This is a genomic window from Pseudomonas sp. Root71 (genome assembly GCF_001429045.1).
GTDB lineage: Bacteria > Pseudomonadota > Gammaproteobacteria > Pseudomonadales > Pseudomonadaceae > Aquipseudomonas > Aquipseudomonas monachiensis.
The window spans coordinates 346,029-403,699 of sequence record NZ_LMHY01000027.1 but is presented as its reverse complement, the minus strand read 5'-3'; the positions used below and the strand labels follow the sequence as shown (position 1 = coordinate 403,699).

Annotated in this window: 51 protein-coding genes and 2 pseudogenes (2 of these 53 cut by a window edge); 30 read left to right on the top strand and 23 right to left on the bottom strand. The window is 60.6% G+C overall.

Annotated elements, in window-relative coordinates; translation table 11 throughout:
• Positions 1-100: the 5' portion of a tRNA (uridine(34)/cytosine(34)/5-carboxymethylaminomethyluridine(34)-2'-O)-methyltransferase TrmL gene (gene trmL, locus ASD95_RS22250; RefSeq protein ID WP_056725791.1), read on the bottom strand. The gene continues 356 nt to the left of window position 1, outside the view; the window shows 100 of its 456 coding nt (coding positions 1-100); the start codon lies at positions 98-100; the stop codon falls past the left edge of the window.
• Here trmL and ASD95_RS22245 point away from each other — a divergent pair.
• Positions 99-539, top strand: a complete 441-nt coding sequence (locus tag ASD95_RS22245) for a hypothetical protein (RefSeq protein ID WP_056725789.1) — start codon at positions 99-101, stop codon at positions 537-539. The two genes, trmL and ASD95_RS22245, sit on opposite strands and share 2 nt — an antisense overlap.
• Positions 540-1,075: 536 nt before the next feature.
• Here the strand turns inward: ASD95_RS22245 and ntrC are convergent.
• The 6 genes from ntrC to glnA form a co-directional block, all read right to left on the bottom strand.
• Positions 1,076-2,512: a nitrogen regulation protein NR(I) gene (ntrC, locus tag ASD95_RS22240; protein ID WP_056725788.1), complete on the bottom strand. Its 1,437-nt coding sequence runs from the start codon at positions 2,510-2,512 to the stop codon at positions 1,076-1,078.
• Positions 2,509-3,594: a nitrogen regulation protein NR(II) gene (gene glnL / locus ASD95_RS22235; protein WP_056725787.1), complete on the bottom strand. Its 1,086-nt coding sequence runs from the start codon at positions 3,592-3,594 to the stop codon at positions 2,509-2,511. Before glnL ends, ntrC begins: the two co-directional genes overlap by 4 nt.
• Before the next feature lie 230 nt (positions 3,595-3,824).
• Complete coding sequence (locus ASD95_RS22230; protein ID WP_056725785.1) at positions 3,825-4,445, bottom strand: DUF4124 domain-containing protein; 621 nt, start codon at positions 4,443-4,445, stop codon at positions 3,825-3,827.
• Positions 4,442-4,957 (bottom strand): DUF4124 domain-containing protein, encoded by a 516-nt coding sequence (locus ASD95_RS22225; RefSeq protein ID WP_056725784.1) that lies wholly within the window; start codon positions 4,955-4,957, stop codon positions 4,442-4,444. The genes ASD95_RS22230 and ASD95_RS22225 overlap by 4 nt, the downstream gene beginning before the upstream one ends.
• A gap of 25 nt (positions 4,958-4,982) precedes the next feature.
• The gene (locus ASD95_RS22220) at positions 4,983-5,405 is read right to left on the bottom strand and encodes a cupin domain-containing protein (RefSeq protein ID WP_056725783.1); all 423 of its coding nucleotides are present in this window, start codon (positions 5,403-5,405) and stop codon (positions 4,983-4,985) included.
• Between the two features lie 178 nt (positions 5,406-5,583).
• Positions 5,584-6,990, bottom strand: coding sequence for a type I glutamate--ammonia ligase (gene glnA, locus ASD95_RS22215; RefSeq protein ID WP_008002929.1), 1,407 nt, complete (start codon positions 6,988-6,990; stop codon positions 5,584-5,586).
• Positions 6,991-7,318: 328 nt separating this feature from the next.
• Here glnA and thiI point away from each other — a divergent pair, with 328 nt between their 5' ends.
• Together thiI and typA are read left to right on the top strand one after the other, a co-directional pair.
• On the top strand, positions 7,319-8,773 hold the full coding sequence (thiI, locus tag ASD95_RS22210) for a tRNA uracil 4-sulfurtransferase ThiI (RefSeq protein ID WP_056725781.1): 1,455 nt from the start codon (positions 7,319-7,321) through the stop codon (positions 8,771-8,773).
• Between the two features lie 139 nt (positions 8,774-8,912).
• Positions 8,913-10,733 (top strand): translational GTPase TypA, encoded by a 1,821-nt coding sequence (gene typA / locus ASD95_RS22205; protein ID WP_007989225.1) that lies wholly within the window; start codon positions 8,913-8,915, stop codon positions 10,731-10,733.
• Between the two features lie 159 nt (positions 10,734-10,892).
• On the opposite strand, the gene ASD95_RS22200 is transcribed toward typA, so the two are convergent.
• Positions 10,893-11,333 carry a YkgJ family cysteine cluster protein gene (locus ASD95_RS22200; protein WP_056725779.1) on the bottom strand — a complete coding sequence of 147 codons (441 nt, stop codon included), beginning with the start codon at positions 11,331-11,333 and terminating at the stop codon, positions 10,893-10,895.
• 256 nt (positions 11,334-11,589) lie between these two features.
• On the opposite strand from ASD95_RS22200, the gene ASD95_RS22195 reads away from it, so the two are divergent.
• The 5 genes from ASD95_RS22195 to ASD95_RS22175 all read left to right on the top strand — a co-directional run bounded on the left by ASD95_RS22195 (position 11,590) and on the right by ASD95_RS22175 (position 20,610).
• Complete coding sequence (locus tag ASD95_RS22195) at positions 11,590-14,040, top strand: glycogen/starch/alpha-glucan phosphorylase (RefSeq protein WP_056725778.1); 2,451 nt, start codon at positions 11,590-11,592, stop codon at positions 14,038-14,040.
• A 171-nt stretch (positions 14,041-14,211) separates the two neighbouring features.
• Positions 14,212-17,418 (top strand): DUF2339 domain-containing protein, encoded by a 3,207-nt coding sequence (locus ASD95_RS22190; protein WP_056725776.1) that lies wholly within the window; start codon positions 14,212-14,214, stop codon positions 17,416-17,418.
• On the top strand, positions 17,415-18,788 hold the full coding sequence (locus ASD95_RS22185) for a DUF3999 domain-containing protein (RefSeq protein ID WP_056725775.1): 1,374 nt from the start codon (positions 17,415-17,417) through the stop codon (positions 18,786-18,788). The genes ASD95_RS22190 and ASD95_RS22185 overlap by 4 nt, the downstream gene beginning before the upstream one ends.
• A gap of 205 nt (positions 18,789-18,993) precedes the next feature.
• Entirely contained in the window at positions 18,994-20,004 is a 1,011-nt protein-coding gene (locus ASD95_RS22180) for a class 1 fructose-bisphosphatase (protein ID WP_007975526.1), read from the top strand.
• Positions 20,005-20,007: 3 nt separating this feature from the next.
• The gene (locus ASD95_RS22175) at positions 20,008-20,610 is read left to right on the top strand and encodes a DUF924 family protein (RefSeq protein ID WP_056725774.1); all 603 of its coding nucleotides are present in this window, start codon (positions 20,008-20,010) and stop codon (positions 20,608-20,610) included.
• A 135-nt stretch (positions 20,611-20,745) separates the two neighbouring features.
• Here the strand turns inward: ASD95_RS22175 and ASD95_RS30430 are convergent, their stop codons facing one another.
• Both ASD95_RS30430 and ASD95_RS30425 read right to left on the bottom strand, forming a co-directional pair.
• A complete protein-coding gene (locus ASD95_RS30430) occupies positions 20,746-21,510 on the bottom strand; it encodes a methyl-accepting chemotaxis protein (RefSeq protein WP_442965742.1) in 765 nt (254 codons plus the stop codon).
• A 93-nt stretch (positions 21,511-21,603) separates the two neighbouring features.
• Positions 21,604-22,626 (bottom strand): annotated as a pseudogene (locus ASD95_RS30425) (HAMP domain-containing protein); the annotation flags it as partial.
• 293 nt (positions 22,627-22,919) lie between these two features.
• Here ASD95_RS30425 and ASD95_RS22165 point away from each other — a divergent pair.
• Entirely contained in the window at positions 22,920-23,174 is a 255-nt protein-coding gene (locus ASD95_RS22165; protein WP_056725770.1) for a hypothetical protein, read from the top strand.
• A 30-nt stretch (positions 23,175-23,204) separates the two neighbouring features.
• Complete coding sequence (locus ASD95_RS22160) at positions 23,205-23,774, top strand: lipocalin family protein (RefSeq protein ID WP_056725768.1); 570 nt, start codon at positions 23,205-23,207, stop codon at positions 23,772-23,774.
• A 112-nt stretch (positions 23,775-23,886) separates the two neighbouring features.
• Here ASD95_RS22160 and ASD95_RS22155 read toward each other — a convergent pair whose 3' ends face one another.
• Positions 23,887-25,251 carry a formimidoylglutamate deiminase gene (locus ASD95_RS22155; protein WP_056725765.1) on the bottom strand — a complete coding sequence of 455 codons (1,365 nt, stop codon included), beginning with the start codon at positions 25,249-25,251 and terminating at the stop codon, positions 23,887-23,889.
• A gap of 146 nt (positions 25,252-25,397) precedes the next feature.
• Between ASD95_RS22155 and hutC the strand changes: the two genes are divergently transcribed.
• The 17 genes from hutC (at position 25,398) to mdoH (ending at position 46,984) form a co-directional block, all read left to right on the top strand.
• Positions 25,398-26,108, top strand: coding sequence for a histidine utilization repressor (hutC, locus tag ASD95_RS22150; RefSeq protein WP_162135916.1), 711 nt, complete (start codon positions 25,398-25,400; stop codon positions 26,106-26,108).
• Positions 26,105-26,674 (top strand): HutD/Ves family protein, encoded by a 570-nt coding sequence (locus tag ASD95_RS22145; RefSeq protein ID WP_056725763.1) that lies wholly within the window; start codon positions 26,105-26,107, stop codon positions 26,672-26,674. The genes hutC and ASD95_RS22145 overlap by 4 nt, the downstream gene beginning before the upstream one ends.
• Positions 26,675-27,116: 442 nt before the next feature.
• Positions 27,117-28,799 carry a urocanate hydratase gene (hutU, locus tag ASD95_RS22140; RefSeq protein WP_056725762.1) on the top strand — a complete coding sequence of 561 codons (1,683 nt, stop codon included), beginning with the start codon at positions 27,117-27,119 and terminating at the stop codon, positions 28,797-28,799.
• A 211-nt stretch (positions 28,800-29,010) separates the two neighbouring features.
• A complete protein-coding gene (locus ASD95_RS22135) occupies positions 29,011-29,979 on the top strand; it encodes an ABC transporter substrate-binding protein (protein WP_056725760.1) in 969 nt (322 codons plus the stop codon).
• Positions 29,980-30,049: 70 nt separating this feature from the next.
• Complete coding sequence (locus ASD95_RS22130) at positions 30,050-30,901, top strand: ABC transporter permease (RefSeq protein WP_046039591.1); 852 nt, start codon at positions 30,050-30,052, stop codon at positions 30,899-30,901.
• Entirely contained in the window at positions 30,898-31,728 is an 831-nt protein-coding gene (locus ASD95_RS22125; protein WP_007975542.1) for a quaternary amine ABC transporter ATP-binding protein, read from the top strand. The genes ASD95_RS22130 and ASD95_RS22125 overlap by 4 nt, the downstream gene beginning before the upstream one ends.
• A gap of 108 nt (positions 31,729-31,836) precedes the next feature.
• Complete coding sequence (gene hutH / locus ASD95_RS22120; protein ID WP_056725759.1) at positions 31,837-33,360, top strand: histidine ammonia-lyase; 1,524 nt, start codon at positions 31,837-31,839, stop codon at positions 33,358-33,360.
• A gap of 113 nt (positions 33,361-33,473) precedes the next feature.
• Positions 33,474-35,006: a histidine ammonia-lyase gene (gene hutH, locus ASD95_RS22115; RefSeq protein WP_056725757.1), complete on the top strand. Its 1,533-nt coding sequence runs from the start codon at positions 33,474-33,476 to the stop codon at positions 35,004-35,006.
• A gap of 124 nt (positions 35,007-35,130) precedes the next feature.
• Entirely contained in the window at positions 35,131-36,537 is a 1,407-nt protein-coding gene (locus ASD95_RS22110) for an amino acid permease (protein WP_056725755.1), read from the top strand.
• A gap of 17 nt (positions 36,538-36,554) precedes the next feature.
• Positions 36,555-37,760, top strand: coding sequence for an imidazolonepropionase (hutI, locus tag ASD95_RS22105; RefSeq protein ID WP_056725752.1), 1,206 nt, complete (start codon positions 36,555-36,557; stop codon positions 37,758-37,760).
• 10 nt (positions 37,761-37,770) lie between these two features.
• On the top strand, positions 37,771-38,574 hold the full coding sequence (gene hutG, locus ASD95_RS22100; protein WP_056725750.1) for an N-formylglutamate deformylase: 804 nt from the start codon (positions 37,771-37,773) through the stop codon (positions 38,572-38,574).
• Between the two features lie 280 nt (positions 38,575-38,854).
• Positions 38,855-39,811, top strand: a complete 957-nt coding sequence (locus tag ASD95_RS22095; RefSeq protein ID WP_056725749.1) for a choline ABC transporter substrate-binding protein — start codon at positions 38,855-38,857, stop codon at positions 39,809-39,811.
• A gap of 58 nt (positions 39,812-39,869) precedes the next feature.
• Positions 39,870-40,775, top strand: a complete 906-nt coding sequence (locus ASD95_RS22090; protein ID WP_056725747.1) for an alpha/beta hydrolase — start codon at positions 39,870-39,872, stop codon at positions 40,773-40,775.
• Between the two features lie 104 nt (positions 40,776-40,879).
• The gene (gene pip / locus ASD95_RS22085) at positions 40,880-41,851 is read left to right on the top strand and encodes a prolyl aminopeptidase (protein WP_056725745.1); all 972 of its coding nucleotides are present in this window, start codon (positions 40,880-40,882) and stop codon (positions 41,849-41,851) included.
• Positions 41,848-42,285, top strand: coding sequence for a D-aminoacyl-tRNA deacylase (dtd, locus tag ASD95_RS22080; protein ID WP_008047807.1), 438 nt, complete (start codon positions 41,848-41,850; stop codon positions 42,283-42,285). The genes pip and dtd overlap by 4 nt, the downstream gene beginning before the upstream one ends.
• Positions 42,286-42,606: 321 nt before the next feature.
• Positions 42,607-44,421 carry a glucan biosynthesis protein gene (locus ASD95_RS22075; protein ID WP_056725743.1) on the top strand — a complete coding sequence of 605 codons (1,815 nt, stop codon included), beginning with the start codon at positions 42,607-42,609 and terminating at the stop codon, positions 44,419-44,421.
• Positions 44,414-46,984 (top strand): glucans biosynthesis glucosyltransferase MdoH, encoded by a 2,571-nt coding sequence (gene mdoH / locus ASD95_RS22070; protein ID WP_056725741.1) that lies wholly within the window; start codon positions 44,414-44,416, stop codon positions 46,982-46,984. Before ASD95_RS22075 ends, mdoH begins: the two co-directional genes overlap by 8 nt.
• Positions 46,985-47,096: 112 nt before the next feature.
• Here mdoH and ASD95_RS30420 read toward each other — a convergent pair whose 3' ends face one another.
• From ASD95_RS30420 to ubiE, 11 genes and pseudogenes are all read right to left on the bottom strand, one after another.
• Positions 47,097-47,810, bottom strand: a complete 714-nt coding sequence (locus ASD95_RS30420) for a methyl-accepting chemotaxis protein (protein ID WP_411741805.1) — start codon at positions 47,808-47,810, stop codon at positions 47,097-47,099.
• A gap of 141 nt (positions 47,811-47,951) precedes the next feature.
• Positions 47,952-49,013 (bottom strand): annotated as a pseudogene (locus ASD95_RS30415) (methyl-accepting chemotaxis protein); the annotation flags it as partial.
• A gap of 118 nt (positions 49,014-49,131) precedes the next feature.
• Positions 49,132-49,839, bottom strand: coding sequence for a 16S rRNA (uracil(1498)-N(3))-methyltransferase (locus ASD95_RS22060; protein ID WP_056725738.1), 708 nt, complete (start codon positions 49,837-49,839; stop codon positions 49,132-49,134).
• The gene (gene tatC / locus ASD95_RS22055; RefSeq protein WP_007989278.1) at positions 49,836-50,630 is read right to left on the bottom strand and encodes a twin-arginine translocase subunit TatC; all 795 of its coding nucleotides are present in this window, start codon (positions 50,628-50,630) and stop codon (positions 49,836-49,838) included. Before tatC ends, ASD95_RS22060 begins: the two co-directional genes overlap by 4 nt.
• Positions 50,627-51,079: a Sec-independent protein translocase protein TatB gene (gene tatB, locus ASD95_RS28875; RefSeq protein WP_082562979.1), complete on the bottom strand. Its 453-nt coding sequence runs from the start codon at positions 51,077-51,079 to the stop codon at positions 50,627-50,629. The genes tatC and tatB overlap by 4 nt, the downstream gene beginning before the upstream one ends.
• Positions 51,080-51,089: 10 nt before the next feature.
• The gene (locus ASD95_RS22045; protein WP_007989280.1) at positions 51,090-51,362 is read right to left on the bottom strand and encodes a twin-arginine translocase TatA/TatE family subunit; all 273 of its coding nucleotides are present in this window, start codon (positions 51,360-51,362) and stop codon (positions 51,090-51,092) included.
• 25 nt (positions 51,363-51,387) lie between these two features.
• Positions 51,388-51,720, bottom strand: coding sequence for a phosphoribosyl-ATP diphosphatase (locus ASD95_RS22040; protein WP_056725734.1), 333 nt, complete (start codon positions 51,718-51,720; stop codon positions 51,388-51,390).
• Positions 51,713-52,114: a phosphoribosyl-AMP cyclohydrolase gene (gene hisI / locus ASD95_RS22035; RefSeq protein WP_007975565.1), complete on the bottom strand. Its 402-nt coding sequence runs from the start codon at positions 52,112-52,114 to the stop codon at positions 51,713-51,715. The genes ASD95_RS22040 and hisI overlap by 8 nt, the downstream gene beginning before the upstream one ends.
• A gap of 81 nt (positions 52,115-52,195) precedes the next feature.
• On the bottom strand, positions 52,196-53,800 hold the full coding sequence (gene ubiB, locus ASD95_RS22030; protein WP_056725732.1) for a ubiquinone biosynthesis regulatory protein kinase UbiB: 1,605 nt from the start codon (positions 53,798-53,800) through the stop codon (positions 52,196-52,198).
• The gene (locus ASD95_RS22025; RefSeq protein ID WP_056725730.1) at positions 53,797-54,420 is read right to left on the bottom strand and encodes a ubiquinone biosynthesis accessory factor UbiJ; all 624 of its coding nucleotides are present in this window, start codon (positions 54,418-54,420) and stop codon (positions 53,797-53,799) included. The genes ubiB and ASD95_RS22025 overlap by 4 nt, the downstream gene beginning before the upstream one ends.
• Complete coding sequence (ubiE, locus tag ASD95_RS22020) at positions 54,420-55,190, bottom strand: bifunctional demethylmenaquinone methyltransferase/2-methoxy-6-polyprenyl-1,4-benzoquinol methylase UbiE (RefSeq protein ID WP_007989286.1); 771 nt, start codon at positions 55,188-55,190, stop codon at positions 54,420-54,422. The genes ASD95_RS22025 and ubiE overlap by 1 nt, the downstream gene beginning before the upstream one ends.
• 155 nt (positions 55,191-55,345) lie before the next feature.
• Here ubiE and ASD95_RS22015 point away from each other — a divergent pair, with 155 nt between their 5' ends.
• The 3 genes from ASD95_RS22015 to ASD95_RS22005 all read left to right on the top strand — a co-directional run bounded on the left by ASD95_RS22015 (position 55,346) and on the right by ASD95_RS22005 (position 57,160).
• Positions 55,346-55,621 carry a polyhydroxyalkanoic acid system family protein gene (locus ASD95_RS22015; RefSeq protein WP_015093124.1) on the top strand — a complete coding sequence of 92 codons (276 nt, stop codon included), beginning with the start codon at positions 55,346-55,348 and terminating at the stop codon, positions 55,619-55,621.
• 245 nt (positions 55,622-55,866) lie between these two features.
• A complete protein-coding gene (locus ASD95_RS22010; protein ID WP_056725728.1) occupies positions 55,867-56,289 on the top strand; it encodes a phasin family protein in 423 nt (140 codons plus the stop codon).
• A gap of 10 nt (positions 56,290-56,299) precedes the next feature.
• On the top strand, positions 56,300-57,160 hold the full coding sequence (locus ASD95_RS22005; RefSeq protein ID WP_056725726.1) for a phasin family protein: 861 nt from the start codon (positions 56,300-56,302) through the stop codon (positions 57,158-57,160).
• Positions 57,161-57,292: 132 nt separating this feature from the next.
• On the opposite strand, the gene ASD95_RS22000 is transcribed toward ASD95_RS22005, so the two are convergent.
• Positions 57,293-57,671 carry the 3' portion of a TetR/AcrR family transcriptional regulator gene (locus ASD95_RS22000; protein WP_056725724.1) on the bottom strand. Its footprint extends 239 nt past the window's final position, so 379 of the gene's 618 nt are visible here — the last part of the coding sequence; its start codon lies beyond the right edge, outside the window; its stop codon occupies positions 57,293-57,295.

Genomic DNA, 57,671 nt, shown 5'->3' with positions numbered 1-57,671 from the left:
GTTCGATCAAATGCAGGTGGCAGCCACTGTTGGCGCACAGCCTGATAACGTTGCCGGTATTCGGCGGAATTTCTGGTTGGAAAAGGATGACGTGAAACATGCACGGCTCCGAAGGCAAAGATGACGCGCATTCTACGCCGCCAGAAGGCGTGCGTTCGAAACTATTCCTGCGGGTAATGGGCTCGCTGGCGATTGTCGGGGTGATGGTCGGGATGATGATCGGTCGCCTGACCACGCCGGACCCCAGTCAGTTGCAGCAGGTGGAAGTGACGAACGACGGGCTGGTGGTGTGGTTCAACAATGAGCCCAAGACCCACGGCGAGATGGTTGATGGCAGTGTTGCGCTACTGTTTGGCGCCGAGGGCAAGGCGCAGAAAGGTCAGCTCAAGCTCGGTGGCAAGGACGTGAACTGGCGGGTACGTTTGAGCGATGGGGGGTTGTTGCTGACACTGGTGGCGGCCCGGCCTCTGCAGGGCCAATGGGCCGGTAGCGAGGTCGATGACCGCTGGCGGCTGGAGATCCATCTCCGGGAGCAATAAAAGAGGGAATCCCCGGCCTGCCTGTACCAAGGTTCCCGAAACGGGAGGCTCGTCGCGAGTGCGGTGTGAGCCTGGTGTAAAGAAGGAACCCCTGACCTGCCTGTATCAAGGGCCCCAAAACTGCGGGGCTCGTCGCGGGTGCGGTGTGAGCCCGATGTAAAGAGGGGAATCCCCGGCCTGCCTGTACCAAGGTCCCCGAAACCGGGTGGGTGAACTGATTCACCTGAAAGGGTTGTTGCAGGGGGCGTGCCAGTTTTCACAAAGAGAAACAAAAAATCGCTTTGAAGCGCTGAAAGCCCCGGAATTCGGGGCTTTCGTGTTTTTTCGAAAGGGATTCGGTTGCGAAAGCAGGCGGGGATTCGAAGCTGTTTTTGTGCGCGATTGCGGTTCACGGTGCATTGCGGCGGTGCATGGGGCGTTGTTATCGGCCAAAAAAGATCGCAGCCTTCGGCAGCTCCTACTGGGTCTTGCGTACGACTGTAGGAGCTGCCGGAGGCTGCGATCTTTTCGCTTGCGACTAAACTCGAAAGCCAGATTTAACCCTCATCCCCCTCATCATCATCCCCGCCATCAACCTTCATCCCCAATTCCTTGATCTTGCGGGTCAGGGTGTTGCGTCCCCAGCCCAGCAAGACGGCGGCATCGCGGCGGCGACCGGCGGTGTGCTTGAGGGCGGTCTCGATCATGATCCGCTCGAAGGCTGGTACAGCGCTGTCGAGCAGGCTCGACTGACCACGGGCCAGTGCCTGGTCAGCCCACTGGCGCAGGGCCTGTTCCCAGTTGGTGACCGGTGCCGAGTCCTGCGGCAGGCTCAGCAGTTCCGGCGGCAGGTCGCCGATGTGCACTTCGCGACCCGAAGCCATCACCGTGATCCAGCGGCAGGTGTTCTCCAACTGACGCACGTTGCCGGGCCACGGCAGGTTCTTCAGGTATTCCTCGGTTTCACTTTTCAGCAGCTTAGGCTCGACCGCCAGTTCCTGGGCGGCGCGGCCGAGGAAGTGCTTGGCCAGGGTCGGGATGTCTTCGCGACGATCCGACAGGCGCGGGATATGGATGCGGATCACATTGAGGCGGTGGAACAAGTCCTCTCGGAATTTCCCGGCGTGCACCAGGGTTTCCAGATTCTGGTGAGTCGCAGCGATGATGCGCACATCGACCTTCACCGGCACATGACCACCGACGCGGTAGAACTCGCCATCGGCCAGTACCCGCAGCAAGCGGGTCTGGGTGTCGGCGGGCATGTCACCGATCTCGTCGAGGAACAGCGTACCGCCATCGGCTTGTTCGAAACGCCCGCGACGCAGGTTGGCGGCGCCCGTGAATGCGCCTTTCTCATGGCCGAACAGTTCGGATTCCATCAGGTCCTTGGGGATCGCCGCCATGTTCAGCGCAATGAATGGCGAAGCGGCGCGCGGGCTGTGACGGTGCAGCGCGTGGGCCACCAGCTCCTTGCCGGTACCCGATTCACCATTGATCAGCACGGTGATGTTGGAGTGGCTCAAGCGCCCGATGGCGCGAAACACTTCCTGCATCGCCGGCGCTTCGCCGATGATTTCCGGGGTGCGGGTCAGGGTCGGGGGCACTTCCAGGCCCTGTTGTTCCTGAGCGTGCTGGTTGGCGCGCTTGACCAGGGAAACCGCTTCGTCGACATCGAACGGCTTGGGCAGGTACTCGAAGGCGCCGCCCTGATAGGACGCGACAGCGCTGTCCAGATCGGAGTGCGCGGTCATGATGATCACTGGGAGCCGTGGGTGCTGTTCGCGAATCCGCGCCAGAAGGTCCAGGCCACTGGCGCCGGGCATGCGGATGTCGGAGATGATCACGTCCGGCTGCTGGCGCGCCAGGCGGCTCATCACGCCATCGGCGCTGTCGAAGCTTTGCGTGGTCATGCCTTCCTGTTGCAAGGCTTTTTCCAGGACCCAACGGATAGAACGGTCGTCATCGACGATCCACACGGTTTCACTACGGCTCATGTCGATGTGGCTCCTTGTTCCAGTGGCAGAAAGATCGAGAAGGTGGTGTGGCCGGGGTGGCTGTCACATTCGATCAGGCCCTGGTGCTGGCTGATGATGTTCTGGGTAATGGCCAGGCCCAGCCCGGTACCGTCCGGACGACCGCTGACCATGGGGAAGAAAATGGTTTCCTGAAGTTCTGCCGGGATGCCCGGACCGTTGTCGATGATCTCGATCTTGGTCACCAGGCGATGGCGTACGTGGCCGATGGTGAACTGGCGCATCGCGCGGGTGCGCAGGCTGATGCGACCCAGGCGCAGTTCGTTCTGGCTGCTGATGGCCTGCATGGCGTTGCGCACGATGTTCAGCACGGCCTGAATCATTTGCTCGCGGTCGATCAGGACGTCGGGAATGCTTGGATCGTAGTCGCGCACCAAGGTGATGCAGCCCTGGCTTTCGGCCTCCACCAGATGGCAGACACGCTCAAGCACTTCGTGGATGTTGCACATGGCCAGCGACGGCAGCTTGTTGGAGCCGAGCATGCGGTCCACCAGGTTACGCAGGCGGTCGGCTTCTTCGATGATGACGTTGGTGTAGTCGCGCAGGCTTTCTTCCGGCAGTTCCCGGGCCAGCAATTGTGCCGCGCCGCGTATCCCGCCCAGGGGGTTCTTGATTTCATGGGCAAGGCCGCGCACCAGCATCTTGCTGGTTTCCTGTTTCGACAGCTGTGCTTCTTCCTTGGTGATCCGCAGCAGGCGGTCACGGGGGTGGACTTCGAGCAGCAGCATGGTGTCGCCGTTGCTCAGGATCGGCGTTACCGCGTAGTCGACGGTCAGGGTCTGGCCGGTGAGGGCGGTGAGCATCGCTTCGCGCTTGGTGAACGGGTGCGCTTGCTCGACGGCCTGGCGCAACGAGTTCAGCGCCTCGGTCGATTCGGTAAACAACTCACTGATGAACTGTCCATGGCTGCGCTGACCGCTGATGGCCAGCAGCATCTCCGCCGCCGGGTTCATGTACTCGAGGCGCAGTTCGGCGTCGAGCAGGATGGTGGCAGTGGTGAGGTTGTCGAGTAGCAAACGGTGGAGCGCGTCGCTAATGGTCATCGGGACCTCTTTTAGGGCAGAGCATGCGCAAAAAAAAAACGCTGGTACGGGCAAAATGCAAAAACCAAACCAAGGCTCCGAAAAGAAGCGCTCAAGGCCTGAAACAGGCGTTTGACGCTCGTTTGCGTGGCGTTCTGCCAGCTTTCGCGGGTACTTTCGAACCAAAATGGGTTGGAATGTGAGTGCGGTGCAAGCTATTGCACCAATATAGTGCGCAAACCTGAATGAGGTTAGAAAAGTCTCAGGAAAGGATTTTTTTCTTCGCCAGGTTTGTCGCTGAACGGGCATTCCGGCCGCTGGCCGTAGTCTTCGAGGACACAGGGTTTGATCCTGCGCTTCTGGGCGAGAGACGTGCGCTGCATGTGGAAAGGCTGGCTGGCGGTGCGTTCGACGATGCGTCCCTGTTCATCGAGGATTTCCACGGACAGGGTATGGCTGCCGCGATCGATGTTGCTCAAGGCGAACACCGGGCTCAGGCCGGGGTCGGCGGTGGGCTGGCCGTCGAGCAGCAACCGGTAACGGTGGCCGGGTTGCAGGGCGGGTTCGTTGGTGGCGCTGATGATGACTTCGCCGGTGTTGCTACGGATGGTTGCGTCGGGTTCCGGGATCAGGATGCGCAGCACCTCATAGTGGAACAGCGCTTGTACTTCGGGGCTGCTCTGGGCAAGCGATGGCGCTGCACTGGTGGGAGTGGCCGCTATTCGATTGCTCGTTATCAGTGGTACGCGCCTGGCTTCGCCGGGTTTGGGCTGGTCGGTGAAAACCCGATTGCCCTGAGCATCGAGATACATGAAGACCTCTGCCGAGGCGGGCAGGGCGATCAGGCAGGCGATCAGTAACCAGGCCTTCAAGGCTTGTGCACCCGCTGTACGGTGAATGTCACCGCCGGGCTCTGCTGCACAACATTTTCGCCATCGATCACTTGCACGGCGAGACGGTGTTCGCCGCGATCGATGTTCACCAGTTGCAGGGTCGGTACATTGCCTGGCTCGCCGTAGGGTTGACCGTCCAGCAGCAGGCGCAACAGGTGAGGGCGTTGCAGGTGCGGTTTGATCAGTACGTTTATCGTGAAGGTGCCATTGTTGGCGCGTAACGCTTCTGTGGTGGGCAGGCCGGTGAGTTCCAGTTTTTCGTAGGCGCCGTGGATTGGCTCGGGGATATTGCCTGCCTGAGGTTGCGCAAGATCGCCGGGTGGTTGGCGTTCGATGCTGTTGAGTGGTGGCAGATCCACCGCCCGGGCTTCAACGCCATCGGGCGGTTGATTGCTGTAGGCGGTATTACCGGCAGCATCGGTGTATCTGTAGATTTGGGCCATCACAGGAAAAATGAAGGACAGCAGTAGAAGGAGTAAAAGTGGCCGCATTCGGACTTCCTGTGTGAAGCAAGGACTACTCCGCCAATGGAATGCCTTCGCTGCCAGCATAGAACACAACAAGTTCTACCGGTTCATCGCCGGTGACGCCGCGATGGGTGATGTTGACCATTTCGGCCAGCGCTTCGCCTGGTTTGATACGCCGGGTCTGGCCGCTGTTCCTGTCTTCGACTATCAGCTCGCCAGAGAGGATGTAAGCCGCGTTGGGAATCGGATGAGTGTGCCAGGGGAGTTTGCTATTGGCAGGGATCGTGAGTTTGAGCACGGTCAGTTCGGGCGCGGCGTCCGGGTAGCGAATGTAAGGTGTGTTATCCCACGACTTGCTGCTTTGCAGCAGGATTTCCCGTTTGATTTCTGTCGGCTGGGGGATTGTGTTGCAGCCCAGGAGGGCGAAGGTGGTGAGAGCGGCCAGTAGCGTCTTGAGTGGGAAGGTTTTCATCATTCCATCCGTTGATTGCAGGTAGTGAGCAGGCTACGAGTCATTCAAGTTGGTTGATGCCGGACGATGCCGTGTGTGCCCGAGGAGATGTCGGGTTTCATTGTCGGAAGTTGCCCACAAAAAAGGCCTCCCGAAGGAGGCCTCTTTTTGTCACGCCGCGTGTTGCGACGCTACCGGATCAGCAGCTGTAGTACAGCTCGTATTCCAGTGGGTGTACGAAGGTACGTACCTTGATTTCTTCTTCGCTTTTCAGGGCGATGTAAGCGTCGATGAAGTCGTCGCTGAAAACGCCGCCTTTGGTCAGGAACGCACGACCTTTGTCCAGCTCTTCCAGGGCTTCTTTCAGGCTGCCGCAAACTTGTGGGATCTCTTTGGCCTCTTCAGGCGGCAGGTCATACAGGTTTTTGTCAGCAGCGTCGCCAGGGTGGATCTTGTTCTGGATGCCGTCCAGGCCAGCCATCAGCAGTGCGGCGAAGCACAGGTACGGGTTGGCAGCCGGATCCGGGAAGCGTGCTTCGATACGGCGGGCTTTCGGGCTCGACACGTAAGGAATACGGATCGAAGCGGAGCGGTTGCGAGCCGAGTAGGCCAGCATCACTGGAGCTTCGAAGCCTGGAACCAGACGCTTGTAGGAGTTGGTTGCCGGGTTGGTGAAGCCGTTCAGGGCCTTACCGTGCTTGATGATGCCGCCGATGAAGTACAGGGCGGTGTCGGACAGGCCGGCATAGCCTTCGCCTGCGAAGGTGTTCTTGCCATCTTTCCAGATGGACATGTGTACGTGCATACCCGAGCCGTTGTCGCCGTACAGAGGCTTAGGCATGAAGGTCGCGGTACGGCCGTAGGCATCGGCAACGTTGTGCACGACGTACTTCAGGGTTTGGGTTTCGTCGGCTTTCTTCACCAGGGTGTTGAACTTGACGCCGATTTCGTTCTGTCCGGCAGTCGCCACTTCGTGGTGGTGAACTTCGACGGTCAGGCCCATTTCTTCCAGTGCGTTGCACATGGAGGTACGGATTTCGTGGTCATGGTCGAACGGCGGAACCGGGAAGTAGCCGCCTTTGACGCCTGGACGGTGGCCTTTGTTGCCGCCTTCGATGTCCTGGTCGGACATCCACGAACCTTGTTCGGAGTAGATCTTGAACATGGAGCCGGAAATGTCGGACTTGAACTTCACCTGGTCGAAGATGAAGAACTCTGGCTCTGGACCTGCGTATACGGTGTCACCGATAGCGGTGGCTTTCAGGTGCTCTTCGGCGCGCTTGGCGATCGCACGTGGGTCGCGGTCGTAGCCTTGCATGCTCGAAGGTTCGATGATGTCGCAGACCAGGATCAGGGTCGGTTCTTCGGTGAACGGATCCAGGACGGCGGTGGAGTCGTCCGGCATCAGGATCATGTCGGAGGCTTCGATGCCTTTCCAGCCAGCGATGGAGGAACCGTCGAACATTTTGCCGACTTCGAAGAAGTCGTCATCCAGCGCATCGCGAGCCGGCATGGTCACGTGGTGCTGAGTGCCTTTGGTGTCCGTGAAGCGCAGATCAATCCACTTGACGTCATGATCTTTGATGAGTTGAACCGACTTCGACATAGTGTCCTCCGGGTGGCTTCGGGCTAGTAGTGGATGCCCTTAAATGTGGGTGATGCCGGCGCGAATACTCTGCCAAGGCAACCTGCCTCACAAGGGAGCAAATTGCATGCCAGTGCCCCAGCATGGGTTTTTTGCCCCAAAAACACGCTTGCGGGGGCATATTGCGCTTTAAAGCAGAAAATCTCGCCCTGTAATGTGGCGCCGCTTCCTACAAATGACCTGTTTTGGTGCGCGCGAAACCTTCTGCACATTAACTGGTTAAACCTTGAGCAATTTCCGCTATAATCCGCGCCCCCCTTTTTCGGCAGGCCATGCGCGCGCTGTTTCCATGAAATTAATCGTAAAAGTCTTCCCCGAGATCACCATCAAGAGCCGCCCGGTACGGATGCGTTTCATCCGTCAATTGGCCAAGAACATCCGTGCCGTGCTCCGCGATCTGGACCCGGCCGTGGTGGTGAACGGCGTGTGGGACAACCTCGAGCTGGAAACCCGAGTCAGCGACCCAAAGGCCTTGAAGGAGATGGGCGAACGCCTGAGCTGCATGCCGGGCATCGCGCATTTCCTGCAAATCGATGAGTACCCGCTGGGCGATTTCGACGACATCGTTGAAAAGTGCAAGCAGCACTACGGTGATGCACTGGCCGGCAAGATCTTCTCGGTACGCTGCAAGCGCGCCGGCAAGCACCCGTTCAGCTCGATCGATATCGAAAAATATGTCGGCAGCCAGTTGCGCCGTCAGTGTGGGGCCGCCGGGATCGACCTGAAAAAGCCGGAAATCGAAGTCCGGATCGAAGTTCGCGACCAACGGTTGTTCGTGATCCACAGCCAGCACAACGGCATCGGCGGATATCCGCTGGGCGCGCTGGAGCAGACCCTGGTGCTGATGTCCGGTGGCTTCGACTCCACCGTGGCGGCCTACCAGATCATGCGCCGCGGCCTGATGGCGCATTTCTGCTTCTTCAATCTGGGCGGACGTGCCCACGAACTGGGCGTCATGGAAGTCGCGCATTTCATCTGGAAGAAGTACGGCAGCTCCCAACGCGTGCTATTTGTCAGTGTGCCGTTCGAAGAAGTGCTGGGCGAAATTCTCGGCAAAGTCGATAACAGTCATATGGGCGTAGTATTGAAGCGTATGATGTTGCGCGCTTCGTCCCAAATTGCCGATCGACTGCACATCGACGCACTGGTCACCGGTGAGGCGATCTCCCAGGTGTCGAGCCAGACGTTGCCGAACCTGTCAGTGATCGACTGCGTGACCGACAAACTGGTCCTGCGCCCACTGATCGTCGCGCACAAGCAGGACATTATCGACACGGCCAACGAAATCGGCACCGCCGATTTCGCCCGGCACATGCCGGAATACTGCGGCGTCATCTCGGTCAATCCGAAGACCGCGGCCAAGCGCCATCGCGTCGAGCATGAAGAGAAAGAATTCGATATGGCGGTACTCGAGCGTGCGCTCGAAAACGCCAAGCTGGTGCCGATCGATCGCGTGATCGATGAACTGGGCCAGGATTTGCAGATTGAAGAAGTCAGCGAAGCGCTGGCCGGTCAGATCGTCATCGACATCCGTCACCCGGATGCCGCTGAAGACGACCCGCTGGACCTCGCTGGCATCGAGGTACAAACGATGCCGTTTTATGCAGTTAACGCTCGTTTCAAGGAACTGGACCCTACTCGCCAGTACCTGCTGTATTGCGACAAAGGCGTGATGAGTCGCCTGCATGCCCACCATTTGCTCAGTGAGGGGCATGCCAATGTGCGCGTTTATCGACCGAGCTAAGTGCCCGGGGCTGTTTGCCTGTGGCCTGCGTCACCGGCCCCCCGATGCCACCGTCAAGCTGTAACGGCTTTCACGGACGCTACTGTTAATCGCTGCCAAGACTTGTCAGCACACCGAATCCTCTGATCGAGATACACAAGTGATCGAAAATCTACGCAACATCGCCATCATTGCCCACGTTGACCATGGTAAGACCACCCTGGTAGACAAACTCCTGCGTCAATCCGGCACCCTGGAGCGCAACGAGCTCAACGACGAGCGCGTGATGGACTCCAACGACCAGGAAAAAGAGCGCGGTATTACCATCCTGGCGAAAAACACCGCCATCAACTGGAACGGCTACCACATCAACATCGTGGACACCCCGGGCCACGCCGACTTCGGCGGCGAAGTTGAGCGCGTAATGTCGATGGTCGACTCCGTTCTGCTGCTGGTTGACGCTCAAGACGGCCCTATGCCGCAAACCCGTTTCGTGACCAAGAAGGCTTTCGAAGCCGGCCTGCGTCCGATCGTGTGCATCAACAAGGTTGACCGTCCAGGCGCGCGTCCGGACTGGGTTCTGGACCAGATCTTCGACCTGTTCGACAACCTGGGTGCCACCGAAGAACAGCTGGACTTCAAAGTCGTCTACGCCTCGGCCCTGAACGGTATTGCCGGTCTGGACCACACCGAAATGGCTGAAGACATGACCCCGCTGTACCAGTCGATCGTCGACAACGTACCGGCGCCGGCTGTTGACCGTGAAGGTCCGTTCCAGATGCAGATCTCCGCACTGGACTACAACAGCTTCCTGGGTGTTATCGGTGTTGGCCGTATCGCTCGTGGTCGCGTCAAGCCGAACACCCCGGTTGTCGCTATCGGCGCCGACGGCAAGAAGCGTAACGGTCGTATCCTGAAGCTGATGGGTCACCACGGTCTGCACCGTGTGGACGTTGAAGAAGCTGCTGCAGGCGACATCGTATGCATCAGCGGTATGGACTCGCTGTTCATCTCCGACACCCTGTGCCACCCGGACACCGTTGAAGCGATGAAGCCGTTGACCGTCGACGAGCCAACCGTTTCCATGACCTTCCAGGTAAACGATTCGCCATTCTGCGGTAAAGAAGGCAAGTTCGTGACTTCCCGTAACATCAAGGAACGTCTGGACAAAGAGCTGCTGTACAACGTTGCACTGCGCGTTGAAGAAGGCGACTCGGCTGACAAGTTCAAGGTTTCCGGCCGTGGCGAACTGCACCTCTCGGTACTGATCGAAACCATGCGTCGCGAAGGCTTCGAAATGGCTGTAGGCCGTCCGGAAGTGATCATCCGTCTGGTTGACGGCGTGAAGCACGAACCGTTCGAAAACGTCACCATCGACCTGCCGGAAGAATCCCAGGGCAAGGTGATGGAAGAGATGGGCCTGCGTAAGGGCGACCTGACCAACATGGTGCCGGATGGCAAGGGTCGTGTACGTCTGGAATACAACATCCCTGCTCGTGGTCTGATCGGTTTCCGTAACCAGTTCCTGACCCTGACCAACGGTGCTGGCATCCTGACCTCGATCTTCGACCGTTACGACGTGATGAAGTCCGGCGACATGTCCGGCCGTCAGAACGGCGTTCTGGTTTCGGTTGAAACCGGCAAGGCACTGACCTACTCCCTGGAAACCCTGCAGGCGCGTGGCAAGCTGTTCGTAGAACACGGTCAGGAAATCTACAACGGTCAGATCGTTGGTCTGAACAGCCGTGACAACGACCTGGGCGTCAACCCTACCAAGGGCAAGAAGCTCGACAACATGCGTGCTTCGGGTAAAGACGAAACCATCGCCCTGGTTCCACCTGTTCGCTTCACCCTGGAACAGGCTCTGGAATTCATCCAGGACGACGAGCTGTGTGAAGTGACTCCTAAGTCCATCCGTCTTCGCAAGAAGATCCTGGACGAAAGCGAGCGTACCCGCGCTGCCAAGAAAGCCAAGGCATAAGATTTAGCCCGGCTTAACGAAAACGCCCCCGGTCGAAAGGCCGGGGGCGTTTTTGTTTGTCTGAAGCCATAAAAAAGATCGCAGCCTTCGGCAGCTCCTACAAAAGCACAGTCGTGCGCATTTCTGTAGGAGCTGCCGAAGGCTGCGATCTTTTCAGGCTTAAAACTTTTCCAAAGTCCGGCGGCTGCTGCTCTCGCGCTCCACTTCCTTGGGCTTGTACGCACAATACCCCGGCCGCGGGCCGATTTTCGGGTGATTGCGGCAAGTATCCGGGCGCTTTTCATAAATAGTGCACAGACGGCTCTTACGATCCAGGTAGTAGCAATCGTTGTTGCTCATGCGCTGGAGGGTGAAGATTCCTGACTTCTGGTTGAAACGCTCGACCAAACCTTCCTTTTGCAGGCGTTTGGCGATGTTCTTCGGCGGGTCACCCAGCTCGAATTCATCGACTACGCCGATACGGACCAGATCCTTGATCTTGACCTCGACCGGCAGGGTGCAGCAGCTGGACATGCACGAGCCGCACATCGGGGCGGAGTACTTGGCCCAGGTATCGAGTCGGTCGATCTCCGCGGCGGCGATCAGGTTCGGCTTCATCATCGGTTGTTACCAGCGTGTGCATCAGGGCGCGCGATCATACCGGGACTGGTGGATTTTTGAACAACCTTTCGCCAGTTTTTTTCACGGACGGCGCAAACAACCGGAAAATAGGCACGAGCCCTGCATTGATTCAGGCACAAGACAACGCAATGTCGATCCAGCTCGCATTCAAAGGAAAAACTGCCGAACCAGAGCCTCTACCGCCTGTCAGACCGACTAGGCTCAGACAACTCCAAGCTCGCTCGAGGTCCTATCGATGACTCAAGAACCACTTGTTCGCGAAGCAGAGGTGGCCGCATTCCGCGACGCCGTCTTGACCAAACTCACTTATGCAGTGGGTAAAGACCCGGATCACGCCTTCGACCACGATTGGTTCGAAGCCATTGCACTGGCCGCGCGGGATCACATGGTCGAGCACTGGATGGACCACACGCGGCAGATCTACCGCAAAGGCCAGAAGCGCGTTTATTACCTCTCCCTGGAGTTTCTCATCGGCCGGCTGCTCTTCGACAGCCTGAGCAACCTCGGCCTGCTCGACGTGGCCCGCGAAGCCCTGACCGAACTCGGCGTCGACCTTGAGCGCATTCGCTTGCTGGAGCCCGATGCGGCCCTGGGCAACGGCGGCCTCGGGCGTCTGGCAGCGTGTTTTCTGGAAAGCATGTCGACCCTCGGCATCGCCGGTCATGGCTACGGTATTCGTTACGAACACGGCTTGTTCCGCCAGGCTATCGTTGATGGCTGGCAACAGGAGCAGACCGAACACTGGCTGGATTTCGGCAACCCCTGGGAGTTCGAGCGCCCGGAGGTGGTTTACCCGATCGGCTTCGGCGGCGGTGTCGAGACCGTGACCGATGACAGCGGCAAGTCCAGGCAAGTCTGGCACCCGGCGGAAACCGTACGGGCCATTGCGTATGACACGCCGGTGGTCGGTTGGCGCGGGGCAAGCGTCAACACGCTGCGTTTGTGGCGCGCCCGGGCCATGGAAGATCTGCATCTGGAGCGTTTCAACGCCGGCGACCACCTGGGCGCCGTGGCCGAAGTGGCCCGGGCCGAAAGCATCTCCCGGGTGCTGTACCCGGCGGACAGCACCGAGGCCGGCCAGGAATTGCGCCTGCGCCAGGAGTATTTCTTCGTTGCCGCCTCGTTGCAGGATTTGCTGCGCCGCCATCGCAACATGCACACCTCGGTGCTGACCCTGGGCGATCACGCTTCGATCCAGCTCAACGACACTCACCCCTCGATTGCCGTGGCTGAGCTGATGCGGCAACTGGTCGACGTCTATGACGTGGCATGGGACGCGGCGTGGCAGGTCACCGTCGATACGCTGTCCTACACCAACCACACATTGCTCCCCGAAGCGCTGGAAACCTGGCCGGTAGGTTTGATGGAACGCATGTTGCCGCGGCACATGCAGATCATTTACCTGATCAACGCCCAGCACATCGATTCCCTGCGGGCCAAAGGCATCCACGATTTCGATGTGCTGCGCGCGGTATCGCTGATCGAGGAAGACAACGGTCGCCGGGTACGCATGGGCAACCTGGCGTTTCTCGGCTCCCACAGCATCAACGGTGTGTCCGGGTTGCACACGCAACTGATGCGTCAAACGGTGTTCTCCGAACTGCACAAGCTCTACCCGGAGCGGATCAACAACAAAACCAACGGCATCACTTTCCGCCGCTGGCTGTATCAGGCCAATCCCGAGCTGACCTCGATGCTGGTCGATACCCTCGGCCCCGAAGTGCTGGATAACCCGGAAGAGCGTTTGCGCGCCCTCGAACCGTTCGCCGAGAAAAGTGCATTCCGCAAGGCGTTTGCCGAGCAACGCCTGCACAGCAAGAAAGCCCTGGCGTACCTGATTCATGAGCGGTTGGGTGTGGCGGTCAACCCGGCGGCGATGTTCGACGTGCAGGTCAAGCGGATTCACGAATACAAGCGCCAGTTGCTCAACCTGATGCACACCGTGGCGTTGTACCAGGCGATTCGCGCGGAACCTGAAATCGACTGGGTACCACGGGTGAAGATCTTCGCCGGCAAGGCGGCCGCCAGTTATCACCAGGCCAAACTGATCATCAAGCTGACCAACGACATCGCCCGGGTGGTGAACAACGACCCGACCGTGCGCGGCTTGCTAAAAGTGGTGTTCCTGCCCAACTACAACGTCAGCCTGGCGGAGAGCATCATTCCGGCGGCGGATTTGTCCGAGCAGATCTCCACCGCCGGGTTCGAAGCGTCAGGCACCAGCAACATGAAATTCGGCCTGAACGGCGCGCTGACCATCGGCACCCTGGACGGGGCCAACGTGGAAATGTGCGACCGCATTGGCGCCGAGCACATGTTCATCTTCGGCCTCAGCGCGCAGCAGGTGGAGGCGCGCAAGCAGAACCATGAGTTCAGCGCGGTGCCGGATATCGCCGCGTCCCATCGTCTGAATGATGTGCTGCAGGCGATTCGTGGCGGGGTGTTCTCGCCGGATGATCCGTCCCGTTATGCCGGGTTGATCGATTCGCTGGTGGACTACGACCGCTTCCTGGTCTGCGCCGACTTCGATTCCTACTGGCACGCCCAGATGCGCGTCGAAGCCCATTGGCACGATTCGAAGGAGTGGTGGCGTTCAGCCGTGTTGAGCACGGCGCGGATGGGCTGGTTCTCCTCGGACCGGACCATTCGCGAGTACGCCACGGAAATCTGGAAGGCACTGGAGTAAGTCTTCAGGCAGGTGGATATACTGGCGCGCCGGAAAAGATCGCAGCCTTCGGCAGCTCCTACAGGATCGCGTAATACCGCGACTATGTAGGAGCTGCCGAAGGCTGCGATCTTTATGGATACGGCTGAGCTAATCTTTCCGGATTGGCCAATGCGCTTAGGGATATCGACCATGCAATGGATGTTCATGCTGATAGGGCTGGTGCTCGGCTGGATACTTGACGAGTCATTCAGCGATGCGCTGCTGGGCGCGTTACTCGGATTGGGTATCGGCCAGGCCCTTCGCTTGGCTCGCATGGACTCGCAGGCCTTCGAGCAGCTGCGTTTGCTGGAGCAGGCCCAGGTCGCGCTGCACGCGGTCGAGCAACGGCTGGCGCTGCTCGAGGCATCGGGCGTCAAGGCGCCGCAAGCCCGCGAACCATTTGCCTCACCTGAAACCATCCTTGATGAAGTACCTGTCGCAGCCCCGGATTTGCTCTGGGAGCTACCGCCCGAACTCGAGCCGGTAGCCGTCGCAGCCAGCGAAACCAAGCGTTTGCAGCCTGTCGATGCCTGGAGGTCCGAGCCGTCCGCTCGCGAACCACAGCCACCCGTCACCCCGCGTGGCCCGAACTTCATCGATCGTGCCATCAGCCGTGCCCGCGCCTGGTTGTTCGGCGGCAATACCGTGTTGCGGGTCGGCGTGGTGCTGCTGTTCCTCGGCCTGGCCTTTCTGCTGCGCTATGCCACCGAAGGCGTGGTGGTGCCGGTTGAGTTGCGTTACGCAGGTGTTGCGGCGGCGGCCTTGGGGCTGCTCGGGCTGGGTTGGTGGTTGCGAGCGCGCAACAACAGTTATGCGTTGATCCTGCAAGGTGCCGGGATCGCCGTGCTGTACCTGACGGTGTTTGCCGCGATGCGCCTGCATCCGCTGCTCGATCCCTCGGCCGGGTTTGGCCTGCTGGTGGCGGTGACGGCATGTTCGGCGATTCTCGCCATTACCCAGGACTCCCTGGGGCTGGCCGCCGCTGCCGCACTGGGTGGATTCGCCGCGCCGCTGCTGGCCTCCACCGGTGCCGGTAGCCACGTCGCACTGTTCAGCTATTTTGCCCTGCTCAACGCCGGCATCTTCGCCATCGCCTGGTTCAAGGCCTGGCGGCTGTTGAATGTCATCGGGTTCAGCGGCACCTTCGGTATCGGTTTCGCCTGGGGCCTGCGCTCCTACTCGCCGGAGCAGTTGTGGAGTACCGAGCCGTTCCTGATTCTGTTTTTCCTGATGTACCTGGCCATTGGTCTGCTGTTCGCCCGGCGCAGGCTGCTGGAAATGAGCGATGCACCGGCAGAGGGCAGTCGCGAATCGCTGCTGCAGTGGTCGGCGCGCAAGGGCAACTACGTCGACGGCACGCTGCTGTTCGGTCCGCCGCTGGTGGGTTTCGGTTTGCAGTTTGCATTGGTGCAGCATCTGGAGTTCGCGGCGGCGTTCAGTGCCTTGGCGCTGGGCATGATTTACATGGGGCTGGCCCGTTGGCTGATGGCCGGGCGCACGCTGTTGCTGGGGGAAACCTGCCTGGCCCTGGGTGTGATCTTCGCCAGCCTGGCGATTCCGCTGGGTCTCGATGCACGCTGGACGACGGCGGCGTGGGCGGTGGAAGGCGCGGGGATCTTCTGGCTCGGTCTGCGCCAGCAAAGGCCCGTGGCCCGGGCCTTTGCCTTACTCCTGCAACTGGGGTCGGCGCTGGCGTTTCTCAGCGAACTGCACGACAGCGAGAGCAGCCTGCTCGGCGGTGTACCGCTGGGCGCGTTGTTGCTGGGCGTCGCGCTGCTGTTCAGCTTCTACCAGTTGCGTAAAGCCCTGCCGGAACAGATCAGGCCTTGGGAACTGAAAGGTCTGCCAATCCTGGCGTGCCTCGGGCTGTCGTTTCTCTATTTGCTGGCGCCGTTGTTTTTCTTCAGCCACGGCACGGTGATCAGTTGGGCCCTGGCCGGGGCGCTGACGTTGTTGGTTGGCTTGCGCCTGCCATCGCGCACCTTCGTGTTCAGCGCGCTCGCTGTGCAACTGTTGGGTGGCGCGTTGTTCCTGGCGACGGGGCCGCTGTTCAGTGAAGAGCTGAACCCCTTGGCTCATGCCGGATTCTGGGCGCCGCTGGTGTTGGGGCTGGCGGCGATGGTCGGGGCCTGGCGTTTGCAGATTGGTCATTCGCTTGGAGTATTCGAAGGGCTGAGCCTGTTGCGATTGTCCCAGGCGTTGCTGGTGTGGGGCGCAGGCTGGTGGGCGTTGGCCTGGGTCATCGAAGTGCTGCATTTTGCGCCGTTGCCGATGCGGGCGCCTTTGTTGTTGGGCATCGCGGCCGTGAGTGTGGCCCTGTGGACGGTAGTGGCGCTGCGCCTGAAATGGCCATCTCTTGGGGCACTCGGCACGGTGTTGATTCCCGCAGCGGCACTGGTGCTGCTCGCGGCCTGGCACTCGCGTTATCACCCGGCAGCCAACGTCGGCTGGCTGGCGTGGGCCGCCGTGTTCGTGGTGCATTTCATGTCCCTGCGACGCCTGGCGCCCATGCTGCCGGCGCGCGCGACGAGCGTCGCCCATGTGCTCGGCTGTTGGTTGTTGATGGGGGTGCTGGCTCTGGAGTTGCGTTACGGCTTGCTGGTGTTGTCCGAGCAATACAACGCCTGGCGCTGGTTGGGTTGGGCGATTCTGCCCAGTCTGTACCTGGTGCTGATGGCGGCACCTCGCGCGTGGCCGTGGCCGGTGTCGGCGTATCCGCGCGAATACCGTGTATACGCCGCCGCGCCGTTGGCGTTGTTGATGCTCGGCTGGTTCTGGCTGGCGAATGTCGCCAGTGACGGCAACGCCGAGCCACTGCCTTACGTGCCATTGATCAACCCGCTGGAACTGGGCCTGTTGTTGGCGCTGTTCGGCGTCTATGTCTGGTCCCGCAGCGCCATGACACAACTGGCGGTCCGCGAGGATTACGCCGCCATCGCCACGCAAGGGGGCGCAGGTGCCTCGCTGTTCGTGTTCTTTACTGCGTTGGTGATGCGTACGGCACACCATTGGAGTGGGGTGCCGTTCGAGCTGGATCTGTTGCTGGCGTCGATGCGGGTGCAAGCCGGCCTGTCCATCGTTTGGACCTTGATGGCCCTGAGCCTGATGATCGGCGGCCATTTGCTTCGCCGCCGTGAAGTCTGGTTGATCGGCGCGGCCTTGATCGGCGTGGTCGTGGCCAAGCTGTTCTTTGTCGAATTGAGTAACCGCGGCGGGCTGGCGCGGATCGTGTCGTTTATCGGTGTCGGTGTATTGCTGCTGGTGGTGGGCTATTTCGCCCCGCTGCCGCCCAAGCGTGCCGAAGCTGAGCCGGATAACGAGAAACCGGTCCCGGAATCCGAAGGAGTGTCGTCTTGAGTCAGAAGCTTAACCTGGGTTGGCTGGGGGCTGTCGCCATGGGTGTGGTGTTATCGGCGGTTGCCCAGGAAAAACCGGCGGACTTCGCCACTCAAGTGCCTTTGTCGGTGACGGGCGAAGGCCCCTGGTATCGACTTGAACTGCCTCTGAACGTACAGCTGAATGCACGGCAGACGGACCTGAGCGACGTGCGTGTGTTCAACGCCGTGGGCGAAGTTCAGGCTTATGCCTTGGCCCGGGAGTCGGCGCGGAGCAATGAAACCCGCACCTTGAACGAGGTGAAATGGTTTCCGTTGTACAGCTCGTTGGACGCCACTGAAACCGCGCCGAGTGTGCGGGTGCAATCGAACACCAACGGCACGTTGGTCCAGGTGCAGCCCTCCAGTCAGCTGGAGGCAGGCGAGGAGGAGTTGCGCGGCTGGTTGCTCGACGCATCGTCTATCAAGGCACCGTTGCAGCAGTTGGTTCTCGACTGGATCAGCGAGCGCGACGGATTCCAGCGTTTCACCATCGAAGCCAGCGATGATTTGCAGCATTGGCAGTCCTGGGGCGAAGGGCAGGTGGCGCGCCTGACCTTTTCCGACGAGCGGGTCGAACAGCATGAAGTCAACCTGCCGGGCCAGTCGGCACGCTACCTGCGGTTGCTGTGGATCACCCCGCATTCGGCGCCGACACTGACTTCGGCGCAACTGCAAAGCGCCAATATCCGCAGCCTGCCGCTGCCGTTGGTCTGGTCCCAGGCGTTAGCCGGCAGCAGCGTGAAGGCGGGCGAGTACACCTGGCAGCTGCCGATGGGGCTGAATGTCGAGCGGGTGCAGGTCGAGTTGAGCCAGCCCAACAGCCTGGCGCCAGTGAGCCTGGCCGGCCGGCGCGACAGCAGCCTGCCATGGCAGTCGTTGGGCAGCGGTTTGCTCTATCGCCTGACCCAGGACGGTCAGGACGTGGTGCAAAACCAATTGCAGCTGTCAGGGCAAATCGTCCAGCAATTGAAACTGACCGTGGACGAACGCGGCGGTGGCCTGGGTGATCAGGCGCCGACGCTGAAGTTTGCCGTGCGCGCCACGCAACTGGTGTTCCTGGCGCGTGGGCCGGGGCCTTACACGCTGGTCGTGGGGAATTCGACGGCGAAGGCGGCGAACTTGCCGCTGTCGACGCTGATTCCGGATTACAGCCCGGCAAAACTCGCGACCCTGGGCCGGGCCAAGGTGGATGTCGGGGCGGTGGTCTCGAATGCGGCGACAGAGAAAACGCTGGCGACGACGGACACCCAGTGGAAGACATTCGGCTTGTGGGCGGTGTTGTTGCTCAGTGTCCTGTTCCTGGCAGCGATGGCGTTCAGCCTGCTACGCAAACCGCCAGCCAAATCCTGAAGAAGGCTGGCGAATGCGTTCGCCCGGTCAATGAAAATACCGAAATGACCGCAGTTCCCAGGCTCGCATCCAGCCCATTTCCAACTACGCTCATCCCCGCGCATGAACTCTCTTCGGCCGATCACGTCTGATAGGAGGAAATGCGCCCCGACTCGCGTTAAACTGCGCGGGTTTTTAGCCCCCCCCCATTCCTCCGGAGCCTTCCATGTCCCGCGTTACCTTGAGTCGCTATTTGATTGAGCAGACCCGCAGCAACAACACTCCTGCCGATCTGCGCTTCCTGATCGAAGTGGTGGCGCGTGCCTGCAAGGAGATCAACCACGCCGTGTCCAAAGGCGCCCTGGGTGGTGTTTTGGGCAGCATGGGCACTGAAAACGTCCAGGGCGAAGTGCAGAAGAAGCTCGACGTGATCTCCAACGAGATTCTGCTCGAAGCCAACGAATGGGGTGGTCACCTGGCCGGCATGGCGTCCGAAGAAATGGACAACGCCTACCAGATCCCGGGCAAATACCCGAAAGGCGCGTACCTGCTGGTATTCGACCCACTGGACGGTTCGTCGAACATCGACATCAACGCCCCGGTCGGCACCATCTTCTCGGTACTGCGTTGCCCGAACGAATACCTGAGCCAGAACGAGCCCTTGAATGAAAAGGCCTTCCTGCAGCCAGGTACACAGCAAGTGGCCGCCGGTTACGCGATCTACGGTCCGCAGACCATGCTGATCCTGACCCTGGGCGACGGCGTGAAAGGCTTTACCCTGGACCGTGAAATGGGCAGCTTCGTACTGACCCACGAAAACATCACCATTCCTGAAGCCACCCAGGAATTCGCCATCAACGCGTCCAACCAGCGTCACTGGGAAGCACCGGTACAGCGCTACGTCAGCGAATTGCTGGCAGGCGATGAAGGCCCGCTGAAAAAGAACTACAACATGCGCTGGGTTGCCGCGATGGTCGCCGACGTGCACCGCATCCTGACCCGCGGCGGTCTGTTCATGTACCCACGCGACAGCCGCGAGCCGTCGAAGCCGGGCAAACTGCGCCTGATGTACGAAGCCAACCCGATGTCGTTCCTGGTCGAACAAGCGGGCGGCGCGTCCACCGACGGCCATCAGCGCATCCTCGACATCCAGCCGGAAGGCCTGCACCAGCGTGTTGCGGTGTTCCTCGGTTCGAAAGAAGAAGTTGCCCGCGTCACGGCTTACCACAAGGAGTAAACCATGACCGCCCCCTGGCAGCCGTTGCTTGATTGGTGGTTCGGAAACTCCGGGTCAGCGAGGGAAGTGGCGGCGCAGAAGGGCAGGTTGTGGTTTGGCAAGCGCGACAGCCAGGACCTCGAAGCGCGCGAGCGTTTCGGGGACTTGGCCGAGCAGGCACTGGCCGGCGGATTGACCGAGTGGATGCAACGTCCCGAAGGTTGGTTGGCCCTGGTGCTGTTGCTCGATCAAATCCCGCGAATGATCTTTCGCGATACTCCAAAAGCATTCTCCGGCGATTCCCGCGCACAGAAACTCGTGGCCCAAGGCATTGCGGCGGATTTCGATCGGCAGTTGCAGCCGATTCAGCGGGTGTTCATCTATTTGGTGTTCGAGCACAGCGAAAACCTTGCGGTGCAGAATGAAGGTGTCTCGCGTTACATCGAATTGGTGGCGCAGCAGCCGGAGGTCGATCGGGCGTTGTTCGCCGATTATCTGGACTTTGCCGAGCGGCATCAGAGGGTGATTGCGCAGTTTGGGCGGTTTCCGCATCGCAATGCGGTGTTGGGAAGGGAATCGACGGCTGAGGAAATTGAGTTTCTTTCGGGGCCCGGTTCTCGGTTCTAATTTTTTCGTCGCTGCTGATGCCGTCTTCGCGAGCAAGCCCGCTCCCACAGTGGATCTTGGTCGTACACAAAGTTTGTGTCCACTGAAGATCAAATGTGGGAGCGGGCTTGCTCGCGAAGGGGCCCGAGAGAACAATTAGATCCTGAAACTCCCCACCAACTGCTTCAACCGCGCCGCCTGCCGTTCAAGATCGGCACACGCACGCAAGGTCGACTGCAGGTTCTCCACACCTTCCTGGTTCAGTGTGTTGATCTCGGTGATGTCGACGTTGATCGACTCCACCACGGCCGTCTGCTCTTCAGTGGCGGTGGCGACCGACTGGTTCATGCCATCGATCTCCCCGATGCGCAGGGTCACGCTCCCCAGTCGCTCGCCCGCCTGGTTGGCGATGCCGACGCTGCTTTCGCTCTGGCGCTGGCTGTCGGTCATGATGCCCACCGCTGCCCGGGCGCCGACTTGCAGCTCTTCGATCATCGTCTGCACTTGTTGCGCCGAGTCCTGGGTGCGGTGAGCGAGGTTGCGCACCTCGTCGGCAACCACCGCGAAACCACGGCCGGCCTCACCGGCTCGCGCCGCTTCAATCGCCGCGTTCAGTGCCAGCAGGTTGGTCTGCTGGGAGATGCTGGTAATCACTTCCAGGATCTGCCCGATGTTGACCGTGTTGCTGTTGAGGGTCTCGATATTGCCGCACGAATCGCTGATCTTGGCCGACAGCTGCTGCATCGCCGCGATGGTTTTATCCACCACCTGTTGGCCGTCTTCGGCCAGGCTGCGGGCATCACTGGAATGTTGCGAGGCGAGGGCGGCGTTTTGGGCGATTTCCTGGGCGGCGGCACCGAGCTGGTTGATCGCCGCGGCCACGCTGTTGGTGCGCGAGGCTTGCTGGTCTGAGTTGAGCATCGACGAGTTTGACGCGGCCACCACCCGCAGCGCCACTTCGTTGACCTGGCCGGTGGCTGAGGACACTTCGATGATCGAGGTGTGAATGCGTTCGACGAATCGGTTGAACGACAGCCCCAGCGCACCGAATTCGTCGTGACCGTGAATGACCAGGCGTTTGGTCAGGTCGCCTTCGCCTTCGGCGATGTCGTGCATGGCGCGGCCCATGGTCAGCAGCGGCTGCATCAGCAGGCTGATCAGCATGCCCAGCAGCACAATGATGATCACCACGGCAATCACCATGGCAATGATCGCCGAGGTGCGGAATTCGCTGAGCATCGAGAACGCGGTGTCCTGGTCGAGCACCAGCGCCACGTACCAGTCCGCCGACGGCACACCGTTGACGTGGGTGAAGGAGATGAACTGGCGCTTGCCGTCGATCTCGACCTCTTTCATGCCCGGGCTGACTTTCGGCGCACCGTTGGGGTAGGCCTCGGTCAGGTTCTTGAGTACCAGCTTGCTGTCCGGGTGAATCAGGATCTTGCCGTCGGCACCGACGATGAACGCATGGCCGTGACCGCCGAAGTTCAGCGAATTGATGATTGCACTGACGCTGGACAGGTCGATGTCGGCGCCGGCGACACCAATCATCTGGCCCTGATGCAGCACCGGGGTGGCGACGGTGATTACCAGCTTGCCGGAGGAGGCGGCGATGTAGGGTTCGGTGACGATGGTCTGTTGCGCGCTGTTGGCCGCCTTGTACCAGCCGCGGGCGCGCGGGTCGTAGTCCGCCGCGCGGTTGCCCGCCGGGACCGAGAACATCACGCCGTCGGTGCCACCGAAGTAACTCAGCTGGAAGTTGCCGGTGTAGGCGGGCAGGTCGATGATCCGTTTCAGGCCAGCGGGAGCATTGCCGTCGGCGTTGATCTGTTGGGCCATCGACTGCAGCAATTGCATGCGGCTTTCCAACCAGGTCTGGATGTTGCTGGTGGTCAGGCTGCCGAGTTCCTGCATCGAGGCCTCGGTACTGTTGCGCAAGGTTTCGCGCTGGCGATAGTCGTTGAACAGGATGAAACAAGCGAATGCGACGGCCACCACGAGGGCGGCAGCCAGCAATATCTTGTGGCTGAACTTCATGTTTCGGGTCATGGATGAGCTACCGCAGAGGGGCTGTTCGACAAAATGGGAGAGCAAGCGCCAGCGACGTGGCTTTGCGTTGCATTTATGTCGACTGAACGGCGCCAAAGATTAGGCGGATTTTCTGAAAAACGATGAAATGCCCGGTAAACAGGCAAAGTGGCTGATTTTCGGCAAAAGGTAGACGAGTGGCCCGATAAATAGCCTGCCGGGCAGGGAACCAGACAGGGGTTTTCTCTTCTAAGCTTCAGCTTGGCAGCCATGCCAATCCCCTACGCCCCCGGAGTTTCACCATGTCGTTGCGTTCCATCGCCCTGCTTTCGTTCTGCGTATTGCTCGCTGCCTGCAGCAAGGTCAATCAGGAAAACTACTCGAAGCTCTCCGCCGGCATGGCCAAGGCCGAAGTGGAGACCCTGTTGGGCAAACCCGCCGATTGTTCAGGCGCGCTCGGCATGTCCAGCTGCACCTGGGGCGACAAGAACAGCTTTATCAGCGTGCAGTTCGCCGGTGACAAAGTGCTGATGTTTTCCGGCCAAGGCCTGAAGTAAACCGGGGCGATCGCCCACGGGAGAAAAATAATGAAGCGGTTATTGATCATCCTTTTTGCCGGCCTGGTGTTGGCCGGCTGTGCCACGTCTGGCCCGGACCCGTTGGCCCCCAAGACAGTCAATAGCGTTAACCTCAAGCGCTACCAGGGCACCTGGTACGAGCTGGCTCGCATGCCGATGTACTTCCAGCGCGACTGCGCGCAGTCCGAAGCCCATTACACGCTCAAGCCCGACGGCAACGTCGCGGTGTTGAACCGCTGCCTGACGGCGCAGTGGCAATGGGAAGAGGTCAAGGGCACGGCTTATCCACAGACGCCCGGCAAGAACGACAAGCTGTGGGTCGAGTTCGATACCTGGTTTTCCAGGTTGATCCCGGGTACGGCGAAGGGCGAATACTGGGTGCTGTATGTCAGCGATGACTACAAGACCGCCATCGTCGGTGATCCGAGCCGCAAGTATCTGTGGCTGTTGTCGCGCACGCCGACCGTGAACGGTGTGGTGCGTGAGGAGCTGCTGAGCAAGGCGCGTCAGCAGGGTTACGACACCACGCGGCTGATCTGGCGGGCATCGGAACAGCAGATGGCGAAGACGTCGAACTGATACATGTAACCCTGTGGGAGCGAGCTTGCTCGCGATGAGGCCATCAAACTCAACAGAAATGTTGACTGACAGGCCGCCATCGCGAGCAAGCTCGCTCCCACAGGTTTTTGTATTAGCCTAAAAGTTCGCGCAGGACCTGAGTGAAGGCGCGGCTGCTTTCTTCCTCGTCAGCATGCCGACCGTCACGCACGACCCATTGGCCATTGACCAGCACATCCCGCACCTGGCGATCGCCGCCGGCAAACAACCAACGGTTGAGAATCCCGTCGCCACTGGCCGTTGCCAGGTACGGATCGTTGCCGTCGAGCACCAGCCAGTCGGCGCGCTTGCCGACTTCCAGGGCGCCAATCGGCTGGCCCAGTGCCTGGGCGCCGCCATCCAGCGCCGCATCAAACAGCGTACGACCGACCATTGGCTGATCTGCGCCATACAAACGATTTCGACGCTGGTCGCGCAGACGTTGGCCGTATTCCAGCCAGCGTAATTCTTCCACCACGCTCAACGACACATGGCTGTCGGAACCGATGCCCATGCGACCGCCCTGAGCGAGGAAATCCACCGCCGGGAAAATCCCGTCGCCCAGGTTGGCTTCGGTGGTCAGGCACAGGCCAGCGATGGCGCGGCTCCTGGCCATCGACGTGACTTCTTCCGGGTTGGCGTGGGTCGCGTGGACCAGGCACCAGCGCTGATCGACATCGACGTTTTCATACAGCCATTGCAGCGGACGACGACCGCTCCAGGTCAGGCAGTCGTCGACTTCTTTCTGCTGCTCGGCAATGTGGATGTGCACCGGGCATTGCTTGTCGCTGGCCGCCAGCACTTCGCTGATCTGCTGCGGTGTTACCGCGCGCAGCGAGTGGAAACACAGGCCCAGTGCTTGCGCCGGTTGCTGCGCCAGCACCGGTTGCAGGCGCGATTGCAGCTTGAGGTAGTTTTCGGTGCTGTTGATGAAACGGCGCTGGCCTTCGTTCGGAGCCTGGCCGCCAAAACCGGAATGGCTGTAGAGCACCGGCAGCAGGGTCAGGCCGATACCGGCGGAACCCGCAGCCTGGCTGATACGCAGGGCCAGTTCGGCCGGGTCCGCGTAAGGCTGGCCATTGATGTCATGGTGTACGTAATGAAATTCCGCCACCGACGTGTAACCGGCCTTGAGCATTTCGATGTACAGCTGACGGGCGATGACGCCGAGTTGCTCCGGGCTGATTTTTCCGACGAGGCGATACATCAGGTCGCGCCAGGTCCAGAAACTGTCGTTCGGATTGCCCGCCACTTCCGCCAGCCCGGCCATGGCCCGCTGGAAAGCGTGGGAGTGCAGGTTCGGCATGCCAGGCAACAGCGGACCGCTTAACCGTTCGGCGCCATCTGCGTTGGAATCGGCCTGGATATGGGTCAATACGCCGTCGGCGCTGACCTCAAGACGTACATTGTTGGCCCATCCACTAGGCAGCAGCGCGCGTTCGGCAAAGAAGGCGGACATGGTTCAGCACCCCATCGTGTGTTATTTGTATATACATATACAGACGTTTGCCTGCCCGGTAAACTCCGGCAAGCTAGCGACATCAATCAAATGACCAAGGATTAACCGTGCCGACTCCGCCTCCAGTCTCTCCGTTGGCCGCGAACATGGGCGACAGTCCGGCGCCCTTGTACGCCCGCGTCAAACAAATGATCACCCAGCAAATCGACAGTGGGAACTGGCCACCGCACTATCGTGTGCCGTCGGAAAGCGAACTGGTCAGCCAGTTGGGCTTCAGCCGCATGACCATCAACCGCGCCCTGCGCGAGATGACCGCCGATGGCCTGCTGGTGCGCATGCAGGGCGTCGGCACGTTCGTCGCCGAGCCGAAAAGCCAGTCTGCGCTGTTTGAAGTGCACAACATCGCCGACGAAATCGCCTCTCGCGGCCATCGCCACACCTGCAAGGTCATCACGCTCGAAGAAGAAGCCGCCGGCTCCGAGCGCGCCCTGGCCCTGGACATGCGCGAAGGGCAGAAGGTGTTCCACTCGCTGATCGTGCATTTCGAAAACGATATTCCGGTGCAAATCGAAGACCGTTTCGTCAATGCGCTGGTGGCGCCGGACTACCTTAAACAGGACTTCACCCTGCAAACGCCCTACGCCTACCTGAATCAGGTCGCGCCGCTGACCGAAGGCGAGCACGTGGTCGAGGCGATCCTGGCCGAGCCGTCCGAATGCAAATTGCTACAGATTGAAAAAGGCGAGCCGTGCCTGCTGATCCGTCGCCGCACCTGGTCCGGTCGTCAGCCAGTGACCGCCGCTCGCTTGATCCACCCCGGTTCCCGTCATCGTCTGGAAGGTCGGTTTCATAAATGAATCAGTTGAAAGTTCTACGCGCCAAAGATTACCCGCGCATGCCGTGGAAAAACGGCGGCGGCAGCACCGAAGAAATCACTCGCGATGCCGGCACCGGTCTGGATGGGTTTGGCTGGCGCCTGTCGATTGCCGACATTGGCGAATCGGGCGGCTTTTCCACTTTCGCCGGTTATGAGCGGGTAATCACCGTGCTGCAGGGCGACGGCATGACCCTGACGGTGGATGGTCAGGACGCTCGGCCACTGTTACCGCTGGACCCGTTTGCCTTTAGTGGCGAGAGCAAGGTTTCCTGCACATTACTGGGTGGGCCGATTCGCGATTTCAACCTGATCTACGCGCCGCAGCGTTATAGCGCGCGGTTGCAGTGGCTGGCGGGCGAGCAGCGGTTTTTCAGTTCAGCGGGCACGGTGTTGGTGTTCAGCATCAGCGATGCGCTGGAAGTTGTGGTCGGTAACAGCGCTTCGAAGCTCGGTCGTCATGACTGCCTGCAACTCGACGGTAACGCTAGCCTGCTGGAAATCTCCGTCAATGGCCCATGCTGTGTGATTGAGCTGGCCGCACGCTGATTCTGAATTTTCAAAGGATCGCAGCCTTCGGCAGCTCCTACAGGATGCACACCATCCCATGTAGGAGCTGCCGAAGGCTGCGATTTTTTGCATTTCAGCGTTCCCGAAAGCGCACCACTTTGTTACCGAATGCCCCAGCGTGGCGCAATACCACGCTCAAGTAACAAAATCCCCTCGCCACAAAAATCCCCCCGAAAATTTTTCATCTACGCCAGAACCCTTGTTCCAGGCGCTCTCCAGCCATTTCCGAATTTTTCTTGAATGCTCATCCAACAAGTTGGCCGCTTGATTGCATATGCTTGTATGTACAAGTAAAGACGTATGTGTATGAGTCACGAGGACTCAACCATCGTCCACTGATTCGCTGGTGTGCACTGATGCCCATTGGCTTGCTCGCCCACTGCCTGGGTTGGTTTGGATTGATTGCTGAGGAGTCTTTTTCGTGACTGACATTAAACCTACTAAGTTTCGTGACGTTGAAATCCGTGCCGCACGCGGTAACAAGCTGACCGCCAAGAGCTGGCTGACCGAAGCGCCGCTGCGCATGCTGATGAACAACCTCGACCCGGAAGTCGCCGAGAACCCTAAAGAACTGGTGGTTTACGGTGGTATCGGTCGCGCTGCACGTAACTGGGAATGCTACGACAAGATCGTCGAAAGCCTGACCAACCTGAACGACGACGAGACCCTGCTGGTGCAATCCGGCAAGCCGGTCGGCGTGTTCAAGACCCACAGCAACGCCCCGCGCGTACTGATTGCCAACTCCAACCTGGTTCCACACTGGGCGAGCTGGGAACACTTCAACGAACTGGACGCCAAAGGCCTGGCCATGTACGGCCAGATGACCGCCGGCAGCTGGATCTACATCGGCAGCCAGGGCATCGTCCAGGGCACCTACGAAACCTTCGTAGAAGCCGGTCGCCAACACTACAACGATGACCTGAAAGGTCGTTGGGTCCTGACTGCAGGCTTGGGCGGCATGGGCGGCGCTCAGCCTCTGGCTGCAACCCTGGCCGGCGCTTGCTCGCTGAACATCGAATGCCAGCAGGTCAGCATCGATTTCCGTCTGAAAAGCCGCTACGTCGATGAGCAGGCTACCGACCTCGACGACGCTCTGGCCCGCATCGCCAAATACACCAAGGAAGGCAAGGCGATTTCCATCGCGCTGCTGGGCAACGCCGCTGAAATCCTGCCGGAGCTGGTCAAGCGTGGCGTGCGCCCGGACATGGTCACCGACCAGACCAGCGCCCACGACCCGCTCAACGGTTACCTGCCTGCCGGCTGGACCTGGGACCAGTACCGCGCTCGCGCCAAGACTGAACCTGCCGCTGTGATCAAGGCCGCCAAGCAATCGATGGCCGTGCACGTCAAGGCGATGCTCGAGTTCCAGAAAATGGGCGTACCGACCTTCGACTACGGCAACAACATCCGTCAGATGGCGCAGGAAGAAGGCGTGGAAAACGCATTCGACTTCCCGGGCTTCGTACCGGCCTACATCCGTCCGCTGTTCTGCCGTGGCATCGGTCCGTTCCGTTGGGCTGCGCTGTCGGGCAACGCTGAAGACATCTACAAGACCGACGCCAAGGTCAAGGAACTGATCCCGGACGACGCCCACCTGCACAACTGGCTGGACATGGCCCGCGAGCGCATCAGCTTCCAGGGCCTGCCAGCACGTATCTGCTGGGTTGGTCTGGGCCTGCGCGCCAAGCTGGGCCTGGCGTTCAACGAAATGGTGCGCAGCGGCGAGTTGTCCGCGCCAATCGTGATCGGTCGCGACCACCTGGACTCCGGTTCGGTATCGAGCCCTAACCGCGAAACCGAATCGATGCAGGACGGTTCCGACGCCGTCTCCGACTGGCCACTGCTCAACGCCCTGCTGAACACCGCGAGCGGCGCGACCTGGGTGTCCCTGCACCACGGCGGTGGCGTTGGCATGGGCTTCTCCCAGCACTCGGGCATGGTGATTGTCTGCGACGGTACTGATGAAGCGGCCGAGCGTATCGCTCGCGTGCTGCACAACGACCCGGCCACCGGCGTCATGCGTCACGCCGATGCCGGCTACCAGATCGCCATCGACTGCGCCAAGGAACAAGGGCTGAACCTGCCGATGATTACCGGCAAGTAATGCTTGCTCTGTAGGAGCTGCCGCAGGCTGCGATCTTTTGATCTTGATCTTTTAATCGCAGCCTGCGGCAGCTCCTACAAGAGATCACGACGTTGCAGACCTAACAACAAGCGAAGTCGGTCGCGCTGCGGCGCAGGCCTGATTGGACGTGGACAGGGCTGGATGCCTCTTGACTGCCGTAAGCCAATTCATGATTAGGAGCGTCACAACAATGAAATCGAACAAGACCCTGCTGACCACATTGCTTTCCATGGGCCTGCTGGCCAGCGCTGGCGCCACTCAGGCGGCGGGTTGGTGCGAGTCGGGCAAACCGGTGAAGTTCGCCGGTTTGAACTGGGAAAGCGCCATGCTGCTGACCGACGTGATGCAAGTCGTGTTGGAGAAAGGCTACGACTGCAAGACCGACAGCCTGCCGGGCAACTCCATCACCATGGAAAACGCCCTGAGCAGTAACGATATTCAAGTGTTTGCCGAAGAATGGGTCGGCCGCAGCGAAGTCTGGAACAAGGCCGAGAAGGCCGGCAAGGTCGTCGGTGTCGGCGCGCCGGTGGTTGGCGCGATCGAAGGCTGGTACGTGCCGCGCTACGTGATCGAAGGCGACGCCAAGCGCAAGCTGGAAGCCAAGGCTCCGGACCTGAAAAACATTGCTGACCTGGGCAAATACTCGGCGATCTTCAAGGACGCCGAAGAGCCGTCCAAGGGGCGTTTCTACAACTGTCCGGCCGGTTGGACCTGTGAGCTGGACAACAGCGAAATGCTCAAGAGCTACGGCCTGGAAAGCACCTACACCAATTTCCGCCCAGGCACCGGCCCGGCGCTGGATGCCGCGGTGCTGTCGAGCTACAAGCGTGGCGAGCCGATCCTGTTCTACTACTGGTCGCCAACGCCGCTGATGGGCCAGATCGACGCGGTGAAACTCGAAGAGAAACCAGGCGTGAACAAGACCGTGGATATCAAGGTCGGCCTGTCCAAGACTTTCCACGACGAAGCCCCGGAGCTGGTGGCCGTGCTGGAAAAGGTCAACGTGCCGATCGACCTGCTGAACCAGAACCTTGGGCGCATGACCAAAGAGCGGATCGAATCACCAAAACTGGCCAAGATCTTCCTGAAGGAACATCCTGAAGTCTGGCACGCATGGGTGAGCGAAGACGCAGCCAAGAAAATCGACGCGGCCTTGTAGGTCGAGCTTCTCCGGCTGTCGGCAACGGCAGTCGGATGCTTGATCGCAACCCCTTGATTGAGAGTCTCTTATGTTTCCCGAAAGCTTTACCTTTTCCATCGCCGACTGGGTCAACGGTTGGGTCGATTCGCTGGTCACCAACTACGGCGACGTGTTCCGGCACATCTCCGACACCCTGTTGTGGGCCATCGTCAATCTTGAAGGCCTGCTGCGTGCCGCACCCTGGTGGCTGATGCTGGCGATCGTGGCCGGTGTGGCCTGGCATGCGACCCGCAAGGTCGTGACCACTGCCGTCATCGTTGGTTTGCTGTTCCTGGTGGGAGCGGTCGGCCTCTGGGACAAACTGATGCAGACCCTGGCGCTGATGATGGTGGCGACGATCATTTCGGTGTTGATCGGCATTCCGCTGGGCATTCTCTCGGCGCGCAGCAATCGCCTGCGTTCGATACTGATGCCGTTGCTGGACATCATGCAGACCATGCCGAGCTTCGTGTACCTGATCCCGGTGCTGATGCTGTTTGGCCTGGGCAAGGTCCCGGCGATTTTCGCCACGGTGATCTACGCCGCGCCGCCGCTGATCCGCTTGACCGATCTGGGCATTCGCCAGGTCGACGGCGAAGTGATGGAAGCGATCAACGCCTTCGGTGCCAACCGCTGGCAGCAACTGTTCGGCGTGCAACTGCCGCTGGCCCTGCCGAGCATCATGGCCGGGATCAACCAGACCACCATGATGGCCCTTTCGATGGTGGTGATCGCCTCGATGATCGGTGCCCGTGGCCTGGGTGAAGACGTGCTGGTGGGGATTCAGACCCTCAACGTCGGACGTGGCCTTGAAGCCGGTCTGGCGATCGTGATTCTGGCTGTGGTGATCGACCGCATTACACAGGCGTACGGTCGCGCACGGCATGAGGTGAGCAAATGAACAACGCAACCGTGAGCAAGATCGAAGTCAAGAACGTCTTCAAGATTTTCGGCAACCGTGCCAAGGACGCCCTGGCCATGGTCGGCCAGGGCAAGACCAAGGACCAGGTGCTGGCCGAAACCGGCTGCGTGGTCGGCGTAAACGACCTGTCGCTGAGCATCGGCAGCGGCGAGATCTTCGTGATCATGGGCCTGTCGGGTTCCGGCAAGTCGACCCTGGTCCGCCACTTCAACCGCCTGATCGACCCGACCAGCGGTGCGATCCTGGTGGACGGCGTGGACATCCTGCAATACGACATGGAAGCCCTGCGCGAATTTCGTCGGCGCAAGATCAGCATGGTGTTCCAGAGCTTCGGCCTGTTGCCGCACAAGAGCGTGCTGGACAACGTCGCCTACGGCCTGAAAATCCGTGGCGAAAGCAAAGCCATGTGTGCCGAGCGTGCGCTGCACTGGATCAACACCGTGGGCCTCAAGGGCTACGAAAACAAATACCCGCACCAGCTCTCCGGCGGCATGCGCCAGCGTGTGGGCCTGGCCCGCGCCCTGGCGGCGGACACCGACATCATCCTGATGGACGAAGCGTTCAGCGCCCTCGACCCGCTGATCCGCGCCGAAATGCAGGACCAGTTGCTGGAGCTGCAAAAGACCCTGCACAAGACCATCGTCTTCATCACCCACGACCTCGACGAGGCCGTGCGCATCGGCAACCGCATCGCGATCCTCAAGGATGGCCGCCTGATTCAGGTCGGCACGCCACGAGAGATCCTGCATTCGCCGGCGGATGAGTATGTAGACCGCTTTGTGCAGCGTCGGGCGGCGGTGGTTTAAGGCTCTAAAAGATCGCAGCCTGCGGCAGCTCCTACAGAAGTGAGCCGTACTCGGTGTAGGAGCTGCCGAAGGCTGCGATCTTTTGATTTTATTTAGATGAGGTTGAAGATGTCCCAGGCTGAAAAAATCGTTATCACCGAGGCGCAGGTCAGTTGGCAGGACGTGGTCGCCGTTGCTCGTCATGGCGCACAGCTTGAGCTGTCGGCGCCGATCTGGGCGCGCATCGAAAACGCGCAGGCCATCGTCCAGCGCATCGTTACCAGTGGCGAACGTGCCTACGGCATCAACACCGGCCTGGGCGCGCTGTGCAACGTCTCGCTGCAGGACGAACAACTCAGCCAGTTGTCGCGCAACACCTTGCTCAGCCACGCCTGTGGCGTTGGCGCGCCACTGACCAACGAGCAGACCCGCTCGATCATGTGCGCCGCCGTCGTCAACTACAGCCACGGTAAATCCGGCCTGCACCGTCAGGTCGTCGAAGCCCTGCTGGCCCTGCTCAACCGTGGCATCACGCCGCAAGTGCCGTCCCAGGGTTCCGTGGGCTACCTGACCCACATGGCGCACATCGGCATCGCGCTGTTGGGCGTTGGCAATGTCAGCTATCGCGGCCAGGTCGTTTCCGCGCAGCAAGCGCTGGCCGAAGAAGGCCTGCAACCGGTCAAGCTCGGTGCCAAGGACGGTTTGTGCCTGGTCAACGGTACGCCGTGCATGACCGGCTTGAGCTGCCTGGCGATTGCCGATGCCACGCGCCTGCTGGAATGGGCCGACGTGATCGGTGCCATGAGCTTCGAGGCCCAGCGAGGGCAGATCGACGCCTTCGATGCCGAGATCATCGCGCTCAAGCCGCACCCTGGCATGCAACAGGTCGGGAACAACCTGCGGGCCTTGCTCGACGGCAGCGAAGTGATTGCCCAGAGCAAAGGCATCCGTACCCAGGACGCCCTGAGCATCCGCTCGATCCCGCAGGTGCACGGCGCCGCTCGCGACCAATTGGTACACGCGAGCAAACAGATCGAAACCGAACTCAACGGCACCACCGATAACCCGCTGGTGCTGGGTACTGCCGACAGCTATCGCGTGGTGTCCCAAGCCAACCCCCACGGCCAGTCCGTGGCAATGGCGGCGGACCTGCTGGCGATTGCCATGGCGGAAATCGGCTCCATTGCCGAGCGTCGCCTGGACCGTTTGATCAACCCGCACGTCAGTGGCCTGCCGGCCTTCCTGGTGGCCAACCCGGGGGTGAACTCCGGGATGATGATCGTGCAATACGTCGCCGCTTCGCTGTGCGCGGAAAATCGTCAATTGGCACAACCGGCGGTGCTGGATAACTTCGTGACGTCGGGCCTGCAGGAAGATCACCTGAGCCTGGGCACCAACGCCGCGCTGAAGCTGCACCGCGCGCTCGAAAACTGCACGCAGATCCTCGCCATCGAGTATTTGCTGGCAGCCCAGGCGTTTGAATTTTTGAAAGAACAACGCTTCGGCGCCGGCACCGATGCGGCCTGGCGTCTGCTGCGCGAGCATGTTGCCCCCTACGACCAGGATCGCTGGTTGGCACCGGACATCGCCGCCGCTGCCGCTGTATTGAAAGACCCGACTTTGCTGCACAACACTTTTCCCAACCTGAACTGATTTCAACAACACCAGCGTGCCAAGGCGCGGCTCCCCAAAAGGCAGACGCGACGGACAACGGACATCTCCGGAGCGTCTGGTGAGTTAACAACAACTCTCAAAAGGAGCACAAAATGACTGCGCTAAACCTGATTCCCGGCCAACTGAGCCTCGCCCAACTGCGTGACGTCTATCAGCAGCCGGTGAAACTGACCCTCGACCACAGCGCCTCGGCCCAGATCGAAGCCAGCGTTGCCTGCGTGGAACAGATCCTCGCCGAAAATCGCACCGCCTACGGCATCAACACCGGTTTCGGCCTGCTGGCCTCGACCCGCATCGCCAGCGAAGACCTGGAAAACCTGCAACGCTCGCTGGTGCTGTCCCACGCCGCCGGTGTCGGCCAGCCGATCAGCGATGAGCTGGTGCGACTGATCATGGTGCTCAAGGTCAACAGCCTGAGCCGTGGGTTCTCTGGCATCCGCCGCGTGGTGATCGACGCGCTGATCGCCCTGATCAACGCCGAGGTGTACCCGCACATTCCATTGAAAGGTTCGGTCGGTGCTTCCGGTGACCTGGCGCCTCTGGCCCATATGTCCCTGGTGCTGCTGGGCGAAGGCAAGGCACGCTACAAAGGCGAGTGGATGGAAGCCACCGAAGCGCTGAAAGTTGCAGGTCTGACCCCGCTGACCCTGGCCGCGAAAGAAGGCCTGGCGCTGCTCAACGGCACTCAGGTGTCCACCGCTTTCGCCTTGCGTGGCCTGTTTGAAGGCGAAGACCTGTTCGCCGGTGCCTTGGCCCTGGGCGGCCTGACCGTTGAAGCGGTCTTGGGCTCGCGTTCGCCGTTCGACGCCCGCATCCACGCTGCCCGTGGCCAGAAAGGCCAGATCGACGCCGCCGCCGCTTACCGCGACCTGCTGGGCGAGCGCAGCGAAGTGTCCGACTCCCACGAAAACTGCGAGAAGGTACAAGACCCGTACTCCCTGCGCTGCCAGCCACAAGTCATGGGCGCCTGCCTGACCCAGTTCCGTCAAGCGGCCGAAGTACTGGCGATCGAAGCCAACGCCGTTTCCGACAACCCGTTGGTGTTCGCCGCTGAAGGTGACGTGATCTCCGGTGGCAACTTCCACGCAGAACCAGTGGCCATGGCCGCTGACAACATGGCGCTGGCCATCGCCGAAATCGGCTCCCTGAGCGAGCGCCGTATCTCGCTGATGATGGACAAGCACATGTCGCAACTGCCGCCGTTCCTGGTGGCCAACGGTGGCGTGAACTCCGGTTTCATGATCGCCCAGGTGACCGCGGCGGCACTGGCCAGCGAGAACAAGGCATTGTCCCATCCGCATTCGGTGGACAGCCTGCCGACTTCCGCCAACCAGGAAGACCACGTTTCCATGGCTCCAGCGGCTGGCAAGCGTCTGTGGGAAATGGCCGAGAACACCCGTGGGATTCTCGCGGTGGAATGGCTGGCGGCAGTGCAGGGCCTGGACCTGCGCAACGGCCTTAAGACTTCGCCAAAGCTGGAAAAGGCCCGTGCCATCCTGCGTAACGACGTGCCTTTCTATGAGAAGGACCGGTTCTTTGCGCCGGACATCAATGCGGCGTCTGAATTGTTGGCCTCGCGTTGCCTGAACGAACTGGTGACGGCGAAGTTGCTGCCTAGCCTGTAATTGCCCCTTCGCGAGCAAGTCGAATCGTCGCACCGCCGCTCCCACATGGATCGCGTTGAACCTGTAGGAGCTGGCTTGCCAGCGATTCGATTTAGCGTCGAATAACAATAATTAGGGACGAGAAATGCAACAGCCAGAAAAAGGTTTGAAACGCGGGCTCTCTGCCCGACATATTCGCTTCATGGCGCTGGGGTCGGCAATCGGCACCGGGCTGTTTTATGGATCTGCCTCGGCCATTCAAATGGCCGGGCCTGCGGTACTGCTCGCTTACCTGATCGGCGGCGCGGCGGTGTTCATGGTCATGCGCGCCCTCGGTGAGATGGCGGTGCACAACCCGGTGGCCGGCTCTTTCGGCCAGTACGCCAGCACCTACCTGGGGCCGATGGCAGGCTTCATCCTCGGTTGGACCTACGCATTCGAAATGGTCATCGTCGGCATGGCCGACGTCACTGCATTCGGTATTTACATGGGCTTCTGGTTCCCGGAGGTTTCCCGCTGGATCTGGGTGCTGGGTGTCGTTTCCATCGTTGGCGGCCTGAACCTGTGCAACGTCAAAGTCTTCGGTGAAATGGAGTTCTGGCTGTCGCTGCTCAAGGTCGCGGCCATCGTCGCGATGATCCTGGGCGGTTTCGGCATCATGTGGTTCGGCATCAGCTCGGCCCCAGGCCAGGCGACCGACATCAGCAACCTCTGGAACCACGGCGGTTTCATGCCCAATGGCATGGGCGGTCTGATCGCTTCGTTCGCGGTAGTGATGTTTGCGTTTGGCGGTATTGAAATCATCGGCGTAACGGCAGGTGAAGCCAAGGATCCGCAGCACGTGCTGCCACGGGCGATCAATGCCGTACCGTTGCGGATCCTGCTGTTCTACGTGCTGACGATGCTGGTGCTGATGTCGATCTTTCCATGGCAGCAGATCGGCAGCCAGGGCAGCCCGTTCGTGCAGATTTTCGACAAGCTGGGGATCAGCTCGGCGGCCACCATCCTCAATATCGTGGTGATCACGGCGGCGATTTCGGCGATCAACAGTGACATCTTCGGCGCTGGCCGCATGATGTTCGGCCTGGCCCAGCAAGGGCATGCACCCAAGGGTTTCGCCCGCCTGTCGCGCAATGGCGTGCCATGGATGACGGTGGTGGTGATGAGTGCCGCGCTGTTGCTGGGTGTGTTGCTGAATTACCTGATCCCGGAAAACGTGTTCCTGTTGATCGCTTCCATCGCGACCTTTGCCACGGTGTGGGTCTGGCTGATGATTCTGGTGACCCAGGTGGCCATGCGCCGGTCCATGAGCGCCGAGCAGGTGGCACAACTGAAATTCCCGGTACCGCTGTGGCCTTATGCGCCAGCGGCGGCGATTGTCTTCATGCTGTTCATCTTCGGCGTGCTGGGCTATTTCCCGGACACCCAGGCAGCGCTGATCGTCGGCGTGGTCTGGATCGTGTTGCTGGTGCTGGCCTACCTGACGTGGGTGAAACCGGCGGCGGGCCAGGCAGCCCTGGTGACACAGGACCCTGTTTTTTCTCATCGATAACCTAATGGAGGCCACGGATGAAAACTCTCTGGCAACACTGTCACGTCGCAACCATGGCACAAGGCGTCTACTCGATCATCGAGGACGCGGCCATCGTGACGTCAGGAGCGCACATTGAGTGGATCGGCCCACGCGGTGAATTGCCGGCGGGCGAGTACCCGGCCGTCAATGATTTGAGTGGGGCCTGGGTCACGCCGGGCCTGATCGATTGCCACACTCACACGGTGTTCGGCGGTAACCGCAGCGGTGAATTCGAACAGCGCCTGCAAGGCGTCAGCTACGCGGAAATTGCCGCCAGCGGTGGCGGTATTGCCAGCACCGTGCGCGCCACCCGCGCAGCCAGCGAAGATGAACTGTTCGCCAGTGCCGCCAAGCGCCTGAAAAGCCTGATGCGTGATGGTGTCACCAGCATCGAAATCAAGTCCGGCTACGGCCTGGACCTGGCCAACGAACGCAAGATGTTGCGCGTGGCCCGTCGCCTCGGCGCCGAACTGCCGGTCAGCGTGCGCAGCACCTGCCTGGCGGCTCACGCCTTGCCGCCGGAGTACAAGGATCGCGCTGACGACTATATCGATCACATCTGCGCCGACATGCTCCCGGCCCTGGCCGCCGAAGGTCTGGTCGATGCGGTGGACGCGTTCTGCGAGTACCTGGCATTCTCCCCGGCACAAGTCGAGCGGGTGTTCATCACCGCCCAGAAACTGGGCCTGCCAGTGAAGCTGCATGCCGAGCAGTTGTCGTCGCTGCATGGTTCAAGCCTGGCGGCGCGTTATCACGCATTGTCCGCCGACCACCTGGAGTTCATGACCGAGGATGACGCCATTGCCATGGCCAAGTCCGGCACGGTTGCGGTGCTGTTGCCCGGCGCCTTTTACTTCCTGCGCGAAACCCAATTGCCGCCGATGGAAGCCCTGCGCAAGCACGGCGTGAAGATCGCCATCGCCAGCGACCTCAACCCGGGCACCTCGCCGGCACTGTCGTTGCGCCTGATGCTGAACATGGCTTGCACCTGCTTGCGCATGACCCCGGAAGAGGCCCTGGCCGGCGCGACGATTCATGCCGCCACCGCACTGGGCATGGCTGACACCCATGGTTCGCTGGAGGTCGGCAAGGTCGCGGATTTTGTCGCCTGGCAAATCGATCGTCCGGCCGACCTGTGTTACTGGCTGGGCGGCGACCTGGAAAAACGCGTCGTGCGCCACGGCGTCGAATCAAGTCTGTAGGAGATCTGTTGTGGATAAGGTTCTGAACTTCAAACAAGGCCGCGTACCGCTGCTGATCAGCATGCCCCACGCTGGCGTGCGCCTGACACCTGCGGTCGAAGCCGGGTTGATCCCTGACGCGAAAAGCCTGCCGGATACCGACTGGCATATCCCGCAGCTTTACGACTTCGCCGCGCAACTGGGTGCAAGCACCCTGGCCGCCGAGTACTCGCGGTTCGTCATCGACCTGAACCGGCCATCCGACGACAAGCCGCTGTACGTGGGCGCGACCACAGGCCTGTACCCGGCCACGCTGTTCGACGGCGTGCCGTTGTTCCGTGAAGGGCTGGAGCCGTCGAAAGAAGAACGTGCGACTTATCTGGAGCAGATCTGGACGCCGTACCACAGCACCTTGCAGCAGGAGCTGGCGCGGCTGAAAGCCGAGTTCGGCTATGCGCTGCTGTTCGATGCGCACTCGATCCGCTCGATCATCCCGCACCTGTTCGACGGCAAGCTGCCAGACTTCAACCTCGGCACCTTTAACGGTGCCAGTTGCGATCCACAGCTTGCGACCCGTCTGGAAGCGATCTGCGCGCTTCACGACAACTACACCCACGTACTCAACGGGCGCTTCAAGGGCGGGCACATCACCCGTCATTACGGTAACCCGGCAGAAAACATTCATGCGGTGCAGCTGGAGTTGGGGCAGTGCACCTACATGGATGAGTTCGTGCCGTTCCGTTATCGCCCGGACCTGGCGGAGCCGACGCGGGTGGTGTTGAAGGAGTTGCTGCAAGGGTTGCTGGCCTGGGGCGAGAAGCACTACAACCGTTAATACTGTCGCAAAACCCTGTGGGAGCGAGCTTGCTCGCGATGGCGTACTGTCAGGCAACATTAATGTCGGATGTTATGGCCTCATCGTCGGAACGCCGCCCGGAGCAAGCTCGCTCCCACAGGTTTTCATATGCCTCAACATCTGCACATGACAGTCGCCACCGTGCAAAACACGGTCGCCACAGGTCGCTTTCACCACTCGTCCGCTGCGTAATGTTCTGGCCACGGTGCACAAAGACACCGCCCCGACAATAATCCGCTGCCGCACGAGAATGCTCACTATGACAAGCCCCAAAGGTCTGTTCACCCGCTGTCTCTCAATCTTCTGCGGCACCGCTCTGTTGGGCGCCGGCGCCATGGCCGCGGACGACGCCTCCTGCAAAACCGTGCGTATGGGCGTGGTCAACTGGACCGACGTGATCGCCACCAGCGGCATGGCCGATGTGCTGCTCAACGGTCTGGGCTACGAAAGCAAGCAAACCAGCGCCGTACAGCAAATCATCTTCGCCGGTATCCGCGACAAGCGCCTGGACATCTTCCTTGGTTACTGGAAGCCGGCGATGGATAAAAACATCGCGCCCTTCGTGGCTGCCAATCAGGTCAAGGTCATGGACAAGCCAAGCCTGGCCGATGCCCAGGCCACCCTCGCGGTCCCGGATTATGTGGCAGCGGCGGGCCTGAAAACCTTTGCCGACATCGCGAAGTTCAAGGATCAGCTCGGCGGCAAGATCTACGGCATCGAGCCGGGCAGCGGCGCCAACACCACGATCAAGACCATGATCGAAACCAATCACTTTGGCCTCAAGGACTTCAAACTGATCGAGTCCGGTGAAGCCGGCATGCTCGCTGCCGTTCAGCGGGCGGTGAATCGCAAGGAGTTCGTGGTGTTCGTCGGCTGGACCCCGCACCCGATGAACATCAACATGAAGATCGACTATCTGACCGGCAGCGAAGACGTCTACGGACCGAATGAAGGCGCCGCGACGGTCTCCACCGTGACTGCACCGGATTACGCCCAGCGCTGCCCGAACGTCAATCGGTTGCTGGAAAACCTGACGTTCACCGCCGCCCAGGAAAGCCAGTTGATGGTGCCGATCATGGAGCGCCAGACGGCTCAGGATGTCGCGAAAAAATGGCTGCGTGACCATCCCGAGGACTTGCAGCGCTGGCTGGCGGGTGTCAGCAGTTTCGATGGCAAGGACGGCGTGGCCACGGTTCAGGCCAGCCTGAAGAACTGATCCCTGTCTGATCAAGTCCTGTGGGTCCCACACATTTCCCTGAACGAGCACCAGGCTCATGGCTCCATACCCGCTTTCCAAACAGATGACGGCTTTCGTCGACAAAACCCTGAGTTTCAACAGTACCGACAGCAGTATCACCGGGTTGCGCCAGGCCTACAGCGAGATGTGCCGGGCATTTACCCCGGCACGTCCCGCCGGGTTGCAGGTGGTCGATTTCGAGTTGGACGGTGTTGCGGTTCGTTCCTATCAGCCACCGGCCAGCGGTGCGTCGTGCATCGTTTATTTGCATGGCGGTGGCTGGGTGGTGGGGGACCTCGATTCCCACGACTTCATCTGCGCCGAATGGGCATCGACACTCGGTGTACGGGTGATCGCCGTCGATTACCGTCGGGCACCGGAACATCCGTTTCCCGCCGCGTTCGATGATTGCCTGACGGTGTGGCGAGCACTGCGCGCCGGGCCGTTTAAACTCGACCCCGAGCGCACGCTGGTGGCCGGCGACAGTGCCGGTGGCAACCTGGCGGCGGCGTTGTGCCTGGCGCTACGCGATGCCGGTGAGCCGCTGCCGTGCGCGCAGGTGCTGATCTATCCGGGGTTGGGTGGCGATCACCGGCTGCCGTCGCGCAGTGAGTGCATCGACGCGCCGTTACTCAGCAGCAGTGACGTCGATTACTATCACGCGCTTTACCTGCAAGGCACCCGCCATCCGAGCGCCTGCGCCATGCCATTGCTCGCCACGGACTTCAGCGGACTGCCACCGGCATTGATCGCCGTGGCGCAATTCGACCCGTTGCGTGATGACGGCGTGCTGTATGCCGAGCGACTGAATGCCGCGGGCGTGATTGCCACTCTGTATGTCGGCGAGGGTTTGGTCCATGGCTGTTTGCGGGCCCGCGGGCAGGTAACCGAGGTCGATGCGCTGTACGAAACCCTGTTTGGTTATCTTGCGCAAAGACTCTGACTTCGCGCGGGCATGCTCATTGACGTAATTCGGGTTTATGATGCCGGACGGCAGAATAATAGAAGTCCCCCCAGGGATGACCTCGACCCCTTACGGAGTGCGCAATGCAGACTTTGTACCCGCAGATCAAACCCCACGCCCGGCACGATCTGGCCGTCGACGAAACCCACACCCTGTACGTCGACGAAAGCGGTTCACCGGAAGGTTTGCCGGTGGTGTTCATCCACGGTGGCCCCGGCGCCGGATGTGATGCCCAAAGTCGTTGTTTCTTCGATCCAAACCTCTATCGCATTGTCACCTTCGATCAGCGCGGTTGCGGTCGATCCACCCCCCACGCCAGCCTGGAAAACAACACCACCTGGGACCTGGTCGCCGACCTCGAGCGGATTCGCCAGCACCTGGGCATCGATAAGTGGGTGCTGTTTGGCGGTTCCTGGGGTTCGACCCTGGCGCTGGCCTACGCACAAACCCATCCTGAGCGGGTACACGGCCTGATCCTGCGCGGGATCTTTCTCTGCCGCCCGCAGGAAATCGAATGGTTCTACCAGGCCGGCGCCAGCCGCCTGTTCCCCGATTACTGGCAGGACTACATCGCGCCGATCCCGCTGGACGAGCGCGACGACTTGCTCACCGCGTTCCACAAGCGCCTGGTCGGCAACGACCAGATCGCCCAGATGCACGCGGCCAAGGCCTGGTCCACCTGGGAGGGCCGTACCGCGACCCTGCGTCCCAACCCGCTGGTGGTCGATCGCTTCTCCGAACCACAACGTGCGTTGTCGATTGCCCGCATCGAATGCCACTACTTCACCAACAATGCCTTCCTGGAGCAGAACCAGCTGATTCGCGACATGGGCAAGATCGCCCATTTGCCTGGCGTGATCATCCATGGTCGCTATGACGTTATCTGCCCGCTGGATAACGCCTGGGAATTGCATCAAGCGTGGCCGAACAGCGAACTGCAGGTCATCCGCGATGCCGGTCATGCCGCTTCCGAGCCGGGCATCACCGACGCGCTGGTACGCGCCGCCGATCAGATGGCCCGGCGTTTGCTCGACCTGCCGCCTGAAGAAGCATGAAGGGTCTGCTACAGCGTGTGCGCGGCGCGCGGGTCGAGGTCGCGGGCGAGATCGTGGGTGCCGTCGATCAGGGATTGCTGGTCCTGGTAGCCGTCGAGCCCGACGATACGCGGGCCAGCGCCGACAAACTTCTTAATAAACTGCTTAACTATCGGGTATTCAGTGACGCCGAGGGCAAGATGAATCTGTCCCTGGCGGATGTGGGCGGCGGGCTGCTGCTGGTCTCTCAGTTCACCCTGGCTGCCGATACCAAAAGCGGGCTGCGTCCGGGTTTCTCGACCGCGGCCCCTCCGGCGCTGGGCGAGGAGTTGTTCGACTATCTATTAAGCAAAGCGAAACAGGTGCATGGCACTGTGGCATCAGGTAGATTCGGCGCGGATATGCAGGTGCACCTGGTCAATGATGGCCCGGTAACCTTCCTGTTACAGACCTGAAAGCGTTTGAAACAAGTTTTTACGCTCATTTCGACTGAAAACAGGGCTTTTTCGCGATAAATACTTTGTTACCCCTGATGCGTTGTAACGCGGCCTACTAGATAATCCCGCGCTACGGGGATCAGCGTTCGTTGGTCCATTTTGACTTAGGTAGAGACTTGTCCGGATCCGATTGGGGAATCATTTCGCCCCAGCGGAGTCGGAACAATGCTCGCCAACTTGGCAAGAGTGGTTTGCAAGGGCGGTTTTTTCATACCGTACACCGTGCAGGCCCTTTAACTGGCCGTTGGTTTTTTGATCTGTTTTCGGCGAGGGTTGCTCGTGATTGTTAGTCCCTGTAACGCACCAAAATTGTCTGCCAAACGGTTACGCAGCGCCCTGGTAGCGGGCTCTGCACTGCTCTGCCTGCTCAGCGCCGGTCAGCTTTGGGCATTCAGTCTGGATGATGTATCGGTCAAGGCAAAAGAGCTGGCCGCGCAGAAATACGAAGCGCCGCGCAGTAACCTGCCGAACGAGTTCCGCGACATGAAATTCGCGGACTATCAGAAAATTCGTTTTCTGACGGAAAAGGCCGAGTGGGCTGATCAGAAGACGCCGTTCAAGCTGTCCTTCTATCACCAGGGCATGCATTTCGATACGCCGGTGAAAATCAACGAAATCACCGCCAACACCGTCGAAGAGATCAAATACGATCCGAGTCGTTTCGACTTCGGCGACTTGCAGTTCGATCCAAAGGCCACTGAACAACTGGGTTATGCCGGTTTCCGTGTGCTGTACCCGATCAACAAGGCCGACAAGCAAGACGAAATCATGACCATGCTTGGCGCGAGTTACTTCCGCGTCGTCGGCAAGGGTCACGTCTATGGTTTGTCCGCTCGCGGCATGGCGCTGGATACCGCATTGCCGTCCGGCGAAGAATTCCCGCGTTTCCGCGAGTTCTGGATTCAGCAGCCCAAGCCAGGCGACAAGCACCTGGTGATCTTCGCCCTGCTGGACTCGCCGCGTGCCACCGGCGCCTATCGCCTGACCCTGCGTCCGGGCAGCGACACCATCGTCGACGTCAAGGCGCAGATGTTCCTGCGTGACAAGGTCGGCAAACTGGGCATTGCCCCGTTGACCAGCATGTTCCTGTTCGGCGCCAACCAGCCGTCGAAAGTACTGAACTACCGTCGCGAGCTGCACGATTCCAGCGGTCTGGCGATCCATGCCGGCAACGGCGAGTGGATCTGGCGTCCGCTGAACAATCCGAAACACCTGGCCGTGAGCAACTTCAGCGTGGAAAACCCGCGCGGCTTCGGTCTGCTGCAGCGTGGCCGCGACTTCAGCCATTACGAAGACCTCGACGACCGTTACGACAAGCGTCCAAGCGCCTGGATCGAGCCGAAGGGTGACTGGGGCAAAGGCACAGTCGACCTGGTCGAGATTCCGACCGCCGACGAAACCAACGACAACATCGTCGCCTTCTGGAATCCGGAAAAACTGCCGGAACCTGGCCAGCCGCTCGATGTCGCTTATCGTATGCACTGGACCATGGATGAAGCCTCGATTCACGCGCCGGACAGCGCCTGGGTCAAACAGACCCTGCGGTCCACGGGTGACGTCAAGCAGTCCAACCTGATTCGTCAGCCGGACGGCAGCGTTGCCTACCTGGTGGACTTCGAAGGCCCGTCCCTGGCGGCATTGCCGGCCGATACGGAAGTTCGCAGCCAGGTCAGCGTCGGCGACAACGCCGAGCTGGTGGAAAACAGCGTGCGTTACAACCCTGAAACCAAGGGCTGGCGCCTGACCCTGCGGATGAAGATCAAGGACCCGGGCAAGTCCACCGAGATGCGTGCCGCGCTGGTGCAGAACATCGTGCCGGCGGACCTGGCCAAGACTTCGATTCCAGCGTCGAACTCGTCGGTTGCCAAGGCCGACAAGGTTGCCGCCAAGCAACAAGAGAAAGCGGACAAGGAAGCCAGGCAAGCGGAGGCCAAGCAGGCCGAAGCCAAGCCTGTTGCAGATGCCAAGGACCAGGCCAATAAAGACGCCAAGCAGCCTGTTGCTGCCGACGCGGCCCCAGCCACACCGGAATCGGCACCGACTGAAGAAGTCCTGACCGAAACCTGGAGCTATCAGTTGCCTGCCGATGAGTAACTCTCAAGTACGGCCAGAAACTCTTTCCGAGTATCTGGCGCATCTGCCGATGACCGACCAGCAGCGCGCGGAACTCGCGGGCTGCCAGTCTTTCAGCGAATTGCACGAACGCCTGTCATCGTCGACGTTCGACGCCCCGACCGAAGCCGCCCAGGCTTCGGTGGGCAAACGCCTGACCCTGAGCACTGCCGAAGAGCTGCAGGACGCGGAAATGCTGGTGCTCGACGCCAACGGCCGGGTCTGCCTCAAGGCGACCCCGCCGATCCGGCGGACCAAGGTCGTGCCGGAGCCGTGGCGCACCAACATTCTGGTGCGTGGCTGGCGCCGGATGACCGGTCGTACCAACCCGCCGAAGCCGCCGAAGGACGAACGTGTCCTGCCGGCCGCACGCTGGCGCACCGTGGGTTCGATCCGTCGCTACATTCTGTTGCTGCTGATGCTCGGCCAGACCATCGTCGCCGGCTGGTACATGAAAGGCATCATGCCGTACCAGGGCTGGTCGTTCGTCGACCTCGAAGAAGTCTTGCACCAACCGCTGCTGCAAACCGCCACGCAAGTGCTGCCGTATGCCTTGCAGACCAGCATCCTGATCCTGTTCGGGATTCTGTTCTGCTGGGTGTCGGCCGGTTTCTGGACCGCGCTGATGGGCTTCCTCGAATTGCTGACCGGTCACGATAAATACCGTATCTCCGGTAAAAGTGCCGGCAACGAGCCAATTCCGAAGGATGCACGCACCGCTTTGGTGATGCCGATCTGCAACGAAGACGTGCCTCGTGTATTCGCCGGCCTGCGCGCGACGTTCGAGTCGGTGGCGGCCACGGGTGACCTGGACCGCTTCGACTTCTTCGTGCTCAGCGACAGTAACGACGCTGACATCTGCGTTGCCGAGCAGCAGGCCTGGCTGGACGTCTGCCGTGAAGCCGGGGGCTTCGGCAAGATCTTCTATCGCCGTCGCCGTCGTCGCGTAAAACGCAAAAGCGGCAACCTCGACGACTTCTGCCGTCGCTGGGGCGGTGACTACAAGTACATGGTCGTACTCGACGCCGACTCCGTGATGAGCGGCGAGTGCCTGACCAGTCTGGTGCGCCTGATGGAAGCCACGCCGGACGCCGGGATCATCCAGACCGCGCCACGGGCGTCGGGCATGGATACCCTGTATGCGCGCATGCAGCAGTTCGCCACTCGCGTGTATGGCCCGCTGTTCACCGCCGGCCTGCACTTCTGGCAGTTGGGCGAGTCGCACTACTGGGGCCACAACGCGATCATCCGCATGAAGCCGTTCATCGACCACTGCGCCCTGGCGCCGTTGCCGGGTAAAGGCGCGTTCTCCGGCTCGATCCTGTCTCACGACTTCGTAGAAGCCGCGTTGATGCGCCGTGCTGGCTGGGGCGTGTGGATTGCCTACGACTTGCCGGGCAGCTATGAAGAACTGCCGCCGAACCTGCTGGACGAACTCAAGCGTGACCGTCGCTGGTGCCACGGCAACCTGATGAACTTCCGCCTGTTCCTGGTCAAGGGTATGCACCCGGTGCACCGCGCGGTGTTCCTGACCGGCGTGATGTCCTACCTGTCGGCGCCGTTGTGGTTCTTCTTCCTGGTGCTGTCGACCGCGCTGCTGGCGGTCAACACGCTGATGGAGCCACAGTACTTCCTCGAACCGCGCCAACTCTATCCGCTGTGGCCTCAATGGCACCCGGACAAGGCGATTGCGCTGTTCTCGACCACCATCGTGCTGCTGTTCCTGCCGAAGCTGCTGAGCATCATCCTGATCTGGGCCAAGGGTGCGAAAGAGTTCGGCGGCAAGTTCAAGGTGACCCTGTCGATGCTGCTGGAGATGCTGTTCTCCATGCTGCTGGCGCCGGTGCGGATGATCTTCCACACCCGTTTCGTCCTCGCCGCGTTCCTCGGCTGGGCCGCGACCTGGAACTCGCCGCAACGTGACGACGACTCCACGCCATGGAGCGAGGCGGTCAAGCGCCACGGCCCGCAAACCCTGCTGGGCTTCTTCTGGGCCATGCTGGTGATCTGGCTGAACCCGAGCTTCCTGTGGTGGCTGGTGCCGATCGTCGGTTCGTTGATGCTGTCGATCCCGGTATCGGTGATCTCCAGCCGCGTCGGCCTGGGCCTGAAGTCACGTGACGAGAGCCTGTTCCTGATCCCTGAGGAATACAATCCGCCGCAGGCCCTGCTGGCGACCGACCAGTACACCCACGAAAACCGCTGGCATGCGCTGAACGACGGCTTTGTCCGTTCGGTGGTCGACCCACAACAGAATGCCCTGGCGTGCTCGTTGGCGACCTCCCGGCACAATCAGGCCGAGCCGATTGAATGGCTGCGGATCGAGCGGGTTCGCCACGCGATGAAGGTTGGCCCGCAAGGGTTGACCAACAACGAGAAGGTGCAACTGCTGAGCGACCCGGTGGCCTTGGCTCGCTTGCATGAGCAGGTCTGGGGCGAAGGTCACCCAGAGTGGCTGGGCGCCTGGCGCGAGTCGGTCAAGGCCGACCCTCACGCGCCGCTGCTACCGCTCAAGCCAATGAGCGAACAGCCTCAGTTGGCATAATAAAAAAACCCGCGAAAGCGGGTTTTTTTTGTCTCAGAAAAAGCCTTTGCTGAAGATATGTCAGTCACTTCGTGTTGTTGCAATCGCGAGCAGGCTCGCGATGGGTATGCCGTCAAACCCTGAACTTGCCCACCAGCATCTGCAAATGCGTCCCCAACCGCGCCAGCTCAACGCTGGACGCTGCGGTTTCCTCGCTCGCCGCCGAGGTCTGATCCGACACATCCCGCACGTTCAGCACGCTCCGGTTGATCTCTTCGGCCACGGCGCTTTGCTGTTCGGCGGCAGCAGCAATCTGCTGGTTCATCGCCTGGATCGCCGACACCGTGCGGGTGATGCTTTCCAGTGAACCGCCGGCGCGGCGGGTCAGTTCAACGCTACTGTCGGTCAGGGTGCGGCTGTTGTCCATGATGGTCGCGACTTGCTGGGTGCCGTTTTGCAGGCCGACGATCAGCTCTTCGATCTCTTCGGTGGACTTCTGGGTGCGCTGGGCCAGGCTGCGGACTTCGTCGGCGACCACGGCAAAACCACGCCCGGCTTCACCGGCGCGAGCAGCTTCAATCGCGGCGTTGAGGGCCAGCAGGTTGGTTTGTTGGGCCACGGACTTGATGACGTCGAGCACGCTGCCGATCTTGTCGCTTTCGCGCTTGAGTTCACCCATGGCCTCGGTGGAGTGGCCGACTTCCTTGGCAAGGCGTTCGATCTGGGCGATGGCTTCAGCGACCACTTTGTCGCCCTCACGGGCCTGTTGGTCGGCGGCGACGGCGGCTTCGGAGGCCTCTTCGGCGTTGCGCGCGACTTCCTGTACGGTGGCGGCCATTTCGTTCATGGCGGTGGCGACCTGATCGGTCTCGACCTTCTGGCTGTTGACCCCGGCGCTGGTCTGCTCGGTGACGGCAGACAGCTCTTCGGCGGCGCTGGCGATCTGCGTGACGCCATCGCTGATGCCGCCGATCAGTTCGCGCAAGCCCTGGGTCATGCTTTGCATGGCACGCTGCAACTGGCCGAGCTCGTCGCGACGCTGGGACGTCAGGTTGTGGGTCAGGTCGCCACTGGCGACGCGCTGGGCCACGACCAGGGTCTGGTTCAACGGAATGATGATCTGCCGGGTGATCGCCCAGGCGGCCAACAGGCCGAAGGCGATGGCCAGCACGGTGGCGAGGGTCAGCATGTTCTTGGCGTGGGCGGCGTCGGTATCACGCACGACGGTTTGCGAGGCGGTGAGTTTCTGGCTCATGTCCAACAGGATTTCGCCTTGGGCAGACATGCGTGCCAGAGCCTTGGCGCTGGCCACCTGAGAGTCGCGGAACTGGCTGACGGCGGCGCGATAGGCCTTCAGCGAGTCAGTTGCCTGTTGCAGGTTGGCGATGTTTTCTTCAGGCAGTTTGGCCGGCAGGCTCTCGAGGTTCTTCAGGGCATTGTCGATTGCGTCTAGGGCTGGCTGTTCGGCTTCGCTCTTGCCGCTGTAGGTGTAGCCACGCACCTGGAAGCGCGCCCGCTGGATCAGTTTGCTCAGGTCGATCACGCTGTTGAACGCCGCCACGCTGTCACCTTGCAGCATGGATTTTTCCACTTCGGCGACGCGGGCCACGGCGTTGTCGGCGGTGGCGCCGAGTTTGCTGCGGGCATCTTCACGGTGGGCGCCAGCCTGGGTCATGTCGTTGAAGGCACGACGGTATTCGGCGACCGCGGCCAGTTGTTGATCGACCATGGCCGTATCGGCCGGTTGCTCGATCAGGCCACGGGCGGTCTGCAGGCCGCTTTCGAGCTTGCCCAACAGATCGTTGACAGCACCGGGACCTTGTTCACCGCGACGCATCTCGTAATTCAGACGTGCGATGCGCAGATCCTTGGTCAGGTCGTTGAGACTGGCGATGAACCCCAGTTTGTCGCCACGGCTGGTCACGTCGCTCAGGCCGCTCCAGCCGGTGAAGGTGATCAGCAGGGTCAATAACAGCACCAGGCCGAAGCCGATCCCCAGCTTGCGTTTAACGCTGACGTTTCCCAGATTCTCGGCTAGCCATTGGTACATGCTGAAACTCCCTGGACCACAATTTGGTTTTATGGGGGGTGTATCGGCAGGAGGGCGCGGTTCTGTAGGCGTCGCCCGATGTATGGGCGGATGATGACCTGTGGGATTGTGTTCGGGATTAGAAAAGGCGTGCCAGCAACGCGGTTACGGCGGTTTCGACGCGCAGGATGCGTTCGCCCAGTTGCACCGGTTGTAGGCCGGACTTGCCCAGCAGGTCGATCTCGTAGGGAATCCAGCCACCCTCGGGGCCGATAGCCAGGGTCACCGGTTCGCTGAGGGCGCGAGGGCAAGGCGGGTAATTGCCCGGATGACCCACCAGGCCGAGGGTGCCTTCAGTGATCGCGGGCAGACGGTCTTCGACGAAGGGCTTGAAGCGCTTCTCGATCACGACTTGCGGCAGTACGCTGTCCCGGGCCTGTTCGAGGCCGAGGATCAGCTGCTCGCGAATCGCCTCGGGCTCCAGGAACGGCGTCTGCCAGAAGCTCTTCTCGACGCGATAGCTGTTCACCAGCACGATACGCGGCACACCCATGGCCGCCACGGTCTGGAACACCCTGCGCAGCATTTTGGGGCGCGGCAGGGCCAGTACCAGGGTCAGCGGCAGCTTGGCGGGTGGCGGTTGATCGAGGGTGACGCGCAATTCAGCTTCAGCAGCGTCCAGGCGCAGCACTTCAGCCGAGCCCATCAGCCCGCCGATCCGCCCGACGCGCATGCTGTCGCCCACTTCACAGCGGTGGACTTCCTGCATGTGGGTCAACCGGCGATCACGCAGGACCACGCGGTCGGCCGCAATGAAATCGGCCTCTTCAAGGAGCAGCAGGTTCACGCTTGAGTCGCTGGCGGCTGGTCGTTGTGATCGTCAGCCGGCTGGTCGTCCGGATGCTCGCCACGCTTGCTGATCAGACTGCCAAACAGGATGCCGATCTCGAACAACAGCCACATCGGCACGGCCAGCAGGGTCTGCGAGAAGATGTCCGGTGGCGTCAGGATCATGCCGACCACGAAGCAGCCGATGATCACGTACGGGCGGATCTTCTTCAGGTACTTGACGTCGACCACGCCGATCCACACCAGCAGCACCACGGCCACCGGAATTTCGAACGCCACGCCAAAGGCGAAGAACAGCGTCATGACGAAATCGAGGTAGCTGGTGATGTCGGTCATCATTTCCACGCCGGCCGGGGTGGCGGAGGCGAAGAACTTGAAGATCAGCGGGAACACCAGGAAATAGGCGAACGCCATGCCGGCGTAGAACAGAAAGATGCTGGAGACCAGCAAGGGCACGGCGATGCGCTTTTCATGCTTGTACAGGCCTGGGGCGATGAAACCCCAGATCTGGTGCAGGATCACCGGGATGGCCAGGAACAGCGAGACCATCATTGTCAGCTTCAGTGGCGTCAGGAACGGCGACGACACGTCAGTGGCAATCATCGTCGCGCCAGCGGGCAGGTACGCGCGCAGCGGCGTGGAGACGAAGGTGTAGATCTGCTGGGTAAAGGCGAACAGCCCGGCAAAGATGATGAAGATCGCCGCTACGCAGCGCAGCAGACGGGTACGCAACTCGGTGAGGTGCGAAACCAGCGGCATGTGCTGGTCGTTTTCAGGAAGATCGCTCATGGGGCTCGCGGCGGCAGTGTTGGGTCATGAGGGGCCGGCGCAACGGGCGCAGCCGCAGGTGTAACGGGTTCAACCGCAGTGGCTGCAACAACAGGCGCAGGTTCGACAGGCGCGACAACGGGAGCGGGTGTCGGGTCGACGGCAGCGGCAGGCGCATGAATCGTCTGCGCGCCCACGTGCTCCACCGGCGTCGGCTCCTGCTGGGTCGGCGTGAAGATTTTCCGCGCCTCCTGCTCAAGCGACAGGATGTGCTCGTTGTGCAGTTGCCGACGGATTTCGTCGGCACCGATTTCACGTTCAACTTCCTGTTTGATTGCGTTGAAGCTGCGCTTCAGGCGCCCGACCCACAGGCCAGCGGTGCGCGCAGCGCCCGGCAAGCGCTCGGGACCCAGCACCAGCAGGGCGACGAGGCCGACGAGCAGCAGTTCAGAGAAGCTGATACCAAACATTAGTCAGTGCTCACACGTCTTTGCGGATCGGCTCTTCGACTTTCTGTGCCTGCACGTCGATGGTGTGCGGCTGATTTACAGAGGCCTGAGGCTGTACCGGTGGAACCGGTTGGGCCGGGGTCGCATTCGGATCGGCCGGTTTTTCGTCATCGTTCATGGCTTTCTTGAAGCCCTTGATCGACTCGCCGACGTCGGTGCCAAGGTTTTTCAGTTTCTTGGTGCCGAACACCAGTACCACGACCACCAGGATGACGATCCAGTGTTTCCAGTCAAAAATGCCCATGCTGCTGCTCCTCTCTAATAGTTATTCAGGCGGACGGGCGCGAGGCTTTCTCGGCGTGTCCGGAGAGACCGAAACGACGGTCCAGTTCATCGAGTACAGCCTGTGGATGCTGCCCCAGTTGGGCGAGCATGACCATACTGTGGAACCACAGATCGGCGGTTTCGTAGATCACATCGCTGCAGTCGCCGCTGACGGCGGCGTCCTTGGCGGCGATGATGGTTTCGACCGACTCTTCGCCGACTTTTTCCAGAATCTTGTTCAAGCCCTTGTGGTACAGGCTGGCGACGTATGAGCTGTCGGCAGCGGCGCCTTTGCGCTCTTCCAGTACCTCGGCCAGACGGTTCAGCGTGTCACTCATGTTTGTGCCCTGCGCAATAGATGGCGTGCGGATCTTTCAGGACCGGGTCGACGGTTGTCCAGTCGCCGTTCTCATAGACGCGGTAGAAGCAGCTCTGGCGGCCGGTATGGCAGGCGATGTCGCCGATCTGCTCGACCATCAGGATGATGACGTCGGCGTCGCAGTCCAGGCGCATCTCGTGCAGGGTTTGCACATGGCCGGACTCTTCGCCCTTGCGCCACAGCTTGCCACGCGAACGTGACCAGTAAATGGCGCGGTTCTCGGCAGCGGTCAGTTCCAGTGCTTCGCGGTTCATCCAGGCCATCATCAGGACGCGCCCGGTCTTGTGATCCTGGGCAATGGCCGGCACCAGGCCGTCAGCGTCCCACTTGATCTCGTCCAGCCAGTTTTTCATCTTCGACTCCGACAGCGGGCTCGACACTTCAATAGCCGAGCTCAGGCGTTCAAACAGTGTGCCAGTCGTTCACACAACTGGCTATCGGCGCACGACCAGATACAAACCGACCGCCATCATGATTCCCGCCGGCCAATAGGCCAACTGGTTCAGCGGACCGCCCGCGGCAAGGACGGCGCCACCGGCCAGGTGGGCCGTACCGAGCAGGCGCAGGAACCAGTCGTCACGGCGTCGGTGCCACGAAGGCGGCGGGTTGAGGGCATGGGGTTGTGACATGCGTTCGAGCAGGTCGCGGGCCATGTTGGCCAGGTGCGGGATCTGTTCGAACTGGCTGTGCACATTGCCGAGCAGGGCTTTGGGGCTGACCCGCTCGCGCATCCAGCGTTCGAGGAACGGCTGCGCGGTGTTCCACAGATCGAGGTCCGGGTACAGCTGGCGGCCCAGGCCTTCGATGTTCAGCAGGGTTTTTTGCAGCAGGACCAATTGTGGCTGCACTTCCATGTTGAAGCGGCGCGCAGTCTGGAACAGGCGCATCAGCACCTGGCCGAAGGAAATATCTTTTAACGGTTTTTCGAAGATCGGCTCGCACACGGTACGGATCGCTGCTTCGAACTCGTTGAGTTTGGTTTCCGCCGGCACCCAGCCCGAATCAATGTGCAACTGCGCCACGCGACGGTAATCGCGCTTGAAGAAGGCGAACAGGTTGCGCGCCAGGTAATCCTGGTCTTCCGGGGTCAGGCTGCCGACGATGCCGCAGTCGATGGCAATGTACTGCGGGCTCCACGGATTCACGGTGCTGACGAAAATGTTGCCAGGGTGCATGTCGGCGTGGAAGAAGCTGTCGCGGAACACCTGGGTGAAGAAAATCTCCACGCCACGTTCGGCGAGCATTTTCATGTCGGTGCGCTGGTCGGCAAGAGTCGCCAGATCGGTGACCTGAATGCCGTAGATGCGTTCCATCACCAGCACTTTCGGCCGGCACCAGTCCCAATAGACTTGCGGCACGTACAGCAGCGGCGAGCCTTCGAAATTGCGCTTCAACTGGCTGGCATTGGCCGCCTCGCGCAATAGGTCGAGTTCGTCGTAGATGGTTTTTTCGTAGTCGCTGACCACGTCCACCGGGTGCAGCAGGCGCGCATCGGCCGAGAGTTTTTCGGCGGCGCGGGCGAGGATGAACAGCCACGCCAGGTCTTGGGCGATCACCGGCTTGAGGCCCGGGCGGATCACCTTGACCACGACTTCTTCACCGGTTTTCAGTTGCGCGGCATGCACCTGCGCCACCGAGGCCGAGGCCAGCGGTTCGACGTCGAAACGGCTGAACACTTCGCTGATTTTCTTGCCCAGCTGTTCTTCGATCAGCTTGACCGACACTTGCGAGTCGAACGGCGGCACCCGGTCCTGCAACTTCATCAGCTCATCGGCGATGTCTTCGGGCAGCAGGTCGCGGCGGGTGGACAGGATCTGTCCGAACTTGATGAAGATCGGCCCCAGGTCCTGTAATGCCAGGCGCAAGCGCGCGCCACGGCTCAGGTCCAGGGTCTTGCGTGGGAACCAGCGCCACGGCAAGGCATAACGCAGTGCCCGCAAGAACCAGGGCAGTGGCAGGGCGAACAGCAGGTCATCGAGGCGGTAACGGATCACGACGCGCTGGATGCGCAACAAACGGCGGACGGCAAGCAGCTTCATGCGTTATCGCTTGGGTCGAGGGATCGGGAAAGGCGCTCGAAACGCGCCTCGAGACGTTCCAGATCGAGCTTGATCTGGTCCAGTTCACTGAATCGGGCTTCGGCCTCGCGCTGACCGACGAGGGTGCGCGATTCTTCGGCCAGGTATTCGCCCAGGTTCTGGCCCAGGCTGGCAAAGCCTTGTTGATACCAGCGGGCGCGGCTGCGCAGGTGACCGCCGACCAGCTGCGTGGCTACCGGGCCGAGCCAGCGCGACAGCTCGTACTCCCAGTCCAGTTCGAGGTCCTGGAGGATCGCCGCCAGTTCCAGCAGCACGCCGCTGTCGCCATCGAGTTCGACTTCAGGGCTGTGCAGGATCGAGGTCTTGTCCTTGCTCATCGCCAGTTTCAACAGGCTCGAGCCCGGTGCACGCAAGGTGCAATCGGCGCCGGTTTCCCACTGGGAGGCGAGCATCAGGCCTTCGTCGCTGGGCAGGATGAACAGTTGCAGCGCCGGGCTGCGGCAATCGACGGCAATCACTTTGCCGGTCAAGTGCGCCAGCCGCGGCAGCGCCGTGCTGTCGAGACGCAGCCCCCGGTTCAGGCCGAGTTCAACGCTGGCGAGCAGGCCGGCGAGCAGCATCAGGGCTTGATGCCGCGGTGCAGGGCAACGATGCCTGCGGTCATGTTGTGATAGGTCACGCGATCGAAACCGGCCTCGACCATCATCGACTTCAGGGTTTCCTGGTTCGGGTGCATGCGGATCGATTCGGCCAGGTAGCGATAGCTTTCCGAATCGTTGGTGATCAGCTTGCCCATCAGCGGCATGAAGGCGAACGAGTAGGCGTCGTAGGCCTTGGACATCAGCGCGTTGGTCGGCTTGGAGAACTCCAGCACCAGCAAACGGCCGCCAGGCTTGAGCACGCGCAGCATCGAGCGCAGGGCATCTTCCTTGTGGGTCACGTTACGCAGGCCGAAGGCGATGGTCACGCAGTCGAAATGGTTGTCCGGGAACGGCAGTTTTTCCGCATCGGCCTGGACGAATTCGACATTGCCGGCCACACCGAGGTCCAGCAGGCGGTCACGACCGACCTTGAGCATGGATTCGTTGATGTCGGCCAACACGACCTGGCCGGTCGGGCCTACCAGGTGCGAGAACTTGCGGGTCAGATCGCCGGTACCGCCGGCGATGTCCAGCACGCGGTTACCGGTGCGCACGCCCGACAATTCGATCGCAAAACGCTTCCACAGGCGGTGCATGCCGCCCGACAGAAGGTCGTTCATCAGGTCGTACTTGGCGGCTACCGAGTGGAAAACCTCAGCGACTTTTTCCGCTTTCTGGCTTTCCGGAACGTTTTTGAAGCCGAAGTGAGTGGTGGGTTCGGCATCGCTGCCTTTGCGCTGATCAGTCATATCGCTGTCACCAAAAGAGAATGCGCGACATTCTAATCCCCAAGGCATGCTTTGTCTTGGCAAGGCTGAAGGTAAGATGGGCAACCATCGGGACGTTTTGACGCAGCAGAGGTCAAGATGCCTCGGGAAAGCATCCATAAAGCAGGAGTCATTCGATGGCCCGTATTAGTGTTGAACGTGCCCATGGCCTGGGTAAGGAAGCGGCTCGCGAAAAGGCCGACAAGCTGGCGCAGAAACTTTCCGACCAGTATGGCCTGGAGCCGCAGTGGTCCGGCGACACCCTGAACCTCAAGCGCTCGGGTGTGAAGGGCGCGGTGCATGTCAGTGAAGACTCGATCAAGGTCGACGTGGAACTGGGCCTGATGATGTCGGCCATGAGCGGCATGATCAAGGCGGAAATCGAGAAGGCGCTGGACAAGGCGTTGGTCTGATTTCTGTTTGAAATGAGATCCCCCTGTGGGAGCGGGCTTGCTCGCGAAAGCGGTGCGTCATTCAACATTGATATTGACTGACCTGACGCCTTCGCGAGCAAGCCCGCTCCCACATTTGTTTTGTGGCGAAGCCAAAGGTTTATGTCAGTTGTTAGGGTGCCGTTTCTAATTTTTCTCCCTACTTTGTGCCCAAGCCCGACAATTTCGCGGGCAGTTCCTCAAACCTTCTGCGCGTGAGGTGCACCATGGCCAAAGTTATTTTGAAGAAAAAAATCGACCCGTCGACTGGCACGCTGGGCGACGTCAAATCCTATGCCCGCAAGATCTGGCTGGCAGGCCTGGGTGCCTACGCCAAGGTCGGCCAAGAGGGCAGCGAGTACTTTCAAGAGCTGATCAAGGCTGGTCAGGTTGTTGAAAAGAAAGGCAAAAAGGTAGTTGCCGAGAAACTTGAAGCGGCCAATGCCGAGATCGATGAAGCCAAGAGTGAAGTCAGCACTTTCAAAGGCCGTGTCGAAGTTCAACTCGACAAGGTCGAGAAGGCGTTCGACACGCGTGTCGCAAGTGCCTTGAATCGTATCGGTATTCCGTCTAAACATGACGTTGAGACACTCTCTGCTAAGCTCGATGAGCTGACGGCATTGCTCGAACGTGTCGCGCGTAAATCTTAAGGAGAACGGGATGGCTGTTAAAAAGAAAACCGAAAAAGAAGGCAGCTCGTGGATCGGGAAGGTTGAAGATTACTCCCGAAAAATCTGGCTGGCTGGTTTAGGCGTGTACTCGAAGATCGACACTGACGGCAGCAAACTCTTCGATGCATTGGTTAAAGACGGCGAGAAAGCCGAGAAGCTCACCAAGAGCGCTGTTGGCAAGACTGTCGACGCCGCCAAGGACTCCGCTTCTTCGGCCAAATCGCGTATCAGCGGCGTGAAAGATCGCGCACTGGGCAAGTGGGATGAGCTGGAAGGTGCTTTCGACAAGCGTCTGAACAGCGCCATTTCGCGTCTGGGCGTACCGAGCCGCAACGAAGTCAAGGCACTGCACAGCAAGGTCGAAACACTGACCAAGCAAATCGAAAAACTGACCGGTGCCAAGGTTGCGCCTGTTGCGGCGAAAACCGCGGCGGCCAAGCCTGCTGCCAAACCGGCCGCCAAAACCGCAGCCAAGCCACTGGCAAAAGCAGCGGCCAAACCTGCTGCCAAGCCTGCGGCTAAAACTGCAGCCGCCAAACCGGCCGCAGCCAAACCAGCGGCCAAGCCGGTTGCCGCAAAAGCCGCCGCTAAACCTGCGGCTAAACCGGCCGCCAAGCCTGCAGCGAAAACTGCAGCGGCCAAGCCAGCAGCCAAACCCGCTGCAGCGAAAAAACCAGCGGTGAAAAAGCCGGCAGCTCCAAAAGCCGCCGCGCCAAAACCAGCAGTGGCAGCTGCCAAACCGGCAACGCCGGCAGCTCCGGTCAGCGCATCGAACTCCGCGACCGCACCGACCCCTGCTGTCACCCCGACTGTCGCGCCAGCTCCAACGACGCCAACCAGTCAGTCCTGATTTTCAGGGCTCAAGAAAACGCCCGGCCTGTGAAGGCCGGGCGTTTTTGTTTGTGTATAGAAAAAGATCGCAGCCTTCGGCAGCTCCTACAGGGCAATCGTAGGAGCTGCCGAAGGCTGCGATCTTTTGATCTTAATGGTCTTCCAGATACTCCATCGCCATCTGTTCGGTTGCAGCCTTCATCGACGGCAGCAGGTGCGGCGCCACCAGCATCATGATCTGGTAAACCACCAATCGCACCTCGCCCTGACGATCCAGGATCCGCTGGTAATCCAGTGAGAACAGCAGCGTCATGGTGATCTGTTCCACCAGTTGCCCCAGTGCCTGGGTATCGCTGACCAGCAGTCCTTGCGCCTGCAACCGCGCCAGCAGCGACGCCAGTGTGCGCTTGAGTGCATTGAGCAGATTGCGAATGCCCTTGGCCAGTTTCGGCAGGCGCCCGGCGAGGTTCGACAGGTCCTGGAACAGGAACCGGTAGTGGGACAGGCGCTCGACGATCAGGTGCAGGAAC

Coding starts and splice junctions, on each gene's coding strand:
- ASD95_RS22220 (WP_056725783.1), bottom strand. CDS start 5,405: ATGAAAACCTTCCCACTCAAGACGCTACTGGCCGCTCTCACCACCTTC.
- ASD95_RS22010 (WP_056725728.1), top strand. CDS start 55,867: ATGGCCAAAGTTATTTTGAAGAAAAAAATCGACCCGTCGACTGGCACG.
- ASD95_RS22195 (WP_056725778.1), top strand. CDS start 11,590: ATGACTCAAGAACCACTTGTTCGCGAAGCAGAGGTGGCCGCATTCCGC.
- tatB (WP_082562979.1), bottom strand. CDS start 51,079: ATGTTTGGTATCAGCTTCTCTGAACTGCTGCTCGTCGGCCTCGTCGCC.
- ASD95_RS22125 (WP_007975542.1), top strand. CDS start 30,898: ATGAACAACGCAACCGTGAGCAAGATCGAAGTCAAGAACGTCTTCAAG.
- ASD95_RS22200 (WP_056725779.1), bottom strand. CDS start 11,333: ATGATGAAGCCGAACCTGATCGCCGCCGCGGAGATCGACCGACTCGAT.
- ubiB (WP_056725732.1), bottom strand. CDS start 53,800: ATGAAGCTGCTTGCCGTCCGCCGTTTGTTGCGCATCCAGCGCGTCGTG.
- ASD95_RS30430 (WP_442965742.1), bottom strand. CDS start 21,510: ATGCTCAACTCAGACCAGCAAGCCTCGCGCACCAACAGCGTGGCCGCG.
- ASD95_RS22135 (WP_056725760.1), top strand. CDS start 29,011: ATGAAATCGAACAAGACCCTGCTGACCACATTGCTTTCCATGGGCCTG.
- ASD95_RS22145 (WP_056725763.1), top strand. CDS start 26,105: ATGAATCAGTTGAAAGTTCTACGCGCCAAAGATTACCCGCGCATGCCG.
- hutH (WP_056725759.1), top strand. CDS start 31,837: ATGTCCCAGGCTGAAAAAATCGTTATCACCGAGGCGCAGGTCAGTTGG.
- ASD95_RS22175 (WP_056725774.1), top strand. CDS start 20,008: ATGACCGCCCCCTGGCAGCCGTTGCTTGATTGGTGGTTCGGAAACTCC.
- pip (WP_056725745.1), top strand. CDS start 40,880: ATGCAGACTTTGTACCCGCAGATCAAACCCCACGCCCGGCACGATCTG.
- ASD95_RS22225 (WP_056725784.1), bottom strand. CDS start 4,957: ATGCGGCCACTTTTACTCCTTCTACTGCTGTCCTTCATTTTTCCTGTG.
- hisI (WP_007975565.1), bottom strand. CDS start 52,114: ATGAAAAACTGGCTGGACGAGATCAAGTGGGACGCTGACGGCCTGGTG.
- ASD95_RS22160 (WP_056725768.1), top strand. CDS start 23,205: ATGAAGCGGTTATTGATCATCCTTTTTGCCGGCCTGGTGTTGGCCGGC.
- ASD95_RS22040 (WP_056725734.1), bottom strand. CDS start 51,720: ATGAGTGACACGCTGAACCGTCTGGCCGAGGTACTGGAAGAGCGCAAA.
- ASD95_RS22110 (WP_056725755.1), top strand. CDS start 35,131: ATGCAACAGCCAGAAAAAGGTTTGAAACGCGGGCTCTCTGCCCGACAT.
- ASD95_RS22155 (WP_056725765.1), bottom strand. CDS start 25,251: ATGTCCGCCTTCTTTGCCGAACGCGCGCTGCTGCCTAGTGGATGGGCC.
- tatC (WP_007989278.1), bottom strand. CDS start 50,630: ATGAGCGATCTTCCTGAAAACGACCAGCACATGCCGCTGGTTTCGCAC.
- ubiE (WP_007989286.1), bottom strand. CDS start 55,190: ATGACTGATCAGCGCAAAGGCAGCGATGCCGAACCCACCACTCACTTC.
- glnL (WP_056725787.1), bottom strand. CDS start 3,594: ATGACCATTAGCGACGCGCTCCACCGTTTGCTACTCGACAACCTCACC.
- ASD95_RS30420 (WP_411741805.1), bottom strand. CDS start 47,810: ATGAACGAAATGGCCGCCACCGTACAGGAAGTCGCGCGCAACGCCGAA.
- ASD95_RS22190 (WP_056725776.1), top strand. CDS start 14,212: ATGCAATGGATGTTCATGCTGATAGGGCTGGTGCTCGGCTGGATACTT.
- hutI (WP_056725752.1), top strand. CDS start 36,555: ATGAAAACTCTCTGGCAACACTGTCACGTCGCAACCATGGCACAAGGC.
- glnA (WP_008002929.1), bottom strand. CDS start 6,990: ATGTCGAAGTCGGTTCAACTCATCAAAGATCATGACGTCAAGTGGATT.
- ASD95_RS22090 (WP_056725747.1), top strand. CDS start 39,870: ATGGCTCCATACCCGCTTTCCAAACAGATGACGGCTTTCGTCGACAAA.
- ASD95_RS22180 (WP_007975526.1), top strand. CDS start 18,994: ATGTCCCGCGTTACCTTGAGTCGCTATTTGATTGAGCAGACCCGCAGC.
- ASD95_RS22165 (WP_056725770.1), top strand. CDS start 22,920: ATGTCGTTGCGTTCCATCGCCCTGCTTTCGTTCTGCGTATTGCTCGCT.
- hutC (WP_162135916.1), top strand. CDS start 25,398: ATGGGCGACAGTCCGGCGCCCTTGTACGCCCGCGTCAAACAAATGATC.
- ASD95_RS22045 (WP_007989280.1), bottom strand. CDS start 51,362: ATGGGCATTTTTGACTGGAAACACTGGATCGTCATCCTGGTGGTCGTG.
- ASD95_RS22245 (WP_056725789.1), top strand. CDS start 99: ATGCACGGCTCCGAAGGCAAAGATGACGCGCATTCTACGCCGCCAGAA.
- dtd (WP_008047807.1), top strand. CDS start 41,848: ATGAAGGGTCTGCTACAGCGTGTGCGCGGCGCGCGGGTCGAGGTCGCG.
- mdoH (WP_056725741.1), top strand. CDS start 44,414: ATGAGTAACTCTCAAGTACGGCCAGAAACTCTTTCCGAGTATCTGGCG.
- ASD95_RS22095 (WP_056725749.1), top strand. CDS start 38,855: ATGACAAGCCCCAAAGGTCTGTTCACCCGCTGTCTCTCAATCTTCTGC.
- ASD95_RS22005 (WP_056725726.1), top strand. CDS start 56,300: ATGGCTGTTAAAAAGAAAACCGAAAAAGAAGGCAGCTCGTGGATCGGG.
- ASD95_RS22025 (WP_056725730.1), bottom strand. CDS start 54,420: ATGCTGCTCGCCGGCCTGCTCGCCAGCGTTGAACTCGGCCTGAACCGG.
- ntrC (WP_056725788.1), bottom strand. CDS start 2,512: ATGAGCCGTAGTGAAACCGTGTGGATCGTCGATGACGACCGTTCTATC.
- ASD95_RS22130 (WP_046039591.1), top strand. CDS start 30,050: ATGTTTCCCGAAAGCTTTACCTTTTCCATCGCCGACTGGGTCAACGGT.
- thiI (WP_056725781.1), top strand. CDS start 7,319: ATGAAATTAATCGTAAAAGTCTTCCCCGAGATCACCATCAAGAGCCGC.
- hutH (WP_056725757.1), top strand. CDS start 33,474: ATGACTGCGCTAAACCTGATTCCCGGCCAACTGAGCCTCGCCCAACTG.
- ASD95_RS22015 (WP_015093124.1), top strand. CDS start 55,346: ATGGCCCGTATTAGTGTTGAACGTGCCCATGGCCTGGGTAAGGAAGCG.